51 protein-coding genes, 3 pseudogenes and 1 riboswitch (1 of these 55 cut by a window edge) are annotated in these 56,144 nt (G+C 70.9%); of the genes and pseudogenes, 26 read left to right on the forward strand and 28 right to left on the reverse strand.

What is annotated here, in order from left to right; genetic code table 11:
- Positions 1–276: 276 nt before the first annotated feature.
- Positions 277–1,455, reverse strand: a complete 1,179-nt coding sequence (locus FE633_RS04225; protein ID WP_138043710.1) for a peptidoglycan-binding domain-containing protein — start codon at positions 1,453–1,455, stop codon at positions 277–279.
- A gap of 166 nt (positions 1,456–1,621) precedes the next feature.
- Between FE633_RS04225 and FE633_RS04230 the strand changes: the two genes are divergently transcribed.
- The 3 genes from FE633_RS04230 (at position 1,622) to FE633_RS04240 (ending at position 5,075) form a co-directional block, all read left to right on the forward strand.
- Complete coding sequence (locus FE633_RS04230) at positions 1,622–3,733, forward strand: MDR family MFS transporter (protein ID WP_138043711.1); 2,112 nt, start codon at positions 1,622–1,624, stop codon at positions 3,731–3,733.
- A 260-nt stretch (positions 3,734–3,993) separates the two neighbouring features.
- Entirely contained in the window at positions 3,994–4,734 is a 741-nt protein-coding gene (locus FE633_RS04235) for a hypothetical protein (protein ID WP_138043712.1), read from the forward strand.
- Between the two features lie 5 nt (positions 4,735–4,739).
- Positions 4,740–5,075 (forward strand): hypothetical protein, encoded by a 336-nt coding sequence (locus tag FE633_RS04240; protein WP_171059792.1) that lies wholly within the window; start codon positions 4,740–4,742, stop codon positions 5,073–5,075.
- Between the two features lie 146 nt (positions 5,076–5,221).
- Here FE633_RS04240 and FE633_RS04245 read toward each other — a convergent pair whose 3' ends face one another.
- Positions 5,222–5,635, reverse strand: a complete 414-nt coding sequence (locus tag FE633_RS04245) for a DnaJ family domain-containing protein (RefSeq protein WP_138043714.1) — start codon at positions 5,633–5,635, stop codon at positions 5,222–5,224.
- A gap of 120 nt (positions 5,636–5,755) precedes the next feature.
- Between FE633_RS04245 and FE633_RS04250 the strand changes: the two genes are divergently transcribed.
- Positions 5,756–6,151 carry a hypothetical protein gene (locus tag FE633_RS04250; RefSeq protein WP_138043715.1) on the forward strand — a complete coding sequence of 132 codons (396 nt, stop codon included), beginning with the start codon at positions 5,756–5,758 and terminating at the stop codon, positions 6,149–6,151.
- A 64-nt stretch (positions 6,152–6,215) separates the two neighbouring features.
- Here FE633_RS04250 and FE633_RS04255 read toward each other — a convergent pair whose 3' ends face one another.
- Positions 6,216–6,887, reverse strand: a complete 672-nt coding sequence (locus tag FE633_RS04255; RefSeq protein ID WP_138043716.1) for an O-methyltransferase — start codon at positions 6,885–6,887, stop codon at positions 6,216–6,218.
- A 290-nt stretch (positions 6,888–7,177) separates the two neighbouring features.
- On the opposite strand from FE633_RS04255, the gene FE633_RS04260 reads away from it, so the two are divergent.
- Positions 7,178–9,229 (forward strand): bifunctional glycosyltransferase 87/phosphatase PAP2 family protein, encoded by a 2,052-nt coding sequence (locus tag FE633_RS04260; RefSeq protein ID WP_138043717.1) that lies wholly within the window; start codon positions 7,178–7,180, stop codon positions 9,227–9,229.
- Here FE633_RS04260 and FE633_RS04265 read toward each other — a convergent pair.
- Both FE633_RS04265 and FE633_RS04270 read right to left on the reverse strand, forming a co-directional pair.
- A complete protein-coding gene (locus FE633_RS04265) occupies positions 9,183–10,826 on the reverse strand; it encodes a hypothetical protein (protein WP_138043869.1) in 1,644 nt (547 codons plus the stop codon). The two genes, FE633_RS04260 and FE633_RS04265, sit on opposite strands and share 47 nt — an antisense overlap.
- Before the next feature lie 176 nt (positions 10,827–11,002).
- A complete protein-coding gene (locus FE633_RS04270) occupies positions 11,003–12,247 on the reverse strand; it encodes a cytochrome P450 (protein ID WP_138043870.1) in 1,245 nt (414 codons plus the stop codon).
- A 337-nt stretch (positions 12,248–12,584) separates the two neighbouring features.
- Here FE633_RS04270 and FE633_RS04275 point away from each other — a divergent pair, with 337 nt between their 5' ends.
- Positions 12,585–13,754 carry a steroid 3-ketoacyl-CoA thiolase gene (locus FE633_RS04275; protein WP_138043718.1) on the forward strand — a complete coding sequence of 390 codons (1,170 nt, stop codon included), beginning with the start codon at positions 12,585–12,587 and terminating at the stop codon, positions 13,752–13,754.
- Between the two features lie 233 nt (positions 13,755–13,987).
- Positions 13,988–14,911: a putative RNA methyltransferase gene (locus FE633_RS04280; RefSeq protein ID WP_171059793.1), complete on the forward strand. Its 924-nt coding sequence runs from the start codon at positions 13,988–13,990 to the stop codon at positions 14,909–14,911.
- Here FE633_RS04280 and FE633_RS04285 read toward each other — a convergent pair.
- The 5 genes from FE633_RS04285 to FE633_RS04305 are packed head-to-tail and all read right to left on the reverse strand — an operon-like array spanning position 14,807 to position 20,514.
- Positions 14,807–15,667: an ECF transporter S component gene (locus FE633_RS04285; protein ID WP_138043719.1), complete on the reverse strand. Its 861-nt coding sequence runs from the start codon at positions 15,665–15,667 to the stop codon at positions 14,807–14,809. The two genes, FE633_RS04280 and FE633_RS04285, sit on opposite strands and share 105 nt — an antisense overlap.
- Positions 15,664–17,388 (reverse strand): ABC transporter ATP-binding protein, encoded by a 1,725-nt coding sequence (locus FE633_RS04290; RefSeq protein WP_138043720.1) that lies wholly within the window; start codon positions 17,386–17,388, stop codon positions 15,664–15,666. Before FE633_RS04290 ends, FE633_RS04285 begins: the two co-directional genes overlap by 4 nt.
- Complete coding sequence (locus FE633_RS04295; RefSeq protein WP_138043721.1) at positions 17,385–18,560, reverse strand: energy-coupling factor transporter transmembrane component T; 1,176 nt, start codon at positions 18,558–18,560, stop codon at positions 17,385–17,387. Before FE633_RS04295 ends, FE633_RS04290 begins: the two co-directional genes overlap by 4 nt.
- A gap of 17 nt (positions 18,561–18,577) precedes the next feature.
- Complete coding sequence (locus tag FE633_RS04300; protein WP_138043872.1) at positions 18,578–19,210, reverse strand: SCO2322 family protein; 633 nt, start codon at positions 19,208–19,210, stop codon at positions 18,578–18,580.
- A gap of 29 nt (positions 19,211–19,239) precedes the next feature.
- Entirely contained in the window at positions 19,240–20,514 is a 1,275-nt protein-coding gene (locus FE633_RS04305; protein WP_138043722.1) for an SCO2321 family membrane protein, read from the reverse strand.
- A gap of 131 nt (positions 20,515–20,645) precedes the next feature.
- Positions 20,646–20,744: riboswitch (cobalamin riboswitch) on the reverse strand.
- Positions 20,745–20,859: 115 nt separating this feature from the next.
- On the opposite strand from FE633_RS04305, the gene FE633_RS04310 reads away from it, so the two are divergent.
- Positions 20,860–21,570 carry a phosphotransferase gene (locus FE633_RS04310; protein ID WP_138043723.1) on the forward strand — a complete coding sequence of 237 codons (711 nt, stop codon included), beginning with the start codon at positions 20,860–20,862 and terminating at the stop codon, positions 21,568–21,570.
- On the opposite strand, the gene FE633_RS04315 is transcribed toward FE633_RS04310, so the two are convergent.
- Entirely contained in the window at positions 21,564–22,004 is a 441-nt protein-coding gene (locus FE633_RS04315) for a nuclear transport factor 2 family protein (protein WP_138043724.1), read from the reverse strand. The genes FE633_RS04310 and FE633_RS04315 overlap by 7 nt on opposite strands.
- A gap of 181 nt (positions 22,005–22,185) precedes the next feature.
- Here FE633_RS04315 and FE633_RS49135 point away from each other — a divergent pair, with 181 nt between their 5' ends.
- Positions 22,186–22,848 carry a serine hydrolase domain-containing protein gene (locus FE633_RS49135; RefSeq protein WP_281291120.1) on the forward strand — a complete coding sequence of 221 codons (663 nt, stop codon included), beginning with the start codon at positions 22,186–22,188 and terminating at the stop codon, positions 22,846–22,848.
- Positions 22,770–23,408 carry a serine hydrolase domain-containing protein gene (locus tag FE633_RS49140; protein ID WP_281291121.1) on the forward strand — a complete coding sequence of 213 codons (639 nt, stop codon included), beginning with the start codon at positions 22,770–22,772 and terminating at the stop codon, positions 23,406–23,408. Before FE633_RS49135 ends, FE633_RS49140 begins: the two co-directional genes overlap by 79 nt.
- A gap of 105 nt (positions 23,409–23,513) precedes the next feature.
- On the opposite strand, the gene FE633_RS04325 is transcribed toward FE633_RS49140, so the two are convergent.
- On the reverse strand, positions 23,514–24,557 hold the full coding sequence (locus FE633_RS04325) for a Strvi_7410 family MBL fold metallo-hydrolase (protein WP_138043725.1): 1,044 nt from the start codon (positions 24,555–24,557) through the stop codon (positions 23,514–23,516).
- Between the two features lie 193 nt (positions 24,558–24,750).
- Here FE633_RS04325 and FE633_RS04330 point away from each other — a divergent pair, with 193 nt between their 5' ends.
- The 3 genes from FE633_RS04330 to FE633_RS04340 all read left to right on the forward strand — a co-directional run bounded on the left by FE633_RS04330 (position 24,751) and on the right by FE633_RS04340 (position 27,036).
- On the forward strand, positions 24,751–26,208 hold the full coding sequence (locus tag FE633_RS04330; RefSeq protein ID WP_138043726.1) for an aldehyde dehydrogenase: 1,458 nt from the start codon (positions 24,751–24,753) through the stop codon (positions 26,206–26,208).
- Positions 26,209–26,210: 2 nt separating this feature from the next.
- Entirely contained in the window at positions 26,211–26,444 is a 234-nt protein-coding gene (locus tag FE633_RS04335; protein ID WP_138043727.1) for a ferredoxin, read from the forward strand.
- A gap of 187 nt (positions 26,445–26,631) precedes the next feature.
- On the forward strand, positions 26,632–27,036 hold the full coding sequence (locus FE633_RS04340) for a hypothetical protein (RefSeq protein ID WP_138043728.1): 405 nt from the start codon (positions 26,632–26,634) through the stop codon (positions 27,034–27,036).
- On the opposite strand, the gene FE633_RS04345 is transcribed toward FE633_RS04340, so the two are convergent.
- On the reverse strand, positions 27,020–27,685 hold the full coding sequence (locus FE633_RS04345; protein WP_171059794.1) for a TetR family transcriptional regulator: 666 nt from the start codon (positions 27,683–27,685) through the stop codon (positions 27,020–27,022). The two genes, FE633_RS04340 and FE633_RS04345, sit on opposite strands and share 17 nt — an antisense overlap.
- 223 nt (positions 27,686–27,908) lie before the next feature.
- Between FE633_RS04345 and FE633_RS04350 the strand changes: the two genes are divergently transcribed.
- From FE633_RS04350 to FE633_RS04360, 3 genes are read left to right on the forward strand one after another with little or no spacing between them, the layout of a single operon-like run.
- Positions 27,909–29,339, forward strand: a complete 1,431-nt coding sequence (locus FE633_RS04350) for a glycosyltransferase family 4 protein (protein ID WP_138043729.1) — start codon at positions 27,909–27,911, stop codon at positions 29,337–29,339.
- Entirely contained in the window at positions 29,333–30,079 is a 747-nt protein-coding gene (locus tag FE633_RS04355) for a class I SAM-dependent methyltransferase (RefSeq protein WP_138043730.1), read from the forward strand. The genes FE633_RS04350 and FE633_RS04355 overlap by 7 nt, the downstream gene beginning before the upstream one ends.
- The gene (locus tag FE633_RS04360; protein ID WP_138043731.1) at positions 30,076–31,146 is read left to right on the forward strand and encodes a prenyltransferase/squalene oxidase repeat-containing protein; all 1,071 of its coding nucleotides are present in this window, start codon (positions 30,076–30,078) and stop codon (positions 31,144–31,146) included. The genes FE633_RS04355 and FE633_RS04360 overlap by 4 nt, the downstream gene beginning before the upstream one ends.
- Positions 31,147–31,181: 35 nt before the next feature.
- On the opposite strand, the gene FE633_RS04365 is transcribed toward FE633_RS04360, so the two are convergent.
- From FE633_RS04365 to FE633_RS04380, 4 genes are all read right to left on the reverse strand, one after another.
- Positions 31,182–31,475: a hypothetical protein gene (locus FE633_RS04365; RefSeq protein WP_138043732.1), complete on the reverse strand. Its 294-nt coding sequence runs from the start codon at positions 31,473–31,475 to the stop codon at positions 31,182–31,184.
- Between the two features lie 54 nt (positions 31,476–31,529).
- On the reverse strand, positions 31,530–32,573 hold the full coding sequence (locus tag FE633_RS04370) for an LLM class F420-dependent oxidoreductase (RefSeq protein WP_138043733.1): 1,044 nt from the start codon (positions 32,571–32,573) through the stop codon (positions 31,530–31,532).
- A gap of 94 nt (positions 32,574–32,667) precedes the next feature.
- Complete coding sequence (locus tag FE633_RS04375; protein WP_138043734.1) at positions 32,668–33,519, reverse strand: hypothetical protein; 852 nt, start codon at positions 33,517–33,519, stop codon at positions 32,668–32,670.
- Positions 33,520–33,681: 162 nt separating this feature from the next.
- Positions 33,682–34,656, reverse strand: coding sequence for an N-acetylmuramoyl-L-alanine amidase (locus tag FE633_RS04380; RefSeq protein ID WP_138043735.1), 975 nt, complete (start codon positions 34,654–34,656; stop codon positions 33,682–33,684).
- Positions 34,657–34,759: 103 nt separating this feature from the next.
- Here FE633_RS04380 and FE633_RS04385 point away from each other — a divergent pair, with 103 nt between their 5' ends.
- Both FE633_RS04385 and FE633_RS04390 read left to right on the forward strand, forming a co-directional pair.
- Entirely contained in the window at positions 34,760–35,278 is a 519-nt protein-coding gene (locus tag FE633_RS04385; RefSeq protein ID WP_246113402.1) for a hypothetical protein, read from the forward strand.
- Positions 35,279–35,288: 10 nt separating this feature from the next.
- Positions 35,289–35,516: pseudogene (locus FE633_RS04390) on the forward strand (hypothetical protein); the annotation flags it as partial.
- A gap of 29 nt (positions 35,517–35,545) precedes the next feature.
- Here the strand turns inward: FE633_RS04390 and FE633_RS04395 are convergent.
- Together FE633_RS04395 and FE633_RS04400 are read right to left on the reverse strand one after the other, a co-directional pair.
- Positions 35,546–35,905, reverse strand: a pseudogene (locus FE633_RS04395) (ATP-binding cassette domain-containing protein); the annotation flags it as partial.
- Positions 35,906–35,917: 12 nt separating this feature from the next.
- A complete protein-coding gene (locus tag FE633_RS04400) occupies positions 35,918–36,589 on the reverse strand; it encodes a DUF4097 family beta strand repeat-containing protein (RefSeq protein WP_138043736.1) in 672 nt (223 codons plus the stop codon).
- Between the two features lie 221 nt (positions 36,590–36,810).
- Between FE633_RS04400 and FE633_RS49685 the strand changes: the two genes are divergently transcribed.
- Positions 36,811–37,536 carry a helix-turn-helix domain-containing protein gene (locus tag FE633_RS49685; protein ID WP_138043875.1) on the forward strand — a complete coding sequence of 242 codons (726 nt, stop codon included), beginning with the start codon at positions 36,811–36,813 and terminating at the stop codon, positions 37,534–37,536.
- A gap of 15 nt (positions 37,537–37,551) precedes the next feature.
- Here FE633_RS49685 and FE633_RS04410 read toward each other — a convergent pair whose 3' ends face one another.
- The 3 genes and pseudogenes from FE633_RS04410 to FE633_RS04420 all read right to left on the reverse strand — a co-directional run.
- Positions 37,552–38,202: a class I SAM-dependent methyltransferase gene (locus FE633_RS04410; RefSeq protein WP_138043737.1), complete on the reverse strand. Its 651-nt coding sequence runs from the start codon at positions 38,200–38,202 to the stop codon at positions 37,552–37,554.
- 104 nt (positions 38,203–38,306) lie between these two features.
- Positions 38,307–40,094: an MFS transporter gene (locus FE633_RS04415; RefSeq protein ID WP_138043738.1), complete on the reverse strand. Its 1,788-nt coding sequence runs from the start codon at positions 40,092–40,094 to the stop codon at positions 38,307–38,309.
- A gap of 443 nt (positions 40,095–40,537) precedes the next feature.
- Positions 40,538–40,896 (reverse strand): annotated as a pseudogene (locus FE633_RS04420) (DinB family protein); the annotation flags it as partial.
- A 378-nt stretch (positions 40,897–41,274) separates the two neighbouring features.
- Between FE633_RS04420 and FE633_RS04425 the strand changes: the two are divergent.
- Positions 41,275–41,736, forward strand: a complete 462-nt coding sequence (locus FE633_RS04425; protein WP_119104462.1) for an Lrp/AsnC family transcriptional regulator — start codon at positions 41,275–41,277, stop codon at positions 41,734–41,736.
- On the opposite strand, the gene FE633_RS04430 is transcribed toward FE633_RS04425, so the two are convergent.
- From FE633_RS04430 to FE633_RS04440, 3 genes are read right to left on the reverse strand one after another with little or no spacing between them, the layout of a single operon-like run.
- Entirely contained in the window at positions 41,693–43,099 is a 1,407-nt protein-coding gene (locus tag FE633_RS04430) for an aspartate ammonia-lyase (protein ID WP_138043739.1), read from the reverse strand. The two genes, FE633_RS04425 and FE633_RS04430, sit on opposite strands and share 44 nt — an antisense overlap.
- Positions 43,096–44,526 (reverse strand): aldehyde dehydrogenase family protein, encoded by a 1,431-nt coding sequence (locus tag FE633_RS04435; RefSeq protein WP_138043740.1) that lies wholly within the window; start codon positions 44,524–44,526, stop codon positions 43,096–43,098. Before FE633_RS04435 ends, FE633_RS04430 begins: the two co-directional genes overlap by 4 nt.
- Entirely contained in the window at positions 44,519–45,607 is a 1,089-nt protein-coding gene (locus tag FE633_RS04440; protein WP_138043741.1) for a homoserine dehydrogenase, read from the reverse strand. Before FE633_RS04440 ends, FE633_RS04435 begins: the two co-directional genes overlap by 8 nt.
- Before the next feature lie 448 nt (positions 45,608–46,055).
- Here FE633_RS04440 and solA point away from each other — a divergent pair, with 448 nt between their 5' ends.
- Positions 46,056–47,195 (forward strand): N-methyl-L-tryptophan oxidase, encoded by a 1,140-nt coding sequence (solA, locus tag FE633_RS04445; RefSeq protein ID WP_138043742.1) that lies wholly within the window; start codon positions 46,056–46,058, stop codon positions 47,193–47,195.
- A 505-nt stretch (positions 47,196–47,700) separates the two neighbouring features.
- Here the strand turns inward: solA and FE633_RS48060 are convergent.
- Positions 47,701–47,985 carry a TnsA-like heteromeric transposase endonuclease subunit gene (locus FE633_RS48060; RefSeq protein ID WP_342790899.1) on the reverse strand — a complete coding sequence of 95 codons (285 nt, stop codon included), beginning with the start codon at positions 47,983–47,985 and terminating at the stop codon, positions 47,701–47,703.
- Between the two features lie 153 nt (positions 47,986–48,138).
- On the opposite strand from FE633_RS48060, the gene FE633_RS04460 reads away from it, so the two are divergent.
- The 5 genes from FE633_RS04460 (at position 48,139) to FE633_RS04480 (ending at position 54,606) form a co-directional block, all read left to right on the forward strand.
- Entirely contained in the window at positions 48,139–50,370 is a 2,232-nt protein-coding gene (locus FE633_RS04460) for an acyl-CoA dehydrogenase family protein (RefSeq protein WP_138043743.1), read from the forward strand.
- A 15-nt stretch (positions 50,371–50,385) separates the two neighbouring features.
- A complete protein-coding gene (locus tag FE633_RS04465) occupies positions 50,386–51,576 on the forward strand; it encodes a lipid-transfer protein (protein WP_138043744.1) in 1,191 nt (396 codons plus the stop codon).
- 95 nt (positions 51,577–51,671) lie between these two features.
- Positions 51,672–53,111 (forward strand): MFS transporter, encoded by a 1,440-nt coding sequence (locus FE633_RS04470; RefSeq protein ID WP_138043745.1) that lies wholly within the window; start codon positions 51,672–51,674, stop codon positions 53,109–53,111.
- Positions 53,112–53,194: 83 nt separating this feature from the next.
- Positions 53,195–53,734: a SigE family RNA polymerase sigma factor gene (locus tag FE633_RS04475; RefSeq protein ID WP_138043746.1), complete on the forward strand. Its 540-nt coding sequence runs from the start codon at positions 53,195–53,197 to the stop codon at positions 53,732–53,734.
- Positions 53,734–54,606, forward strand: coding sequence for a hypothetical protein (locus FE633_RS04480; RefSeq protein ID WP_171059795.1), 873 nt, complete (start codon positions 53,734–53,736; stop codon positions 54,604–54,606). Before FE633_RS04475 ends, FE633_RS04480 begins: the two co-directional genes overlap by 1 nt.
- Positions 54,607–54,648: 42 nt before the next feature.
- Here FE633_RS04480 and FE633_RS04485 read toward each other — a convergent pair whose 3' ends face one another.
- Both FE633_RS04485 and FE633_RS04490 read right to left on the reverse strand, forming a co-directional pair.
- Positions 54,649–55,281 carry a response regulator transcription factor gene (locus FE633_RS04485; protein WP_138043876.1) on the reverse strand — a complete coding sequence of 211 codons (633 nt, stop codon included), beginning with the start codon at positions 55,279–55,281 and terminating at the stop codon, positions 54,649–54,651.
- 174 nt (positions 55,282–55,455) lie between these two features.
- A protein-coding gene (locus FE633_RS04490; protein WP_138043748.1) for a sensor histidine kinase crosses the window boundary here: on the reverse strand, positions 55,456–56,144 show its 3' portion. The gene runs 619 nt beyond the window's last position; only the last 689 of its 1,308 coding nucleotides appear in the window; its start codon lies off the right edge, out of view; its stop codon occupies positions 55,456–55,458.

Below are 56,144 nucleotides of genomic sequence, written 5' to 3' on the forward strand. Positions count from 1 at the left end.
AGGCTGTACGCGACGGGCGATGACGCACCGGCACACGCCCCCTCCCGCCGGTGACCAACTGCGGGACGGTTGGGGGCGCGCCCCTTTAGGGGCGCGGGGAACTGCGCGATCAGCCACGGCCGACCCGCAGTCGAAATGCGACTCATCCCCGCCCCGCCGCGCGTGGGCGACTGCGGGTGGGGCGCGCCCCTTTGGGGGCGCGGGGAACTGCGCGACCAGCCACAATTGACCCGCGGCCGAAGTACGACCCTCCAGCCCCCCCCTCGGAGGGACCGGCTAAGGGACTTGCTGGGACCGACTGTTGGACGGCGTAACCGTGTTACGACCCCGCGGTTCCGCCGTCTCCGACTCCAGGCGTTCGCGCGTCTCCGCGCCGTACACGCCGGGTTCCTCGCGGAGCCCTCGGCCCGACTGGAAGGTGCGTACGGCGTTCTCGGTCCGGGTGTTGTACGTGCCGTTGGCGTCACCCGTGAAGAGAGCCAACTGGCTCAGTCGCAGCTGGAGTTCGGTGACTTCCGAGCCACGGTCGCCGGGGCGCAGGACCGGGTTGTCGCCCTCGGGTGTCCCTTGGGAGGAGGCAGGCCCCGAGTCGGTGGGCCGCGCGGTGGACGGTGGGCGGGTCGTGGGGGCCGTGGCGGAGGGGCTGGCCGAGGTGGTCGGCTTGCGGGCCGAGGGTGAGGCGCTCGTGCTGCTCGGTGCGGGCGGCGCGGGCGGTACGGCCGACGCGGGCGGCCGGGTGGGTGACTTGGTCGCCGACGGCGACGACGGCTCCGGCTCGGTCGCGTCCGGCACGCTCGCGCGTATGTCGTCCGGGTGGGCGCTGTTCCGTGACGGCGTCTCATACGTGAACAGCCCGCTCGCGAAACCGGCGGCGGCGACCACGACGGCGATGGCTCCGGCGCCGACGAGTGCGAACCGGCGCCGTCGGCCACCGCCTTCGGAGGGCTCCTGGGGCAGGGAGGCGGGCAGGGGTTCGGGGACGGGCCCAGGAGCAGCCCCGAGCATGGACGCGGTGACGGGCTCCGGGGCGAGAGCCTGGGTTTCGAACAGGCGGAGGTCGGCCGTGTCGGGCGGGGTGGCCGCCGGGACCAGGGGAGCGGAGACGGTCGACGCGGCGGTCGGGTCCGCGGAGGGCTCGGACGCCCGGGGCGCGCCCGGTGCCGAGGGCGACTCCGGCTGGTGCGGCGCCACGCTTGCCCCCGGCTGCTCACCGGGCTCGCTCAGCGGCCGGGGTGCCCCCGCGTCGGCGTCCGCGGCCAGGGGGCCTTCGTCTGCTCCCAAGTCCACGTAGGGCCGAATGCGCAACGGGTTGAAGTCCTCCGCCACGGCCGCCTCCGCGGAGCGGGTCTCCAGCAGGGCATCCGCCGCCCGTTGGGCGCACACGCATGAGGGCGCGCCCCCCTGCGCCCGGGGCGCCCCGCATTCCGGGCAGACGTGCTCGTGCCGGTCACTCACGTGTGAATCCCTCCCCAAAAGAACTCCAGTGATTATGCAGACCTCCTCCACAGCTTCTCCCTGTTACCCCCGGAATCCCCAACTCCTTTCAGGATTCAACAGGCCATAACAGGTCACACCGACCAGGATGGAACCGGAACGGGACCCTCGCGGCCGGGAGGTCTGCATGGCCGAGGATGCGCAAGGCGGGAACGCACAGGAGTCGGTGGGCGGCGCCCCGGACCTCGTGCGCCCCGCCCGGAACCACACGCCGGGCGCCCACCCTGATCAGGCGCATCTGCGGGGCGGCGTTCTCGTCTCGATCGGCGCCCTTCTGCTGGGCATGCTGCTCGCGGCGCTGGACCAGACGATCGTGTCGACCGCGCTGCCGACCATCGTCAGCGAACTCGGCGGCCTGGACCACCTGTCCTGGGTCGTGACGGCGTATCTGCTCGCCTCGACCGCCGCCACCCCGCTCTGGGGCAAGCTCGGTGACCAGTACGGACGCAAGAAACTGTTCCAGACCGCCATCGTGCTCTTCCTCATCGGCTCCGCGCTGTGCGGAATGGCGCAGAACATGCCCCAACTGATCGGATTCCGGGCCCTTCAGGGCCTCGGCGGCGGCGGGCTCATGGTGCTGTCGATGGCGATCGTCGGCGACATCGTCTCGCCACGCGAACGAGGTAAGTACCAGGGGTTGTTCGGGGCCGTCTTCGGCGCCACCAGTGTCCTCGGCCCGCTGATCGGCGGGCTCTTCACCGAGCATCTGAGCTGGCGCTGGGTCTTCTACGTCAACCTTCCCATCGGGGTGATCGCGCTCGCCGTCATCGCCACCGCCCTGCACATCCCGGTCCGCACCCGGCGGCACACGATCGACTACCTCGGTACGTTCCTGATCGCGTCCGTCGCCACCTGTCTCGTCCTCGTCGCCTCGCTCGGCGGCACCACCTGGGACTGGGGCTCGCCGCAGATCGTCGGCCTCGCGGTGCTCGCCGCCGTGCTGACCGTGGCGTTCGTCGCCGTCGAACGGAGGGCCGCCGAGCCCGTACTCCCCCTCAAACTGTTCGGGATCCGCACCTTCACCCTCTCCGCGGTGATCAGCTTCGTCGTGGGCTTCGCCATGTTCGGCGCGATGACGTACCTGCCCACGTTCCTGCAGGTCGTCCAGGGTGTCTCACCCACCACGTCCGGCTTGCACATGCTGCCGATGGTGGCCGGTCTGCTGTTCGCCTCGACCGTGTCCGGCCAGATCGTCAGCCGTACCGGCCGCTGGAAGGTGTTCCCGGTCGCGGGCACGGCCGTGACAACCATCGGGCTGCTGCTCCTGCACCGGATGGACGAGAACAGCTCCACGGGCGAGATGAGCGCGTACTTCCTCGTGTTCGGCCTCGGCCTCGGCCTGGTCATGCAGGTCCTCGTCCTGATCGTGCAGAACTCCGTCGCGTACGAGGATCTCGGGGTCGCCACCTCCGGCGCGACGTTCTTCCGCTCCATCGGCGCCTCGTTCGGCGTAGCCATCTTCGGCACGATCTTCGCGAGCGGCCTCGCCGACCAGCTGACGGCGGCGTTCGCCGGGCAGGCGCTCCCGCCCGGCGTCACCGCGGACACCCTCAAGGCCGACCCGCGCGGCATCGCCGAACTCCCCGCCGCGCTGCGCCCCGCCGCCCTGCACGCGTACGCCTCGTCGATCACGGACGTCTTCCTGTACGCGGCTCCCGTCGCCGTTCTCGGCTTCGTACTGGCCTGGTTCCTGCGTGAGGACAAACTGCGGGCCTCGGTGACGGCACCCGACGGCACGCAGACACTGGCGAGCAATCCGGTGGAGCGCTCGTCGTACGACGAGGTCTGCCGCGCGCTGTCCCTGCTCGGCACGCGCGAGGGGCGGCGCGAGATCTACGAGAAGATCACCGCCCGTGCCGGTTACGACCTGCTCCCGGCGGCGAGCTGGCTGCTCCTGCGCATCCGGCGGTACGGCTGGGCCGAGCCCGCCGTCCTCACCGAACACAGCGCCGTTCCCCTGCCGGTCGTCATCGCAGCCGTCCGCCAGGTCGAGGAACGCCGCCTCGCCGTACGCGAGGGAATCGACCTCGTCCTCACCGACGAGGGCCGCGAAGTCGCCGGCAAACTCGCCACGGCCCGCGAGGAGTCCCTCGCCGAACTCCTCGGCGACTGGTGGACCCCCGACCGCCCCACCGACCTGGCCCAGCTCATCCAGGAACTGAACGCGGAACTGTGCGGCTCCGACGCGGAACGCCCCCATGACGGGACGACGTCCGGGCCGGCCGGGCGGGAGGTCTGAGCGGAGGTCTCACCCAGGTGATGTTGATGCCCCGTCAGGCCGGTGGCCGCCTCACGAACCACCGCCGGTCTGGCGGACATGGTGACGAGGCACCGTACGCCGTCGGCAAGTCAATTACCCACGGGGCCGCCCCCGGAGAGCGCCTTGCCGTGCGGCCGTGCCGCCACGCAGCCGTGTACCGGAGTCGTTTGGGTGCCGTTCTGCGGGCAACCCGGACGAGGAACCGGCCCGACGGGCCGAGAACCCTCGGAAGGCATCCCATGTCCACAGGCGTGATCATCGTTCTGATCGTGGTCGCGGCGGTCATCGCCGTCAGCGCGGTCGCCCGGCTCGTGATGGCTCGCAGGGCGAGCGGGGCGAGCCTGAAGCGACGCTTCGGACCCGAGTACGACCGGGCCGTCGCCCGGCACGACGGCGACGCCAAGGCCGCCGAACACGACCTCGCGGACCTCGTGAAGCGGCACGGTTCGCTGCGCAGTCACCCGCTGGAGCCCGCGGCGCGGGAGCGGTACGAGGCTCGCTGGGCGGCCGCCCAGGAGCGGTTCGTCGACTCGCCGCGCGAGGCCGTGGCCGAGGCGGACCGGCTCCTCGCGGAGCTGGCCGGCGCCCGCGGCTTCCCGGACGGCGACCGCTACGACGAGCAGCTCGAGGCGCTCTCCGTGCACCATCCGCACCACGTCCACGGCTACCGGCGCATCCACCGGGCCGCACATGGGTCGGCCACCCACACCGTCACCTCGACGGACACCTCCACCGACACCCTCACCGGCGCCGGCGCCGGCGAGAACCGTGCCGGAACGGAGGAACTCCGCGAGGCCATGCTCGAGGCCCGCGTCCTCTTCGAGGACCTGGTGACTCCTGGGCGCGATGACATGGCCCGGCACCGGGCGGACGACGCGACGACGCCCGGCGACACCCCCGCCGCGACCCGGTCGCATCGCCCCAGTGGCCGCCTGCACACGCCGTGGGCGTTCAACAGGCACCACGCCAAGGGGAGTTGAGACGCATGTCGGAGAGCACGGCCCCCGGCAAGGACGTGGGGCTCGGCAAGAAGACCGGTGGCTCGGGCGGGCGGCTGATGTCGCACGACGAGACCGACAAGTGGACGCTGCGGTTGCAGCACGCGGTCGCCGGATTCGTCGACGAACCGCGCGAGTCGGTCGAGGAGGCCGACGAGGTGCTCCAGGAGGTCGCGGCCCGGTTCGCGGACGCCATCACCCAGCGACGCCGCACCCTGCGTACGTCCTGGCAGACCACCGGCGACGACAAGGCCGACACCGAGCAGCTCAGGCTGGTCCTGCGCGACTATCGCGAGTTGTCGGAGCGACTCCTGCGGCTGTGAACCGGTAGATCTCAGAGCCTCGGAGGCTGACAGCCTCAGAACTCCAGAGAAAGATCCAGAACCTCAGAACCCCGTAACCCGTGTACGCGGTCCTCCCGCATACGCGGGTTACGTCCGTATACGCGGGTTACGTGTCTCTCCGGACCTCAGCCCTCTCCGCCCGCGCGCCGCTCGCGCCACTCGCGGACGATCTCCTCCACGTCGTACGGCTTGAGGCCCAGCGGCGGACCCGGCGGTGGCTTGAACATCATCTCGCGGATCTTCGCGTTGATGTCCGTGATGATCTGCCGCACCACGCGCTCGGAGGGGGCGTCCGCGGCGCGGGCGAGCGCGTCCTCCGCCTCCTTGCGCAGGGCCAGGGTCGGCGGCAGGACGGACAGCCCCTCTCGGGCCATCTTCTGCTTGATCCACCACAGTTCGTCGTACGACGTGTCGGGGCCGCTCGGCAGCGGCTTGCCCGCGCCGGGGAGCCGCTCGAACTCCCCGCGCGCCTCCGCCTCGCGAATTTGTCGGTCGATCCAGGACTCGAAGCTGACACCGGGAGGTTTTCGCTCGGTCATACATTAATTGTGCCGGACGGTGTGCCGCCGGTCGATCTATCATCCGGGGCGTTACGTCGCCTGGGTGTCAACGGCGCCCCGGTGCACGACCATTGGACTGCGGGAACTGAAGGAGCGCACGTGCTCGAACTCACCATGGCCTCGGTGTCCGAGGCGGACGCGGGCGCGACGGCCGGGATGTCGATGGCCGACGCGCCCAGCGATCCGGGTGCCATGTTGCGGGTGGGACGGGACCGGGCCGTGTGCCGCCTGGCCACGCCCGACGACTGGCTGTTCATCTCGCGGGTCCACCTGGAGTTCCTGTGCGGGCCCGAGGGGACGTGGCAGGTGACATGGCTGCGGGGGTCGCATGCCGAGCCGTCGTCCGAAGTGCGGTTCGGGCTGGTCGGCGGGGTCCCGCAGGCCCTGCCGTACGGGGGGACGGCGAAGCTGCCCCGGGGCGGTTCCGGAGAGATAGTCATCCAGGACCGCACCGCGCCGCGCAGCGTGAACGTGGGGTTCTACCACGAGGCATGACCCACGGCGCGTAACCCCGAGCGCGTAACCCTGGGTGCGCGCAACCCCAAGGCGCGTAAGCCCACTACGCCAGTACGCGGGCCAGTGCGAAGCCGTCGTAGCCCTTGGTGCCCACTGTCTGGATCGCCGTCGCGGTCAGCTTCGGGTGCGCGGCGAAGAGTTCGAGGGCCGCACGGGTGCCGCGTAGGGCCGGGTCGTCGCGGGTGGTGTCGGCGATGGCGCCACCGCGTACGACGTTGTCGAGGACGATCAGACTGCCGGGGCGGGTGAGCTTGAGGGCCCACTCGACGTAGTGGACGTTGTTCTCCTTGTCCGCGTCGATGAAGACCAGGTCGAAGGGGTCGGGGTTGTCGTCGGCCAGTTTCGGCAGGGAGACCAGGGCGGGGCCCACGCGGATCTCCGTGATCTTGTCGAGGCCCGCGCGGGCGAGGTTGCGGCGGGCCACGTCCGCGTGGCGTTCGGCGTACTCGAGGGTGATCAGGTGGCCGTCGTCCGGGAGGGCGCGGGCCAGCCAGATGGTGCTGTAGCCGCCCAGGGTGCCGATCTCCAGGATGCGGCGCGCGCCCTGCGTCTGGGCGAGGAGATGGAGCAGCTTGCCCTGGTTCGGGGCGACGTTGATGTGCGGCAGTCCGGCGGCGTCGCTGTCGCGCAGCGCCGCCGCCAGGGCCTCGTCGGCCGGGGCGAGGAGGGCGGTGAAGTAGTCGTCCACGTCGGTCCAGAGCTGTGGCTCGGTCATGCACCATGCCTTTCGTCCAGCTAGTTAGGTGCCCTAACTAGTTCGTGTCGAATATAGCCGGTTGCTCGTTGAACGGGCGCCGGTGAACCGCTTTCCGGCCGTGCCGCCTCGTACGCCCCGGCCAGGTGGCGTCAACATCTGGCCAAAAGGCGGAAGGACGTCAGGTGAAGCGGGGGTTGCCTGCGTCTCCCTGCGGGGGGTAGTGCCAGCCTCTTAAGGTTCGAACAGGAAAAATACAGACGAACCCGCGGGACACCAGGGACCAACGGGGCGGGAAGGGCCGACGGCGCGTGGCGAATGTGGAGCACAGCGGACGACCAGATGAGGCCTTCCCGGCGGGAGCCACCGAGACGGCGAAGGCACGGCTGCGAGTGGTTCTCGCGGCCCTCTGGCTGGTCGTCGCGGTGCTGGCGGTGCGGCAGGTCGCCGTCGTCCTGCGTAGCCCCAAGGGGGAGCGCCTGACGGACCTGGAGACCTGGGTCGCCCCGGGCGGCGTACTGCATGTGAACGGATCGCTGTACGACTCGACGCGCTTCACGGGCACCCCGTTCGGCGGCCTCGTCCTCAAACCTCTCACCCGAGCGGCCGAACAGGCCCTCGGCTGGGGCTGGACCTTCGGCACGCTGCTGCTGGTCGTCGCGCTGGGCCTGGTCGCGGCCCGCGCCCTGCCGCAGCCCGTGAGCCGGCGCACGGCGCTGCTCGCCGCCCCCGTGGCGATCAGCCTGCTCATGCTGTCGCTGCCCGTGCGCAACGCGCTGTACCTCGGCCAGACCAGCATCATCCCGGTGCTCCTCGTGCTGCTCGGCTGCTTCACGGTCCGGGGGGAACGGACGAGCGGGGTCCTCATAGGCGTCGCCGCCGCACTCCAGCCGACCGTGCTGCTGTTCGCACCGCTGCTGTGGTTGACCGACCGCCGCCGGGCCACGGCCTCCGCCGGTGTCACCTTCGCCGCCTGCACGGTGCTCGCCTGGGCGGCGATGCCGCACGACTCCTACACGTACTGGGTGCACCACCTGGCCGGTGTCGGGCTCGGCGGGCGCGCCGACGACCTCGCCAACCAGTCGCTGCACGGCGTACTGCTGCGGATCGGACTGACCGGGCCGCTGGAGATCACCCTGTTCCTGCTGCTGGGCGCGGCCGTCGCCGCCCTCGGCCTGAGCCGTGCCGTGCGCTACGCGCGCGACGGGCAACTGCTGCTCGCCGTCGCGGTGACCGGCTGTGTCGCGGTCCTGGTGTCGCCGACCACCTGGCAGCACCAGCTGCTGTGGGTGCTGCTCGCGATGGTCGGCCGGGTGGGCCGGAGGGCGAGCGACCGGTTCGTGTGGCCGGTCGCCGTCATCCTGGTGATGACGCTCCCGGCGAAGATGATGCTGCCGAACATGCCGGCGCTTTACCCGCTGCGCGACAACGTGGTGCTGCTGGCCGCGCTCGCCGCCGCCTGCGCCGTTCCGTTTCTGTCCCGTACCTCGCCGTACTACCAGACCCCGATCCCCACCGAGTACGCGCGTCCCGTCCCCACGCGCTTCAGACGCGTCCCGCTCCTGCCGTTTCTGCGCCGGGTCCTCACCCGCCCGAACCTGCTGCTCGAACTGCTGCTGATCCGCGTCGGCTACTCCGCGTACCAGCAGGTCAGGCTCGCCGCGAACGGCGGCAGCAACGAGGGGGCCCGGGCCACCGCGGAGGTACACGGCGAGCAGGTCCACGCGATCGAGCAGTTCCTCTTCATCGACATCGAGCACTGGGTCAACCACGCGGTGGTGAACGTCGACTGGCTGCGGGCCTTCTTCGACTTCTACTACACGTCGTTCCACTTCGGCGTGCCGCTGAGCGTCCTCGGTGTCCTCTACGTCCGCCGCCCCTCCGACTACCGCTGGGCCCGCTCGGCGCTCGGTTTCGCCACGATCCTCGCGCTGGTCGGCTTCTGGCTGTACCCGCTGGCCCCGCCCCGGCTGATGCCGGGCCTCGGTTTCATCGACACCGTTCACGGTGTGCAGGACTTCTCCAAGCCGGACTACGGGACGCTGACCGCGCTCACGAACCAGTACGCGGCGATGCCCTCGCTGCACTTCGGCTGGTCGCTGTGGTGCGGTCTCGTCATCGCCATCCTGGCGCCGAAGTGGTGGATGAAGGCCTTCGGCCTGCTGCACCCGCTGTTCACGGTCTCCGCGATCGTGGCGACCGCCAATCACTGGGTGCTGGACGCGGTGGGCGGCGGGGCCGTCGTCGGCGCCGGCTTCGCGCTGACCTACCTGTTGCAGGGGCCGCGACCCCGTCCGCTCGCCGAGCCCGCGGAGGTCAGCATCGCGGAGCCGGACCCGGCGAAGGACCGTACCCCGAGCTGATCCGGTACACGCCCGGTTCGGTCACCGTCAGCCGCGTGAACTCGCCCCGCCGCTCCAGGCAGCCGCCCTCCGCGTACATCCAGGGCGAGAAGGCGACGCGCGCGGTCACCGAACCGGCCCGCCGCATGTGCACGACCAGCTCATCGCTCGAGGCCCGGACCACGGAGGCGGGCGCCGACACCAGCGGCACCGCATCGCGGACCCGGAACACCTGCCAGTGGCCGTCCCGCCACACCGGCTCCAGCCACGCGGGCCGGCTCCTGACCAGGCGCGCCTCGTCCTCGGCGAAACCGTCCGGCTGTCCGGCGGGCAGGACGACGAAGCCGACGGCCCACCGGTCCAGCCAGGCCCGGTACGTCGTGGCCGAGAACGTCCCGTCGTAGAAGAGGCGGCCGCGTTCGACGTCCAGCTGCCGGTTCCAGCCGCGGGCCAGGTTCACATGCGGGGCGAGCGCGGTGGCCTCGCGGTGGTTGCGGGCCGGGACCACCTCGACCCGGGTGCGGTGGGCGCCGAGCCGGTCCAGGGCGCCCACGACACCGGTCGTTTCGGCGGCCCAGGCCGGCACGGTCGTGGACACCATCAGGTCGTCGCAGGTCTTCTTGCCCACCCAGCCCACGGAGAAGACCAGTGCGAGGACGAGCGCGACGCGTCTGTGTCCGGGCCCCCGCACGGCGAGCAGCGCGGCCAGCAGGGCGGCGGGCGCGAACAGCTCGGCGAGCCGCTCCACGTTGGTGCCGATCGGCGAGGGGATCAGATACGTCAGGACCGTCCCGGCCGTGTACACGGCGGCGGCCCACCGCAGCACCCGCCAGCCGCGCGGCGCCAGGGTCAGTACGGCGACACCGAGCAGGACGGGCGGCCAGATCCGGGCGGCCGGCATCAACTGCTCACCGGTGAACGGGAACAGCAGTGTGGTTCCCCCGACCACCACGACCGGCGGCGCCATGAGCGCGGCCGCGCGCCCCCCGTCGCGTACGAGGGCGTAACCGGCACCCGCCACGACCAGGAACAGTCCGGCCACCGGGCTCGCCATCGTCGCCAGCGCCGCGTACGCCGCCGCCGGCGGCACCCGCCGCTCCCGTGTCAGCAGCACGCAGGCCGCGAGCCCGAAGGCGACGCCGAGTGCGAAGGTCGAACGGCCGGACGCGACGTTGCACCACAGCGCGAGCGAGGCGAGCAGCGCCGGGCCCAGCGGACGGCGGATCCCCGTACGGACGATCAGGACCGCGGCCAGCCAGCCGGCGAGCAGCCCGGCGACGACCGTGACCGTGCGCACGCCGAAGGCGGCCATCAAGTACGGCGAGATCAGGCTGTAGTTGGCGGTGTGCATCCCGCCGTACCAGAAGAGGTTGTACGCCGATCCGCCATGCCGGGACACGAACTGGGCCCAGGCCTCCTGTGCCGCGAGGTCCCCGCCGCCGGTGGCGAGGAACGCGAACCACACCGCGTACAGCGGAATCGTGGGAGCGGTGGCGAGCAGCGGAACGCGGTGGCGTCGGCAGAACTCCCGGAGCTGCTGCCGGAACGATCCCTTCCGGCCGGCGGCGGGGTCGGCCGACAGGGCCGGGGACAGCTCGGCGGCAGAGACCACGGTCAGCGTTTCCGTTCGAAGTCTTCGAGGCTGCGTTTGCGGTGTCACGTGCCAAGACGTGGTGGTGAACGGAAACGTTCAGTGAAATCCGGCCGGAGGACGTTCGAAGGCCGGGACGAGGTCTCGGGGAGGCAGGGGCGGGGCGTAGGGAGGAGACGCCCCTGCCTCCCGCACACAACAGGTCAACTGACGCTGACCTGCAGTTCCTTGACGCCGTTCAGCCAGGCCGAGCGTAGACGACGGGGGTCGCCGGCCAGTTGGAGGCCGGGCATCGTATCGGCGATGGCGTTGAAGATGAGGTCGATCTCGAGCGTCGCCAAGGACTTGCCGAGGCAGAAGTGCGGGCCGCCGCCCCCGAAGCCGAGGTGGGGGTTCGGGTCACGGGTGATGTCGAAGGACTCCGGCGCGTCGAAGACATCCGGGTCGTTGTTCGCGGAGGAGTAGAAGATGCCGACGCGGTCGCCCTTCCTGATCTGCTGCCCGCCCAGTTCGGTGTCCTGGGTCGCCGTGCGCTGGAAGGAGACGACGGGCGTCCCCCACCGCACGATCTCCTCGGCCGTGGTGGCGGGGCGCTCCCTCTTGTAGAGGTCCCACTGGACCGGGTGGGTGAGGAAGGCGTGCATGCCGTGACTGATGGCGTTGCGGGTCGTCTCGTTGCCCGCGACGGACAGCGCGAGCACGAAGAAGCCGAACTCGTCCGAGGCGAGGTTGCCCTCGTCCTCCGCGGCCACCAGCTTGGTGACGATGTCCTCGGCGGGGCACTGCTTGCGGTCGGCGGACATGTTCATCGCGTACGCGATGAGTTCGGTGGCCGATTCCTGACCGACCTCCTCGGTGATCGCGTACTCCGGATCGTCGTACGAGATCATCTTGTTGGACCAGTCGAAGATCTTGAGACGGTCCTCCTGCGGGATGCCGATGAGCTCGGCTATCGCCTGGAGGGGGAGTTCGCAGGCGACCTGGGTGACGAAGTCGAAGGCGCCGTCGGGGCCGGCGCCTGCGAGCGCGCTCTCCACGATCCGGCCGGCCCGGTTGCGGAGGGTCTCTTCGAGGGCGCGGATGGCGCGCGGCGTGAAGCCGCGCTGCACGATCTGGCGGACGCGCGTGTGCTCGGGCGGGTCCATGTTGAGGATGATCAGCCGCTGGGCGTCGATCGCGTCGCGCTGGATGTGCTCGTTGAAGCGGATGATCGCGGTGTTGAGGTAGGAGGAGAAGAGCTCGGGGTGCGTGGAGACGTACTTGACGTCCGCGTGCCGGGTGACGGCCCAGTAGCCCTCGTCCCCGAAGCCGGCGAGGCCGGGCTGTTGCGGAACCCAGTGGACCGGTTCGGTCCGGCGCAGCTCGGCGAACTCCGGGAGAGGCACGCGGTGGTGCAGCAGATCGGGGTCGGTGAAGTCGAACCCGTCGGGCAGCGCTGGACAAGGCATCGGCAACTCCAGGTCGGGCGACGGTCGGGTGCTGTTCTGACGGGTCATCAGGAACCGGGAATTGCCGTGAAGGTAATAACGGGTTCTACAAGTCGCAAGAGGCATGACGCGCCGAATTGCGTGCGGAGTTCGTGCAGATCACGACTTCGGGACGTGCAAGACCCTTGCGGTGCCGGGCCCGCGCTCAGCACACTGCATGAAGAACTAGAACGCGTACTAGTTCCTGAGCCGGACTTGGTCGTGACGGCCGGAACCATCGATTGAGGAACCGAGGCGGCGAGCAACCAGGTCCGCGAGAGCAGCGGCGGTTGAGCCGCAGAGGAGGGGCTGGGTACCAATGGCCGCTGAACCCGTCATCGTCGAAGCCGTGCGCACCCCCATCGGCAAGCGCGGCGGCGCGCTCGCCAATCTGCATGCCGCCTATCTCCTGGGCGAGACCTATCGTGAACTCCTCGGCCGCACCGGCATCCAGCCGGACTGCGTCGAGCAGATCGTCGGCGGTGCCGTCACCCAGGCCGGCGAACAGTCGGGCAACCCCGCCCGTACCGCGTGGCTCGCCATGGGCCTGCCGTACGAGACGGCGGCGACGACCGTGAACGCCCAGTGCGGATCCGCGCAGCAGGCCTCGCACATGGTCGCCAACATGGTCGCGGCCGGGGTCGTCGACATCGGTATCTCGTGCGGGGTCGAGGCGATGTCCCGCGTACCGCTGGGCTCCGCCTCCAGGAATGGGCCGGGCAAGCCGCAGCCCGACGAGTGGAACGTCGATCTGCCCAACCAGTTCGAGGCGGCCGAGCGCATCGCGCGCAACCGCGGCCTCACCCGCGAGAACGTCGACTCGCTCGGGCTCGTCTCCCAGGAGCGGGCCGCGATCGCCTGGTCCGAGGAGCGCTTCAAACGCGAGACGTTCGCCGTGCAGGTGCCCACCACGGAGGAGGAGCAGCGCGCCGGGCAGGGCATGTGGCGGCTCGTCGACCGGGACGAGGGGCTGCGCGACACCTCCATGGAGGCGTTGGCCGCGCTCAAGCCGATCATGCCGACGGCCGTGCACACCGCGGGCAACTCCTCGCAGATCTCCGACGGGGCCGGCGCCCTCCTGTGGGCGTCCAAGCGGATGGCCCGCGCGCTGAAGCTCAGGCCGCGCGCGCGGATCGTCGCCCAGGCCCTTGTCGGCACCGACCCGCACTACCACCTCGACGGGCCCATCGACGCGACCCGCGCGGTCCTCGGCAAGGCGGGCATGACCCTGAAGGACATCGACATCGTCGAGGTCAACGAGGCCTTCGCCTCCGTGGTCCTGAGCTGGGCCCAGGTCTTCGAACAGAGCCTGGAGAAGGTGAACGTCAACGGCGGCGCGATCGCCCTCGGACACCCGGTGGGCGCCACGGGAGCGCGGCTCATCACCAGCGCCCTGCACGAACTGGAGCGCAGGGACAAGGAGTTCGCGCTCATCACGATGTGCGCGGGCGGGGCCCTGGCCACCGGGACGATCATCCAGCGGCTGTAGAATCGTGGCGTGGCATTCATGAGCACCCCGCACTGCTGCTTCCTGTGATCAGGAGGCAATGAGGGCGATGCCGGACGGCGTCGCCCTCCTTGGTGTGCCTGCCGCGTGAACCTCGCTCCCGGCGCTGCCCGTACCGAGGCGGCCGGGCGCCGGGCCCGTCCCTTCCCGGGGCGGCGACTTCCTGAGCGCGTGCAGGCACGGTCCCTTCCCTTCATCGTTGCCCGGAGTGCCTCGTGCCCGTGTTGCTTCCCCCTGCCCTCGAACAGTTCCTCGACCTGCTGCGCTGCCCGATGTGCCGCACCCGTCTCCACCCCGACCGCGGCGCACTGCGCTGCCCGGCGGGCCACACCTTCGACATCGCCCGCCATGGCTACGTCAGCCTCCTGACGGGCACCCGCGCCACCAGCGGCGACGACGCGGACATGGCCCGAGCCCGGGACCGGTTCCTGTCCACCGGCAGGTACGAGCCCATCCGCCAGGCCGTGGCCCGCCTGGCGGCCGACACCGTGCCCGAGCAGGGCGCGGTCGTGGACGTCGGTTGCGGCACGGGCTACTACCTGGCCGGCGTACTCGACCAGCGGCCCGGCGCACGTGGCCTGGGCCTGGACACCTCGGTGCGCGCTCTGCGCTCAGCGGCCCGCGCCCATGAGCGAGCCGCCGCGGCGACCTGGGACGTCTTCCGTCCCTTCCCGCTGGCCGACGGGGTGGCCGACGTCGTGCTGGACGTGTTCGCCCCGCGCAACCCATCGGAGTTCCACCGGGTGTTGCGCCCGACCGGCCGGCTGGTCGTGGTGCGTCCTACCGGGCGGCACCTGGCCGAGCTGCGCGGCCAGGTGCCTGCGATGGTCACGATCGACCCGGCCAAGGAGCAGCGCCTGCACCAGGCGTTGGCCCCCTTCTTCGAGGCCGCCGACACCGAGCAGGTCGAGTACGCCACGTCCCTGACCAGGCTGGAGGCCCTCGACCTGGTGGGGATGACGCCGAGCGCACGCCACCTGAACCGTGCGGACCTGGACGATGACGGCCTCCTGCCACACCAGGTCACCGTCTCCTTACTGGCCACCGCCTACCGGCCTCGGGGGAACGGGCTCCGCACCGAGCGGGGCCTCGAAGGTGACCGCGGTCTCGAAGGCCGCCCGGCGGGTGGCTCGGCGTAGGGCCTTGAGGACGGTTGCGCCCAGGGTGAGGGTCAGGGCGACCGTGACCGCCGCCCGTCCGAGGTCCCAACCGAGTGAGGTGGCAAGGCAGTACGCCAGGAAGCGGGCGAGGTTGGCGTCGATGCCGTCGTGCGGGTCGAAGGCGGCGCTCGACGTCAGCGCGTCCATGAAGGGCCAGCCGGCCAGGTTCATGAGCGTGCCGTACGCGAAGGCCGCGACGGCGCCGTACGCGGCGAGCATGAGCAACTCCCCGCGGCCGCGCAGCCTGTCAGGGCCGGGGAGCAGGCCCGCGCCCATCGCGAACCACCCCATGCTGAGCATCTGGAACGGCATCCACGGCCCGACTCCGCCCGTGAGCAGCGCGGACGCGAACATGGTGACCGCCCCGAGCACGAACCCGAAGCCGGGGCCGAGAACTCTGCCGCTCAGCACCATGAGGAAGAACATCGGCTCGATCCCGGCCGTCCCGGCCCCGATCGGCCGCAACGCGGCCCCGGTCGCCGCCAGCACCCCGAGCATGGCCACGGCCTTCGCCCCGATCCCCGACTCGGAGATCGCCGCACCGACGACCCCGACCAGGAGCACGAGCAGCCCGGCGAAGAGCCAGGGTGCGTCCTGGGCATGGGCGCTGACCTGCGAGGTGGGGCCGGCGAAGAGGGGCCAGGTGAAGGCGGCCAGGCCGATGGCGCTGACCAGGGCGAGGGCGGTGAGGGAACGGGGGCCCAGGCGGATGGGGCGGGCTTGGGCCTGGGTCATTTCTCCGTCTCCTGGTCGATTGCGTGCAGAGCGGCTCGTATCTGTGTGACCGTCAGCCACTTCTGCGGGGCCAGGATCTTGGCGATCTGCGGGGCGAAGGACGGGGACGCGACGACGACCTCGCCGGTCGGGCCGTCGGCCACGGGTTCGCCGTCGGCGAGGATGACGACGCGGTGGGAGAGTTCGGCTGCCAGTTCCACGTCGTGGGTGGCCAGGACGATCGCGCGCCCCTGGGACGCCAGTTCGCGCAGGACCGTGACCAGGCGCGACTTTGCCGCGTAGTCGAGGCCGCGGGTCGGCTCGTCCAGGAGGAGCAGCGGAGGGCGGGCGGTCAGGACGACCGCCAGGGCCAGGGCGAGTCGTTGGCCCTCCGAGAGGTCGCGGGGGTGGGTGCCGTCCGCGATCCCGGGGAGCAGTTCGGACACCAAGGTGCGGCATGTGCCCGGCTCCGCGCCCGCGTCGCTGTCGGCGGCCGCGCACTCGGCGGCAACTGTGTCCGCGTACAGCAGGTCGCGGGGCTCCTGCGGTACGAGGCCGACCCGGCGCACGAGGTCACGGGGTGCCGTCCGGTGCGGTACGGCCCCGCCGACCCGTACGGATCCCGCCGCCGGTTCGACCAGCCCGACGAGCGCGCTGAGCAGCGTGGACTTTCCGGCGCCGTTGCGGCCCATGAGCGCGATGGTCTCGCCGGGGGCCACGGTCAGGGTGACGTCGTGGAGCGCCTCGACACGGCCGCGGCGGACGGTGAGATTGTCGACCGCGGCAACTACCCGTGCCGAAGGGGAAGTTGGGGTGTCGCGCTTGCGGAAGAGGCGGGAGCGGTGCGGCACGGGGCGGGGTGCGGGAGACGGGGGTGTTGCGCCCGTGCTCGTGCGCGCGTCCGCGCCGACGTCCTCGTACGCCATCCCCTCCAGCCGTTCCCGCAGCGCCCCCGCCCTCCGGCGTGCGTCGCGCACCGTCAGCGGCAGCGGGGACCACTCGGCGAGCCGGCCCAGGGCCACCACCGGCGGGTACACCGGCGAGACGGCCATGACCTCGGACGGCGTGCCGAGTACGAGTGGGGCGCCCGGGGAGGGGAGAAGTGCGACCTGGTCCGCGTACTGGATGACCCGTTCGAGGCGGTGTTCGGCCATCAGGACCGTGGTGCCGAGGTCGTGGACGAGGCGCTGGAGGACGGCGAGAACCTCCTCCGCGGCGGCCGGGTCGAGCGCCGAAGTCGGCTCGTCGAGGACCAGGACCCTCGGGTGCGGGGTGAGGACCGAACCGATCGCCACCCGCTGCCGCTGACCGCCCGACAGCGTGGCGATCGGGCGCTCGCGGAGGTCCGCCAGGCCGAGCAGGTCGAGGGTCTCCTCGACGCGGCGGCGCATCACGTCCGGCGCCAGGCCCAACGACTCCATGCCGTACGCGAGTTCGTCCTCCACCGTGTCCGTGACGAAGTGCGCGAGCGGGTCCTGCCCCACCGTGCCGACCACGTCGGCGAGTTCGCGCGGCTTGTGCGTGCGTGTGTCCCGGCCGGCCACCGTCACCCGGCCGCGCAGGGTGCCGCCCGTGAAGTGCGGAACCAGCCCGCTCACCGCGCCCAGCACCGTCGACTTCCCGACCCCGGACGGACCGACGAGCAGTACCAACTCCCCTTCGGGGACGGTGAGATCGATACCCTGGACGGTCGGCCCGGCCGCCCCGTCGTACGTCACGGAGACATCCTCGAAGCGGATCACGAGAGCTCCTTGGAGGAAGTAGGGGCGGCGGGGGCAGGGGCGACGAAGGAAGGGACGAGGCCGAGCAGGATCGCGGCGGCCGGCCACAGAGGGAGGGTCGGGGACGTCAGGGGGACGACGCCGGGATGCAGGGCGGCGGAGTCGTACGAGGCGTAGAGGATCAGCAGCGCCGCGACCCCCGCGCCGGACGCTGCGACCAGCCACGCACGGACGCCCCACACGTCCGGCCGGTAGCGCGTGCGCAGCGAGCGGCGGCCACCGAGCCACAGCCCGGCGAGGGCCGCGCCGAGTCCGGCCAGAAGGACGGGCAGGCCGTAACCGCCGCCCTCACCGCCGCCCTCCGCCGTGAGCAGTCCGTACGTTCCCGCGCAGACACCGACCAGGCCACCGAGGGTCAGGGCGGCGGTGGTGCGGCGGATCGCGGGCGCCACCTCGGCGGTGCGGCCGTATCCGCGCGCGTCCATCGCCGCCGCCAGCGCGACGGAACGCTCCAACGCGCCCTCCAGGACCGGGAGTCCGACCTGGAGCAGTCCGCGCATCCCGCTGTCGGGACGGCCGCGCAGACGGCGTGCGGCACGCAGACGCTGTACGTCCGCGATCAGGTTCGGCGCGAAGGTGAGCGCGACGACGACGGCGACTCCCGCCTCGTACAAGGCGCCCGGGAGGGATTTGAGGAGCCGAGCCGGGTTGGCGAGCGCGTTCGCCGCGCCGACGCAGACGAGGAGCGTGGCCAGTTTCAGGCCGTCGTAGAGGGCGAAGACCAGGCCTTCCGCGGTGACCCGGCCGCCGACTCGGATGCCCTGCGCCCAGTGGGGGAGGGGGAGTTCGGGCAGCGTGACCAGGGTGTGGGTGCCGGGGATGGGCGAGCCGAGGAGGACGGCGAAGACGACTCGGATGGCGAGTACGGCGAGCGCGAGTTTGACGAAGGCGCCGTACGAGCGGGACCAGGGGGCTTCGGTGCGACGGGCCGCCACCACATATCCGGCCACGCCGATGAGGAGCGCGAGGAGGAGGGGGTTCGTGGTACGGGAGGCAGCGGTTCCGAGGCCTAGGGCCCAGAGCCACCACGCGCCCGGGTGGAGGGCGTTGGAGCGGGTGCTCACGGGGGCGCGCAGCTGTCGCCGGGCGGTTCGGGGCGGCTGCTCGTTGCGGACCGACTGGGCCTTGCTCATCGACGCCCGCCCGCCCGTCAGCCGCGCCGCCGGCGCGTCTGCCAGATCACGGCAGCGCCCAGTACCGCCACGGCCGCGACGCCCGCGGCCGGCCCCAGGGACGGCCCTTGATCACGGGCCGCACGCCCCTCGGACTCGCGCTCACCCCTGGGCGAGGCGGAAGCCGTCGGCTTGGTGGCCGAGACCTGCTCGCCGCAACCGGCGTGCGGGTAGCCCGAGATGGCGCAGAGCAGGGCGTTGGTGTCGTAGCGCAGCGGCTTCGCGACCGCGGCGAGCGCGTCCGCCGCCGTGGCGTCGTCCGGGACACGGGCACAGGCCGTACGCGGGCGAGGCGGCGTCTCGCCGGACGGCGCGTCCGCGGCGGTGCCGAAGTCGAGGACGAGGGCGACCCGTTTCGCACCGTCCCGCGCGGGAGTCCGCTCGCAGATCGTCGCGAAGTCCGCGCTCCCGCGCGGCTTCGCGGAGTCCTGCGAGTCCTCGCTCACCGAGAACCGGAACCCCTGAACGTCACCGTTCGAGGGCCGCGCGATCGACGGCCCCTGGGTCGCGTACACCCACTTGCCGCCGTCGAACTCCCAGTAGGACCAGTACCGGTAGCCGGCCGCGTCCGCCTGCGTCGGCCCCGCCGCCGTACCGAGCACGGCGAGCATGAGACCGAGGACCACCAGGACCTTGCGGGTCACGGCTGCTGCTTCTTGTTGCGGCCGCTGATCAGGAACCCGACGCCGATGCCGCCGACCAGGCCGACCCCGATGATCCACCAGAGGCTGACCCCGCCGTCCTCGTCGTTCTGCTTCTTCTTGTTCTCGTCGGCCGGCCCGGCGGAGTCGTCGGAGTCCTGGCCGGGGGCCGGCCCGGTCGCCCCGAGCTGCTTGACCAGGTCCGCGCCGCCGAAGTCGCGTGGGTCCGTACCGGTCGCGTGTGCCGCGAAGATCAGCTGTGCGTACGCGGCCGGGCCGCTCTTCGCCGCCCAGGTACCGGAGTTCTTCTCCAGCCAGGCGAGCGGCTTCCCGGTCTCGGACGTACGGCCCGCGGCGGCGAGCGCGACGACCGCGTCGGCGGTGGTGCCGTGGTCGGGCTGGTCCTCGGCGCCGGCGAGCGCGGACTTCAGATAGCCGTTCTTGGCGAGGGCACCGGTGAGGTGGGCGGCACCGTTCGCTGCCGCGTCCTGACGCGTGAAGGAGTCCCCGCGCTCGCACTTGGAGCCCTTCGCAGCGGAGCCCCTCGACGCGTCGTCCCCGGCTTTGTCCCCTGTCTGTGTCACCAGCCCCTGGCCGAGCGAGCCGAGCACCCCTGCCGCCGTGGCGTCGGCATTCGCGGCGAGCCGGCCCTTCTTGTCCGGCTGGAAGGCGAAGGCGCCGCCGCCGTCCTCGTCGCACGGGACGGAGAGCGCGAGCAGGGCGTCGTACGGTGTCTTCTCGTCCTTCGACGGCACGTCACCGGGGTCGATGTCCGCGGCTTTTAGGGCGCCGATCACCACGGACGTCGAGTTCGCGTCGCTGGCCCCGCCCGGGGCGTACCCCCAGCCGCCGTCCTCGTTCTGCACGGACTTCAGCCACTTCACGGCGTCGCCGGTAACCGAGCGGTGCCCGCCGAGCGCCTCCAGGGCCTGCACCGCGGCGGCCGTGCTGTTCGTGTCGATCTTCGTCTTGGTGTCGCACCGCGCGCTCGCGTCGGCGCGGTACGGCGCGAACGCCCCGTTCGCGCACTGCTGACCCGTGAGCCAGTCGACGGCCTCCGCGGCGGGCTTCACGCCCACGGTGTGCTGGGCCAGCAGCGCGAGCGACTGCCGCCAGACTCCGTCGTACGTCGGGTCGGTGCTGCCGAACAGACCGGAAGGGAACGCCTGAGACGCGGACGGGGAGGGGGATTCGTCGGCGAAGGCGGCCGGCGCGCACACCGTACCGATCACGGCGGTGGCGGCCAGTAAGGCGGCGCTGCGGCGAACGATCATGATCGGCGGGTGCCTCTCTGTGCTCACGGCGAGCCGGGCAGCCCAGAGCCCCGGGCGGCTCGGCCCCGTATGCCTCGACGGTGCCGGTCACCGGCGGTCTGCGGTGACGCGAGCCGGTCACATTCCACACGGGGCATTCCGGCTCACCGCCCACTCGCTGATGCCTGCTGGCTGAAGGCTGAGGGCGATTCACGGTTGCGGGTCAGCGCCGGATTTGCACCGGCTTCCCCCCGTACGAGTGTGATGACGACCTCCTCACTGTACCGGCCCGTAGCAAGACGCTGAGGTCCGGTCCTGCGGCCGGCCCCGGCTGCCCCGGCTCACCGGGCCCGGTAACTTCGGCGCATGCGAGGTCACCCACGGCCGGGCCGCCTGCTCGGCTCCGGCCGCACCGCGGATGTGTACGCGCTCGACGACGAGGCGTGGGTGCTGCGCCGCTACCGCGACGGCCACGGGGACGCGCCGGCCGAGGCGGCCGTCATGGAGTACGTACGAGGACACGGCTACCCGGCGCCGAAGGCGAGGGCGACGACCCGCTCGGACCTGGTGATGGAGCGGCTGTCCGGTCCGACCATGATCGGGGCGGCGGCCGCGGGCGAACTCGACGCCCGGGAGGCAGGAACGACGCTCGCGCGGCTGCTGATCCGCCTGCACACGATCCCGCCCCGCCGCCGCTCGGCCGACCCCGCCACCCGCGTCCTGCACCTCGATCTGCACCCGGAGAACGTGATCCTCACGCCGGATGGCCCCGCGGTGATCGACTGGGACAACACGGAGGAGGGCCCACCCGGCCTCGACTGGGGAGTGTCCGCCGTGATCCTGGCCCAGGTCGCCACGGACACCGACGACGACCCTCGCGCACCGCTGGCCCACGACATCCTGACCGCCCTGCTCGACGGCTGCCCCGATCCGTCCCTCCTGACGGACGACCGGCGCGGAGGCCTCGCACCGGCGAGAGCGCGCCGCGCGGCCAACCCGACGATGAGCCGACGCGAGGTCGAACTCCTGAGCGCCGCCGAGGACTTGATCCGTACGCTGCTGAAGTCCGCTCACTGACGGGGCGTCGGCCCTCCGAAGGGCAGGTGGAGGGTCCGGGAGGCGAGCAGCCAGGTGTCGCCGACTCTGCGGAACGTGTCCTCGTAGTTTCCGACCTGCACCGGGGCCCGGGCCGGGGTGATGCCGCCGGTGTGGCCGTCGACGCGGTACGTCGCGAAGTACGAGGTGGCCGTGGCCGTGGCCGGCGAGTCCACGGTGACGAGGACGTTGGCCATCATGCGTCGGGAGAGGCGGTCCGCGGGGCGCGAACCGAAGTACGTCCGCAGGGCGTCCCGCCCCTCGACGAGCCGCTCGCCCTCGGGCCACTCCCAGGTGCCGTCCTCCGTGAACAGCTCGGCCACCGTGGTGGGTTCACCGAGATCGAGGCGGTGGACGAAGTCCAGGATGACGCGTTCACAGGCGCGCTCGGCGAGCAACTGATCGAGTGGGTCCATGGGTGATGCGTATCAGTTCCTCGGCCGGAGCCTCACGCGATTTTCCGTGGTCACACCGTAGTGAGTGTCGGCCATGGGTTCGGGTTGTCCCGACCTCGCGTCCGGGGGCTGTCGTCATGGCGGCCCTCTCCATTCCACGCCAGCGTGGTGGTCGATCATTCGACTCCGACGGAGAGTTTTCATGGTGCGTACGAGAGCGAAGGCTCTGATGACGTGCGGGACGGCGGTGGCGGTCGCGTTCGCGTTACTCGGCGCGTCGGACGGCGTGGGTCAGGGGCCGGCCGCCGATCCCGTTGCCGCGGAGGGGTACGGCCGGGCCGTGCTCCAGCGTGACGCCGACGCGGTCTGGGCAGCCGGCGCCACCGGCGTGCTCGCCCAGGTGCGGACCGCCGACGGCCGGATGGCCGCCCGCTCCGGTACGGCGGATCTCAAGACCGGCGGGCCGGTCCCCTGGAACGCGTACTACCGCATCGGCAGCATCACGAAGCCCTTCACCGCCACGGTCGCCCTGCAACTGGTGGAAGAGGGCAAACTCGAACTGGACGACACGGTGGAACGCCTGCTGCCCGGCGTGGTGCACGGCAACGGCAACGACGGCAGCAGGATCACCGTGGCGAACCTGCTGCGGCAGACCAGCGGCCTGAACGACTACGACGAACACCTGCCGTGGGTACGGCAGTTCACGCCCGAGAAGTTCCAGGAGGAGCGGTTCCACGCCTATCGGCCGGAGGAACTGGTCGCCCTGGCGATGAAGAACCCGCCGCAATGGCTCCCGATCCCAGTGATCCGGAGGGCGAGACGCGCTGGGGATACTCCAACACCAACTACCTGCTGGCCGAGATGATCATCGAGAAGATCACGGGCCGTTCCCTGGCCGAGGAGATCGACGACCGCATCATCGCCCCGCTCGGCCTGCGCCACACCATCGTGGCGGGCAGCTCGGCCTACGTTCCCCGGCCCCGGGCCACCGCTTACACCCAGTTCCCCGCACACAAGAAGCTGACGGACACCTCCGTGTTCGTCCCCATGCCCGACGCCCCTCTCATCAGCACGACGACCGACGTGAACACGTTCTTCCGCGCCCTGCTGGGCGGACGGCTGCTGCGTCCCGCCCAACTGGCCCGGATGAAGGAGACCGTGGAGGCCAAGGACAAGTGGGACGTCGAGCCCGGCGCCCGGTACGGCCTCGGCATCTACTGGCGCCCGGTCGACGGATGTGACGACGGGATCTGGTACCACGGCGGCACCATGCCCGGCTTCATCTCCGAAGCCGGCGCCACCCCCGACGGCCGCCGCGCCGTTGCCACCTCCACGACCACCTGGCGGCCCGGCCAGGAGCAGCAGGACCGCCAGGACCGGGCGACGGCACAACTCGTCGGCCACGCACTGTGCGGGACGAAGTAGCCACTCCGGCGGCGATCACGGAGACGGCGATCACGGATGCGGCGATCACGCGGACGTTGATCACGTGGATGGCGATCAGCCGGATGGTGATCAGGCGGATGGTGATCAGGCGGACACGGCTCTGTAAGTCACCGGATCGCTCCCCGTCACCGCCTCCGCACGCCCCAGCTTCACCAGCCGTCGCAGATGGGCCTCGGCCTCCGAGACCGCGATGTTCCGTGAGCCGTAGGGGATCTGCTCCCAGGGCCGGTTCCACTCCATGCGTTCGGCGAGCTGCCAGGGCGTGAGCGCGGTGGTGAGGAGGGAGAGGAGCCCGGTCAGCCGGGCCTCGTGATGGGCGAGCAACTCCCGTACGCGGGACGGCGCGTCGGTGAAGGGATGCTGATGCGCCGGGAGGACCTCGGCGGGGGCCAGGCGTCCGACCCGCTCCAGGGAGTCGAGGTAGTCGCCGAGCGGGTCGGTGACGGTGGCGTCGTCCGGGTCCTCGTACAGGCCGATGTGCGGCGTGATCTCGGGGAGGAGGTGGTCGCCCGAGAACAGGCGGCCGCTGCCGGGGAGTTGCGCCGGATGCTCTTCCTCCAGATGGAGGCAGACATGGCCCGGTGTGTGACCCGGCGTCCAGATAGCGCGGAGGCGACGGCCCGCGAGGTCGAGGAGTTCGCCGGGGACGATCTCGCGGTCGGGGAGGGCGGAGTTCAGGCCCGGCATCGTCCGCGTCCGGCCCGATGCGCGGGCCGCGAGCAGTGGCGCCACGTGCGCGTCGGGAGCGCCGGCGGCCCGGAGCTTCTCGGCCATGTAGCCGTACCAGCGCTCCTGCCGGGTCTCGCGGCTGCGGCGCACGATCGAGGCGTCGGCGGCGTGCATCGCGATCCACGCGCCGGAGGCCTCACGGACCTTGCCGGACAGGCCGTGGTGGTCGGGATGGTGGTGGGTGATGACCACGCCATGGATCTCCGCGACCGAAGTGCCGCACGCCTCCAGGCCATTGCCCAACGTGTCCCAGGATTCGGGGTCGTCCCATCCCGTGTCGATGAGAACCGGACCGCGGTCGGTGTCGAGGAGATGGACGAGGGTGTGCCCGAGCGGATTGTCCGGGATGGGGACCTTGAGAGACCGGACGCCTCCGCCGTGGTCGGTCACCTGTGTCATGGATTCCCCATCCCGCCCGCGGGCGCGGGCACCTCCGGGCGCGTGGCGCGTGCGCGGTACGCATGGCGCACGGCGCTGTGGCCCATGGCGCATGGCCATTGCTCACTATAACTAGAACTGGTATCAGTTCCCCGTACGTATCTGAAACAGTGTCAGGAAGTGGGAACGCCCGGCTCCCAGGAGGCAGTCGCTCATGACCGAGCTCGTGGAACACGGACAGCTGTTCATCGGCGGGGAGTTGACGGACCCCCTGGGCAAGGACGTCATCGAGGTGATCTCGCCGCACACGGAGGACGTCATCGGGCGGGTGCCGCACGCCTCGACGGCCGACGTGGACCGGGCCGTCGCGGCCGCGCGCACGGCGTTCGACGAGGGCCCCTGGCCGCGTATGACCCTCGACGAGCGGATCGAGGTCGTCACCCGGATCAAGGACGCGATCGCCGTACGCCACGAGGAGATCGCCCGCGTCATCTCCTCCGAGAACGGGTCGCCGTACTCCTGGAGCGTCCTCGCGCAGGCGCTCGGCGCGATGATGGTGTGGGACGCGGCGATCACGGTCGCGCGGGACTACACGTACGAGGAGACCCGCGACGGAGTGCTCGGGCGCATCCTCGTCCGGCGTGAACCCGTGGGTGTCGTCGCGGCCGTGGCCCCCTGGAACGTCCCGCAGTTCGTGGCGGCGGCCAAGCTCGCCCCCGCGCTGCTCGCCGGCTGCGCGGTCGTCCTCAAACCGTCGCCCGAGTCGCCCCTGGACGCGTACATCCTCGGCGAGATCGCGAAGGAGGCGGGACTGCCGGAGGGCGTGCTGTCGATCCTGCCGGCCGACCGCGAGGTGAGCGAGTACCTCGTCGGGCATCCCGGCGTCGACAAGGTGTCCTTCACGGGCTCGGTGGCGGCCGGCAAGCGCGTGATGGAGGTCGCCTCCCGCAATCTCACCCGGGTGACCTTGGAACTGGGCGGCAAGTCGGCGGCCGTGGTGCTCCCGGACGCCGACCTCGAGACGTCCGTGCCGGGCATCGTCTCGGCGGCCTGGATGAACAACGGCCAGGCGTGTGTCGCCCAGACCCGCATCCTGCTGCCGCGCTCGCGCTACGACGAGTTCGCGGACGCGTTCGCGACGGCGGCGGGCGCGCTGGTGGTGGGCGACCCGCTGGACCCGGCGACCCAGGTGGGCCCGCTGGTGGCCCGTCGGCAGCAGCAGCGCAACCTCGACTACATCCGCATCGGCCAGGAGGAAGGCGCGAAAGTCCTTACCGGCGGGGGCCGTCCGGCCGGACTCGACCGCGGCTGGTACGTCGAGCCGACGCTCTTCGGCGACGTCGACAACTCCATGCGGATCGCCCGCGAGGAGATCTTCGGCCCGGTGATCTGTCTGCTGCCGTACGGCGACGAAGACGAGGCGCTGAAGATCGCGAACGACTCCGACTACGGCCTGAGCGGCAGCGTCTGGACGGCGGACGTGGCGCACGGCATCGACGTGGCCCGCCGGGTGCGCACCGGAACGTACTCCGTCAACACCTTCAGCCTGGACATGCTCGGCCCCTTCGGCGGCTACAAGAACTCGGGCCTGGGGCGGGAGTTCGGCCCCGAGGGATACGGCGAGTACCTGGAGCACAAGATGATCCACCTGCCCGCCGGCTGGGAGGCGTAGGCATGGGTGACCGCTGGCACATCGAGGTCGACCGCTCTGTCTGCATCGGTTCGTCCCAGTGCGTCAACCAGGCCCCGAACGCCTTCCGCCTCGACTCCTCCAGGCAGGCCCACCCCGTCGACCCGGAGACCGACGCCAACGAGAAGACCCTGGAGGCGGCGGAGGGCTGCCCGGTGGAGGCCATCGTGATCACCTTGCTGGGGTCGGGAGAGGTGGTGTTCCCGCCCGAGGAGTGACAGGCCCCATGCGACACTCCTACCTCACAACGAAAGCGCGAGGGGCAGAGCTATGCGCGGGGTGGGGAGGGCGGCGGTTGCCGTCACGGCGGTCATGGTGCTTGGGGGGTGCGGTGGCGGTGATACGGCCGAGCCGTCGCGGTCGGCGGAGAGCTCGGCGGGCGAAGCCCGCAAGGCGCGCAAGGCCGTGGCGAGCCGGAAGGCGGTGCGGGGCGACGTCCGTGCCGGGGCCGCCGCGGGGAACTTCGGCCGGGTGAAGTTCGGCGACAGCACCTTCGGTGGTATTCGCCCGGCCGCATGCGCGGTGGTCGGCGCTGTCCGGCTCGACACCGCGCCGGACCGCGAGGCCGCCGCCGAGGTTGTCGCCGAACTGAAGGACCGGCAGTGGAAAGAGCAGTGGCACCAAGCGGAGAAGACAGGTGACGGCTGGTTTCTGGAGAAGGGGGACTGGGAGCTGACCGTACTCGCGGGGACGGTGACCGAGGAGGAGGCACCTGAACTCGCCGCGGGTCAGGGTGGGGCCAACCTTTTGGGGTTCTACGGGGTGAGACGCAACTGCGGGGCGTCCGGCAGCGCTACTCCGGCCCCCTGACCTCCGTCGGATCGATCAAGCGGCACACCGTCTCGATGTCGATCTTGACCTGGGCGATGGAGGCGCGGCCGGAGAGCCAGGTGATGAGGGCCGAGTGCCAGGTGTGTTCGATGACGCGGACCGCGGAGAGCTGGGCCGGGGTGGGGTCGTCCAGGCCCATCGCGTCCAGGATGATCGCCGTGGTCTGACGGGAGACCTGGTCCACCTCCGGGCTGACGCTGCGGTCCGCGAACGTCAGGGCGCGGACCATGGCGTCGGCGAGGTGCGGCTCCCGCTGGAGGGCGCGGAAGGCCCGCATCAGGGTCTCGGCGACGCGCTCCGCCGCCGTGTCACCGGCCGGCGGCTTCTTGCGCAGGGTGCCGTGCATGTGCGCGAGCTGGTCCTGCATCGTGGCGACCAGCAGATGCACCTTCGACGGGAAGTACCGGTACAGCGTGCCGAGCGCCACCTGCGAGGACTCCGCGACCTCACGCATCTGCACCGCGTCGAACCCGCCCCGGCTGGCCAGTTGCGCGCTCGCGTGCAGGATGCGCCGCCGCCGGGCCTCCTGACGCTCGGTCAGCGGCGGGGAGGCCGGCTGCACGGCTCGTGCCGCAGGGGGCGCGTCCTTCGCCGCAGTTTCGGCCGCAGTCTTGGCTTCCGCAGGCATGTGTCCCGTTCCGTGACGTTCGTGAGGGCGGGTCGATGGGGAGGGGTGGGCGAGCGACAGCAGAGTAGGGCCTTGCCGTGGCGTGAATCACCTGATCCACCGCTCACAGGAGGGCTACCTGCCGGTAGATTCAGACCCTCTGAACGATCAAGTCTGAAACTTGTTCTAGGTTAGCGTCCCGAAGTAATCTCCCGGGAAAGTGCTGGAAGAAGGGGTGCCTGGAGTGACCGCTGAGGCCATGGAGGCGGGCCCCGAGGAGGGCTCGGTCGAAGACGGCGACCGACCACTGCGCATCGCGCTCCTCACCTACAAAGGGAACCCTTTCTGCGGCGGCCAGGGCGTCTACGTACGGCACCTCTCGCGCGAGCTCGCCCGCCTCGGCCACCAGGTCGAGGTCATCGGATCCCAGCCCTACCCCGTGCTCGACGAGGGCGACGGACTCGACGGGCTGAGCCTCACCGAGCTGCCCAGCCTCGACCTGTACCGCCACCCGGACCCCTTTCGCACCCCGAGGCCCGGCGAGTTCCGCGACTGGATCGACGCCCTCGAGGTCGGCACGATGTGGACCGGCGGCTTCCCCGAGCCACTGACCTTCTCACTGCGCGCCCGGCGCCATCTCCGCGCCCGCCGCGGTGAGTTCGACGTCGTGCACGACAACCAGACACTCGGCTACGGCCTGCTGGGCGACGTGGGCGCGCCGCTCGTCACGACGGTCCACCACCCCATCACCGTGGACCGGCAGTTGGAGCTCGACGCGGCGAAGGGCAGGCGCCGCCGGGCCTCCGTACGCCGCTGGTACGCGTTCACGCGCATGCAGAAGCGGGTCGCGCGCCGCCTCCCCTCCATACTCACCGTCTCCGGCACCTCCCGCCAGGAGATCGTCGACCACCTCGGCGTACGCGACGACCGCGTGCACGTCGTGCACATCGGCGCCGACACCGACCTCTTCTCGCCGGATCCGTCCGTGCCGCAGGTTCCGGGGCGGATCGTCACGACCTCCAGCGCGGACGTGCCCCTGAAGGGACTCGTCTTCCTCGTCGAGGCACTCGCCAAGGTGCGCACCGAGCACCCGGCCGCCCACCTCGTCGTCGTCGGCAAACGCGCGAAGGACGGACCGGTCGCCCAGGCGATCGAGCGGTACGGGCTCGAAGGCGCCGTCGAGTTCGTCAAAGGCATCACCGACGCGGAGCTGGTGGACCTCGTACGGTCCGCCGAAGTCGCCTGCGTGCCGTCCCTGTACGAAGGGTTCTCGCTGCCCGCCGCCGAGGCGATGGCGACCGGGACACCGCTCGTGGCCACGACCGGTGGGGCGATCCCTGAGGTCGCGGGGACGGACGGCGAGACGTGTCTGGCGGTCCCGCCCGGCGATGCCGGGGCGTTGGCCGCAGCGCTGAGCAGAGTGCTCGGTGACCGCGAGCTGCGGGTGCGGCTCGGCGCCGCCGGGCGCGCGCGGGTGCTGGCGCGGTTCACCTGGGCCCGGGCCGCCGAAGGCACCGTCGCCAGATACCGTGAGGCGATCGGCCGCTCCGCGGCGCGCACCGGCCTCCCCCGCCCTCGGCTCGGCCCGAGCGATGAGACCCCCGTCACGGACCAGGATCCCGGCCGCTCCGCGGTCCCGGCAGACACCTATCGCGAAAGCAGGGCCACGTGCTGACCGTCGACTTCTCCCGGTTCCCGCTCGCCCCGGGCGACCGCGTGCTGGACCTCGGATGCGGGGCCGGCCGGCACGCGTTCGAGTGCTACCGGCGCGGGGCGCACGTCGTGGCGCTGGACCAGAACGGCGAGGAGATCCGCGAGGTCGCCAAGTGGTTCGCCGCGATGAAGGAGGCGGGTGAGGCCCCCGAGGGCGCCACCGCCACCGCCATGGAGGGCGACGCGCTCCAACTCCCTTTCCCCGACGAGTCCTTCGACGTCGTGATCATCTCCGAGGTCATGGAGCACATCCCCGACGACAAGGGCGTACTCGCCGAGATGGTGCGGGTGCTCAAGCCAGGCGGACGCATCGCGGTCACGGTCCCGCGCTACGGCCCCGAGAAGGTCTGCTGGGCGCTGTCCGACGCGTACCACGAGGTCGAGGGCGGCCACATCCGCATCTACAAGGGCGAGGAACTGCTCGGCAGGATGCGCGAGGCGGGGCTGAAGCCGTACGGCACGCATCACGCCCACGCCCTGCACAGCCCCTACTGGTGGCTGAAGTGCGCGTTCGGCGTCGACAACGACAAGGCGCTGCCGGTGCGGGCGTACCACAAGCTGCTGGTCTGGGACATCATGAAGAAGCCGCTCGCCACCCGGGTCGCCGAGCAGGCGCTGAACCCGCTGATCGGCAAGAGCTTCGTGGCGTACGCGACGAAGCCGCACCTGCCCGTCGAGACCGCCTCGGTGGACGCCCTGTGACGACGCCCCGGACCGAACACCTCGTCCTGGCCGGGGTGCTCACGGCGGACCAGGCCGCCGAGACCATCCGGGGCATCCTCGCCGTCCAGCGCCCGGACGGCGCCATACCGTGGTTCCGCGGCCACCATCTCGACCCGTGGGACCACACCGAGGCCGCCATGGCGCTCGACGCCGCCGGCGAACACGAGGCCGCCGAGCGCGCGTACGTGTGGCTGGCCCGGCACCAGAACGAGGACGGCTCCTGGTACGCCGCGTACGCCGACGGCGACGCCGCCGACGTCACCGACCGCGGCCGGGAGACCAACTTCTGCGCGTACGTCGCCGTCGGGGTCTGGCACCACTATCTGGCGACCGGCGACGACACCTTCCTCGACGCCATGTGGCCGACCGTCTACGCGGCGATCGAGTTCGTGCTCCGGCTCCAGCAGCCCGGCGGACAAATCGGCTGGAAGCGCGAGGACGACGGGAGCGACGTCAAGGACGCGCTGCTGACGGGGAGTTCGTCCGTCCACCACGCCCTGCGCTGCGCGCTCGCCATCGCCGAGCAGCGCGAAGAGCCGCAACCCGACTGGGAGCTGGCGGTGGGCGCGCTGCGGCACGCGATACGACGCCACCCCGAACGGTTCCTCGACAAGCGCCGCTACTCGATGGACTGGTACTACCCCGTGCTGGGCGGGGCGTTGACGGACGCCGAGGCGAAGGAACGGATCGAGAGGGACTGGGACCGCTTCGTGGTCCCGGGACTCGGCGTACGGTGCGTCGTGCCCAACCCGTGGGTCACGGGGGGCGAGTCCGCCGAACTCGCCCTGGCCCTCTGGGCCGTGGGCGAGTCCGACCGGGCCCTGGACATCCTCCAGTCGATCCAGCATCTGCGGGATCCGCGGACCGGCCTCTACTGGACGGGCTACGTCTTCGAGGGCGAACCGGCCGTCTGGCCCGAGGAACTGACCACCTGGACCGCCGGTTCGCTGCTCCTCGCCGTCGCCGCACTGGGCGGCGACGAGGCCACCTGTGCGGTGTTCAGCGGGGAGCGGCTGCCGAGAGGGCTCGACGCGGAGTGCTGTTAGCGCTGTCCCCGCGTGGTGCTGTCCTCGTGCCCGGCTCAGTGACGGTGCATACGGTTGGCGACCGCGTGCCCCACGAAGAGGTACACGACGGCGGCCAGACCGTACCCGGCGACCACGCGGGCCCAGCTCTCGTCGAAGGTGAACAGGTCGTGTGACCAGCCGGCGAGCCATTGGGCCGCGTCATGGACGAACTGCACGAAGTCGTTCGCCCGGTTCGCGTCCAGCAGGTACATCAGGATCCACAGCCCGAGGATGACGGCCATGATGTCGGCGACGATCGCGATGACCCTGCCCGCTTGGTTGGTGCTGTTGCGATAAAGAGGGCTCATGTCCGCCGAGTAGCCCTTGAATCCGGGATGAAACCGCCCCGGATACGGGCGGCGTCAGGCCGGGGCCTGGTTGAGCTCGGCCAGGACGCGGAGGGTGTGCGGGTCGGAGGACAGGACCAGCAGGTCGGTCACCGGCCCCTTCCGCCACAACTCCAGCCGCTCCGCGATCCGTTCTCGCGGTCCGACGAGAGAGATCTCGTCCGCGAAGGCGTCGGGGACGGCGAGGACCGCCTCCTCGCGGTGGCCGTCCATGAAGAGGCGTTGAATGCGGCGCGCCTCCTCCTCGAAGCCCATACGGGCCATCAGGTCGGCGTGGAAGTTGCGGGCGGCGTGGCCCATGCCGCCGATGTAGAAGCCGAGCATCGCCTTCACCGGGAGCAGACCTTCCGCGACGTCGTCGCAGACCCGGGCCTGGGCCAGGGGGGCGATGAGGAAGCGACATTTGCTCGATCCCTCGCGGGCCTCGCGCACGTCGGTCAGTGACGCCTCGTACACATCGGGGCGCAGCGGTGACCAGTACAGCGGCAGCCAGCCGTCCGCGATCCGGGTCGTCTGCGCGATGTTCTTCGGGCCCTCGGCGCCGAGGAGGATCGGCAGATCGGAACGCAGGGGATGCGTGATGGACTTGAGGGCCTTGCCCAGCCCCGTACCGTCCGCGCCCCGGTACGGGAGTGAGTGGAAGCGCCCGTCGAGTTCGACAGGCGCCTCGCGCCTGAGGACTTGGCGCACGACATCGACGTACTCCCGGGTCGCGGTGAGCGGCGACTTCGGGAACGGGCGCCCGTACCAGCCCTCGACGACCTGCGGGCCGGACAACCCGAGGCCGAGCATCATGCGCCCGCCGGAGAGATGGTCGAGGGTGAGCGCGTGCATGGCGGTCGTGGTGGGGGAGCGTGCGGCCATCTGCGCGACGGCCGTGCCGAGCCTGATCCGGGACGTCCGGGCCGCGATCCAGGTCAGCGGGGTGAAGACGTCGGAGCCCCAGGACTCGGCGGTCCACACCGAGTCGTAGCCGAGCCGCTCCGCCTCCTGTGCCAGGGAGACGTGGTCCGCCGAGGGGCCGCGTCCCCAGTAGCCGAGGGCGAGTCCGAGCCGCATGCGTGCCTCCTGACGGACTGTCAGCCGGGAGGGTGACTGTACGACAACGGCCCCTCGCCCGGAAGGGCGAGGGGCCGTGCGGGCGCGTGGCGCGTCAGCCGCGCTGGATGCCGCTCGTGTCCTGCAGTACGCCGCGACGGCCGTCCTGCGTCTGGGCCACCAGGCCGGGGCCGCGCTGCTCGACGGCCAAGTACCAGGTGCCCGGAGCCAGTTCGGCGATCGGCGTCGGCGAGCCGTCCTCCGCGTACAGCGGACGCGGCACCGGCACGGCGAACCAGAACGGCGAGAAGTCCCCGGCGGGCTGCTGCGCCTGCGGGGCCTGCGCCTGCTGCGGCTGTCCCGGCTGAGCGCCGAACGGCTGACCCGGCTGACCCGGCTGCGGCTGACCGCCGTAGGCGGGCTGCCCCGGCTGCTGCTGGGCGCCCGGGTAGCCGTAACCACCCTGCGGCTGACCGCCGTACGGCTGGGGGGCGACGGGCTTGGGGGCGCCGATGAGGGCGGCCTGGAGGGCCGGCACGAGGGGGGTGGCGACGGCGGCGCCGGCGAGGACGAGGGCGGCGACCAGGCTGAGGATGAGGCCGGTGCCGGCGTCGATTCCGCCGTCCGAGCTCCCGCCGACGTTGTCCAGGCCGCCGATCGGGTCGAAGATGTTCCCGAGTGCGCTCCACGCGGCGAACACCGTGAAGGCGATGCCGAACTGGCCGAGGTCGAGACCGGCGACCTTCGGCACCTGCGGCAGGCCGCGGGCGACGACGATCAGCGCGGCGCCGATGATGCCGGCCAGGGTGACGCTCAGGAGGAGCGGGCCACTGCCCCAGGCGTTCGGGATGTCGGCGCTGTCGCCGGCCCCTTCGACGGAGTAGATCTCGAGGAACGAGGCGATGAACAGCAACACCGCTGCTCCGATCACCACGCCGTCGCCTCGAGTGAGAGAGCGGATATTCACTTCAGGTCCTTCATCAGTCGTCGTCTCGTCTTGGGTGGAGGCGTCGCTGTCACCATGTCGCCGTCTGGCCGCGGTGTGAAGCGCGGGGGTGGCCCCCTCATCGTAGGGATGACACTATCGTCCGCCAGACACGGGTGTGTGGCCGGATCCGTGCGCCGATCACTACCCGTGCAGGAAACTCACGATTCCCTCAGAGATTCCTTGCGCCGCCTTCTGCCTCCATGCGCCGCTGGTCAGCAGCGCGGCGTCCTTGCTGTCGCGCATGTTGCCGCACTCGATGAACACCTTGGGAACCGTTGACAGATTGAGACCGCCGAGGTCCGCGCGTACGTCGAGGCCGGTGCCGTCGCCGATGTAGTTGGAGGGCGCGCTGCCGGTGGCGCGGACGAAGTTGCCCGCGATGCGCTCACCGAGTTCGCGGGACGGGGCGACGATCGGGCGGGTGTCCGCGTCACCGGCGTGTACCGAGCCAGGCAGGATCACATGGAAGCCGCGGTTGCCGGCCGCCGAGCCGTCCGCGTGGATCGAGACCACGGCGTCCGCGTCCGCCTTGTTGCCGATCCGGGCCCGCTCGTCGACACACGGCCCCCAGGCCCGGTCGCCGTCCTGGGTGAACTTCACCGTGGCGCCCTGCTTTTCGAGCAGCGTACGCAGACGGCGCGAGACGTCGAGAGTGAACCGGGCTTCCGTATAGCCGGAATTGGTGGACGCGCCCGTCGTGTCGCACTCCTTCGCGTTCGTGCCGATATCGACCTTGCGGTTGATTTCGGCCGTGTGCTGGAAGTTGCCGGGGTTGTGCCCCGGGTCGATGACGACGACTTTGCCCTTGAGGGGTCCGGAGGCGGCGGGACGCGAGCCCGAGGGGGAGGGCGACGCGTCCGGTTTGCCGGGCCCTTTGTCGTCGTTCGACTGCGAGGTGCTGGACGAGGCGGGCTCGCTCGCCGAGGGCGACGACGCGCGCGGGGACGGCGCCACCGACCCGTCCGTCCCACCCCCGCCGGAGTCTCCCACCGACTGCCACACGAGCCACCCCGCCAACGCACCTGGCACCAGCGCGGCGACAGCCACGGTCAGCAGCCCGCGCCGGGAGCGGCGCGGCGGGCGGGGCGGGTCGAAGTCCGGACCTACGTACGACACGTGCGCCACCCTATCGATCGCGTCCTTCTCCCGCTTTGCGCCGCTCGACACCGCGGGACGCGCTCCGCGCGCGGGCCGACTCGCCGCGCCGTACCGTGGGACGGTGAGCCGCTCCACCACCCCGCCCGTGGGCCGTATCAGCTCACCGGATGAGGCCCGGACCGACTACGCCGGTGCCGTGTACGGCTCGCTTCTGGCCGCCTCCGTCCTGGCCACCGCCACCACGTTGGGTGACTATCCGCGCCTCGAACTCGTGCTGGTCCTGCTCGTCACGGGCCTGGTGTTCTGGGCTACGCACGTCTACGCGCGCCTCGCGGGCGAACGTCCGGTGGGCCGGCCCTGGCGGCGGGGCGAGATCCGCCGGGTCGCCCTGCACGAGTGGCCGATCGTCCAGGCCGCGGCCCTGCCCGCCGCGGTGGTCGCCGTCAGTCCCCTCCTGGGACTCGATCTGAACGCGACCGAATGGCTGGCGCTGGGGGTCGCCGTGGCGCAACAGGTCTTCTGGGCGTCCCTGGGCGCCGTCCACTCCGGTGCTCGCCGCGGCCAGATGATCGCCGAGGGCGCCGTCAACCTGCTCCTGGGCCTGATCATCGTGGCCGCCAAAGCCGCACTGAGCCACTGATGAGTGCCTGCTTGCGATCTTTGCCGGCGGCGACCATCGCGCAGTGCGGTCGCTCGCGCCGGCCGAACGGCTCGGCGCGCTACGGGAGTTCCAGCCGACGATGTCGGCGGCCCGGACCCGGCGGGCGGCCGATGACGCGGACGGGGCGGCGTACGCCGACGCTGTGTCGGAGTACGCCGCCCTCGGGCGAGACGAGTTGCGGGAGGCGGCCCGCGCGCTCACCTCGGGTCGCGGTTGAACGACGCCGACGACCAGCGGTCACCGTCCGGCGGCGACCCGCCGCCCCTCGCGCTTGGGCAGGTGGTGCAGGTCCGCCATGAGGAGCATGTTCTCCTCGCCGGTGATCAGGCCGTCGACGGCGGAGAACTGCCCGGTGACGCCGATCGCGGCGCGCACCGCCTGCGGGTCTGTGGCCAGGTCGTGGCCGCCGACGCGGATCTCACCGGAGGCGGGGTCGGGGGAGATGAGGGTGGAGAGGATCTTGACGGCGGTGGTCTTGCCGGCGCCGTTCGGGCCGAGCAGGGAGAAGATCGTTCCTTCGGGGACGGCCAGGTCGACGCCGTCGAGCACGACCTTGTCGCCGTAGCACTTGCGCAGCCCGTTCGCCGCGATGGCCGGGTTGGTCACGATGGGTGCTCCTCAGAGGCTGCGGGCGACGATGTCGCCGCTGGCGGTGGTCGCGTGGATGTCGAGTTGGGCGGCGGCGCCTTCGGTGTTCTTGAGCGCGTTGCGAATCCGGCCGTAGGAGGTGCCGGCGTCCAGGGAGGCGGAGACTCCGGCGGCGGCGCCGACCGAGATCTCGCCGGACTCGGTGCACAGCACGACCGTGCCGTGCACGGCCTCGGCGATCCGGATGTCGCCCTTTTGGGTGCTGATCTCCGCGGGGCCGCCCAGGCGGCCGACCGAGACGTCACCGGCGGCGGTGGTGAGGCGGGCGCTCGCGGCCTCGTCGAGCTTGATCGAGCCGTGCGAGCCCTCGAAGGCGACGTCGCCGAGCCGTCCGACGCCCCGGAATTCGGCGCTGGCCGCCTTCGCCTCTATGCGGGAGTCGGCGGGCAGCTGGATGGTCACCTCGACGGATCCGGAGGGGCCGAGGATCTGGTTCTTCGCCGGTGAGGCCTCGATCCGCAGGACGCCGTCGACGTATTCGACCGTGGTCTGCTCCGCCGCCTTCACGTCGCGGCCCTTTGAGGCGTCCGCGGGCAGGACCTCGACCGTGGTGTCGGGCCGGTCGGCGGCGATGAACCGGATGCTCCCCGCGGGGATGTCGAGGACGGCGGAGATCGGGGCGGGGGTGTCGAACTTCTGCATCGTGCTCTCCTTCGGCTTGTTGTTTCGAACGATGGAAAAGCTACGTTGCATTCATGGATCTAGCAACGTCAATGTTGCACATAATCGCCATCGACCCAGATAAGAGCCAGGAAAACGTTGCAATGGCTTTGGTTCTAATGCAACAACAGCCACCTGTTCGTTGCAATGGATTAGGAATGAACGCTATGCTGGAGACACCAAGGACCACGAAGGAGATCACGATGCCGGGAGGCAGGCTCACCCAGCAGGAACGCCAGCAGATCGCGCTGGGGCTGGCCGACAGCCTCGCCTACGCGGAGATCGCCAGACGTCTCGATCGCCCGACCTCGACGATCACGCGTGAGGTGATGCGGAACGGCGGCCCCACCGCCTACCGCGCCGACCTGGCCCACCGAGCCACCGAACGCCGCGCCCACCGGCGCAGGCAGGCCGCGCCCCGCGGGGCGGAGGCGCCCCCGCAGGCCCGCGGACGCGACGCCGAGGCCGTGCGCGAGTACGAGGAGATGTTCACCACCCTCCTCATGCAACAGGGCCTGCCCAAGATGATGTCCCGGGTGCTGACCTGCCTCTACACCACCGACGCGGGCAGCCTCACCGCGTCCGAACTCGTCCAGCACCTCCAGGTCAGCCCGGCGTCCATCTCCAAAGCGATCACGTTCCTCGAGAGCCAGGGCCTCGTCCGCCGGGAACGGGACGAACGCCGCCGCGACCGCTACGTCGTCGACGACGACGTCTGGTACCAGGGAATGATCGCCAGCGCCCTGTCCCACGCCCAGCTCGCCGAGACCGCGCGGCAGGGCGTCAGCATCCTCGGCCCCGACACCCCGGCCGCCGCCCGCCTCGAGGGCATCGCCCGCTTCGTCGACTTCGTCGGCGAGAGCATGACCCGCGCCGCGGAGCAGGCCCGCGAGGTCCTCCACACGAAAGCCAGAACGCCCTCTGAGTAGCTGAACCGCCGAACCTCAGATCCCCGCTCCCGTGCGCCGCAGCACACGCAGCGAGTCGGTGGCCGAAATCTCGGTGAAGGCACCGGACTTCAGGGCGCGGAGGTAGACGCGGTACGGAGCCTGGCCGGTGAACTCGTCCACAGGGTCGGGGAAAACGTCGTGGATGAGCAGGAGGCCGCCCTCGGCGACATGGGGTGCCCAGCCCTCGTAGTCGGCGGACGCGTGTTCGTCGGTGTGGCCGCCGTCGATGAAGACGAGGCCGAGAGGGGTCCGCCAGAAGGCCGCGATCTGCGGTGAGCGGCCGACCATCGCGACCACGTGGTCCTCCAGGCCCGCCTGGTGGAGCGTACGGCGGAACGTGGGGAGCGTGTCCATCCGGCCGAGTTCCGGGTCGACCGTCGCCGGGTCGTGGTACTCCCAGCCGGGCTGCTGCTCCTCGCTGCCGCGGTGGTGGTCGACCGTGATCGCTGTGACGCCCGACTCTCGGGCCGCGTCGGCGAGGAGGATCGTGGAGCGTCCGCAGTACGTGCCGACCTCCAGGAGCGGGAGTCCGAGCGCGCCCGCCTCGACCGCGGCCTCGTACAGCGCGAGCCCTTCGCCCACGGGCATGAACCCCTTGGCGGCCTCAAAAGCGGCGAGGGTCTCCGGCTTGGGTGCCGCGGGCATGGGCTCCTCCAGCTTGTACGGGGCAGTGGGCGCCCCATGCTGCCGCACACCCCCGTCGCGCGGGCGACGGGGGTGTGCGGGTTGACGGGGAGAGAGTCCGAGTGTCAGGCGGGAACACCCGCGTTCTCGTCGGGCAGCGCGAGGTCCAACTCGACCGGACGGTCGTCGCCCGCGTGAGTTGCCGACGAGGCGAGCGGTCCGTGGCCCGTGGCCCTCGCGGCCAGGACGTACGCACCCTCGGCGGGCACGGCCAGGTCGTAGCGGCCGTCCTGCGCGGACAGCGTCGCGCCCGCCTGGCGCCCCCGCCGGTCGATGAGCGTGACCTTGGCGCGGGCGACGGGCGCTCCGTCGGCGCCGAGCACACGACCGCGAAAGCCGCCCCGGTCGGGCGTGGTCATCGGCACGGGCATCGGCGCCGCAGGCATCGACGCGGGCATCGTCTCGGACACCGCCTCCTCGCTCGAAGCCAGCGGCTGCGGCTTCTCCACCCTGTTCCGGCGCGGCAGGAGCAACGCGAACACCAGGCCGACCGCGACCGCGCCCGTGGCGATCAGGAAGGACAGGCGGAAGCCGTGCATCGTGGGGATCGCGACGCCGTTCACCTGGTTCGCCGTGTTCGCCAGCACCATGCCGATGACGGCGCTCGACACCGACGTACCGATCGAGCGCATCAGGGTGTTGAGGCCGTTGGCGGCGCCGGTCTCCGAGGCGGGGACCGCGCCGATGATCAGCGCGGGGAGCGAGGAGTACGCGAGGCCGATGCCGGCGCCCAGGACCACCGCGATGACGACGGTCTGCCAGGCGGCGCTCATCAGGCCCAGGCCGGCGCCGTAGCCGATGGCGATGACCAGCATGCCGATCACAAGGGTCGTCTTCGGGCCGTACTTGGCGGACAGACGGGCGTAGACGGGCGCCGTGAACATCATCGTGAGGCCGAGCGGCGCCACGCACAGACCCGCGACGACCATCGACTGGCCGAGGCCGTAGCCGGTCGCCGTCGGCAGCTGGAGCAGCTGCGGCAGGACGAGGGAGACGGCGTAGAAGGCGACGCCGACCATGATCGAGGCGAGGTTGGTGAACAGCACCGCGCGGCGGGCCGTGGTGCGCAGGTCCACCAGCGGAGCCTTGACGCGCAACTCCAGTACGCCCCACAGAACGAGGACGACCGCCGCCGCTCCGAACAGGCCGAGCGTGGTGCCCGAGCTCCAGCCCCAGTCGCTGCCCTTGGTGATCGGCAGGAGGAAGAGGACGAGACCTGTGGACAGGCCGAACGCGCCCAGTGCGTCGAAGGTGCCCTCGGCCCGCAGCGGGGACTCCGGTACGAAGACGAGGGTGAGCACGATCGAGAGGGTGCCGATGGCCGCCGCGCCGAAGAAGAGCGCGTGCCAGTCGGCGTTCTGCGCCACCAGGGCCGCGAGCGGCAGCGCGAGTCCGCCGCCGACGCCGATCGACGAGCTCATCAGGGCCATCGCGGAGCCGAGCCTCTCGCGCGGCAACTCGTCGCGCATCAGGCCGATGCCGAGGGGGATGGCGCCCATCGCGAAGCCCTGGAGGGCACGTCCCACGATCATGACGAGCAGTTCGCTGGTGAAACCGCAGATCAGCGAGCCCACGACCATCACGGCCAGGCTGGTGAGCAGCAAGCGACGCTTGCCGTAGAGATCTCCCAGCCGACCCATGATCGGCGTGGCCACGGCGCCCGCGAGCAGGGTCGAGGTCATCACCCAGGTGGCGTTGCTGGGAGAGGTGCCGAGCAGCTCGGGCAGGTCCTTGATGACGGGTACGAGCAGGGTCTGCATCACCGCGACGACAATGCCCGCGAAGGCGAGTACCGGGACGATTCCGCTGCCGCTCCGCCTTCGCGTGTGGTGGTCCGTCGTCGTCGTGGTCATCGCGTGGGGCCTCCGGGGTCGGTGGGGAATATGTGCACGGTGAACTCCGTGGGCCCAGGCAACTATTCCGTTACTTCGGGTCGCTAACGAAATCTTGACCTCTTCATTACTTGACCTCTCCTGTCCGGTGCGGTTGAGCTCTGCGTTGGTGGCGCCCGGCGACCTGGTGTGTGCAGGGTCTCTTTGCGCTCTTTGGTGCCGCGGTTGGGCAGGTCAACTCCGCATTTTCGGCGGCCTGGCTCCGAGTGTCGATGCAGTCCGGCAGGACGACCTGCCCAGTCCCCAGACCCTCGCTGCGGGTATCGACCGCGACCGCGATGCTGTCAACGCCGGTCAGACCCTGCCCTGGAATTCGGGGGTCGTTGAGAGACACGTCAACCGCATCATTTTGCGGAATCAGTGCTCGTCAAGCTGCGCAAGCAGAGGACTTGTCCCCTGCCGGGTCACATCCCGGTGGAGCCGTCGATGCGTTCCCGGAGTAGGTCCGCATGGCCGTTGTGCCGTGCGTACTCGGCGATCATGTCCACCAGGATCCTTCGCAGTGAGATCGGCTCGCCGGTCCTCTTGCGGATCCCTGCTTCATCCAGCGATGCGGCAGTGGCGGTGATCTGTCTGGACTGCTCACACTCCGCCCGCCGCCCGCCGCCCGCCAGACGGCGAACGCGTCGTCGACGTCACCCTCCAGGCTGTCGAAGTCCTGGTTGGGGTCATCGTCGGAGTAGTAGAGCATCGGGACGTTCTCGCCGGCGAACTGCATGCGGAACCACCAGCGCTCGACGCCGGCCAGATGTCGCACCATGCCTCGCCCAGGACGCGGCCTCGGCCCGCTGGCATCGGGCTCCGGTGGAGTGAGTTCCGCCCGAGACCCTCTTGACTCCCCTCCGCGCCACCGCCATTCTTGTGCCACATTCTGGCATACCATTCCATTTTCCGGCATGCGGCTCCAGGGGTGGTCCTGCCGAAGTGAGCCGAGATCCCGAAAGTCGGACCCAAGTAGACAGCCTCCCAAAGCACCGGCTCCCGGCCAAGCCGGAACGACCGCAGACTGTTCCCCCGCGGAACAGCAGGGGTCTGGGCGGGTGTCGCCGCCGCGCCGCCTCACGGTCTGCGGCACACCCGCGATCCGCGTGCGCCGTGGGGGTATGCAACCTCGACCGATTCGCGAAGGAGACGGTCCACTGTGGACGCCATCGACGAGAAGATCATCGCCGAGCTGACCCGCAACGGCCGCATCTCGCACTCCGAGTTGGCCAGCAAAGTGCTGCTGTCCCGGAACGCGGTGCGCCAGCGCATCGAACGGCTTGAGCGCGAGGGACACATCGCCGGCTACACCATCGTCCGCGCGGGCGACGACACCGGCAATGTCGTCTCGGCGCTGGTCCTCGTCTACCGCCAGGACCGCATGCGCGGCGGCGACGTCCTGGCCGCGCTCAAATGCATCCCCGAGGTCGTCATCTGCGAGATCCTCAGCGGCGACTTCGACATCATGGTGCGCTTGGAGGCGGCCTCACTGGAACGCGTACGCGTCATCTGGGAGGACATCGCCCAGATGCCCGGCGTACGGGACACGGTCACCGCGCTCACCCTGTCCAGCGTCGTCAACCGCCCGCGAGGAGGGCGGAGTTCAACGGCACCGGGGTGAGCAGCGCCATCGCCTCTTCCCTGTCCAGCAGCCCGCCCTGGACCACGAGGTCCACCACGTCCGCCCCGGTGGCCAGGGCCTCTTTCGCGATCCAGGCGGCCGCCGCATAGCCGATGTGGGGGGTCAGGGCGGTCACCGAGCCCACCGACCGGGCAGCTTGGCGGGCCAGGTGATCCTCGTTGGCGGTGATTCCGGTAATGCAGTGCGTGCGCAGTGCAGTGCAGCCGCGTGTGAGCCACTGGATCGAGGTCAGCAGCAGGTGCCCGATCAGCGGCTCGAAGGCGTTGAGCTGGAGTTGCCCGTTCTCCGCGGCCATCGTGATCGACACGTCCGCGCCGGCCACCGCGTAGCAGATCTGGTTGACCATCTCCGGGATCACCGGGTTGACCTTGCCCGGCATGATCGACGACCCGGCCTGGCGGGGCGGCAGCGCGATCTCACCCAGGCCGCTCTGCGGGCCGCTGGACATCAGGCGCAGATCGTTGCAGATCTTCGACAGCTTCACGGCCAGCCGCTTCAGGACGCCGGAGACCAGCAGGAAGGCGCCGGTGTCGGAGGTCGCCTCGACCAGGTCGAAGGCCGGCTTCAGCTCAAGCCCGGTGAGGGCGCCCAGATGCCGGACCGCCGCCTCGGCATATCCCGCCTCGGCGGTGATACCGGTTCCGATGGCCGTGGCGCCGAGGCTGATCTCGTGCAGCAGCGGCAACGTCTCGCGCAAGCGAGCCATGTCCTCGACCAGGGTCACGCCGAAGGCGGTGAACTCCTGGCCGAGGGCCATGGGCACGGCGTCCTGCAGCTGGGTGCGGCCCACCTTCACCACATGGGCGAACTCCTCGCCCTTGGCCGCGAACGCCTGGGTGAGCGGGCCGAGTTCTTCCAGTAGCCCGCCCAGGGAGGTGCTGACGGCGAGCCGCAGCGCGGTGGGGTAGACGTCGTTGGTGGACTGGCAGCGGTTGACGTGGTCGAGCGGGGAGATCACGTCGTAACGGCCCTGCTCGAGGCCCAGATGTTCCAGGGCGAGGTTGGCGATGACCTCGTTGGCGTTCATGTTGGTGCTGGTGCCGGCACCGCCCTGGATGACGTCCACCCGGAACTCGCGGTGGTGGGATCCGTCCTCGATGGCCTGGCAGGCCGCCTCGATCGCCCGCGCGACCTCAGGCTTCAATGCGCCGATCTCCTCGTTGGCCCTGGCTGCGGCCCGTTTCACGGTGGCCAGCGTGCGGACCAGGGCGGGGTGGGCGGCCAGCGGGATGCCGCTGGCCTGGAAGTTCTCCAGCGCCCGGGCGGTGTGGATGCCCCAGTAGGCGTCGGCCGGTACCGTCAGTTCGCCCAGGGAGTCGCGCTCGGTGCGGAAGGCGGTCATTGGACCACTTCACTGATGTGGTTGACGCAGACGACCTTGGGCTGGGTCATCTCCTCGAAGGCGAAGCGCACGCCTTCGCGGCCCATGCTGCCGTACTTGAACCCGCCGAACGGCATGGCGTCGAACCGGTAGTCGGACGAGTCGTTGATCATCACTCCGCCGGCTTCCAGCAGCCGGGCCGCGTTCAGGGCGCGGTCCAGGCGCGAGGTGAAGATGCCCGCGTGGAGGCTGTAGTCGATGGCGTTGGCCTGCTCGATGGCGTCCTCGAAGGACGTGAACGACTGCAGCACGACGACCGGGGCGAACACCTCCTCCTGCCAGATCGAGCAGGTCGCCGGGACGTCTTCCAGGACGGTCGGCCCATACAGGGCGCCGGTGGCGTCGTTGCCGCACAGCAGCACCGCGCCCTGGGCCACCGCCGTGTGGACCTTGGCCCGGGTGGCGGCCGCGGCCTCCTGGGTGATCATGGGGCCGACGTCGGTGCGCTCGTCGAGAGGGTCACCGACGCGCAGCATCTGGGTGCGAGCGACGAAGGCGTCGCGGAAGCGCTCGTAGACCTCGCGGGCGATCAGGATCCGCTGGGTGCCGATGCAGTTCTGGCCCGCGGCCCAGAACGCGCCGGAGACACAGGAGGCCACGGCCTCGTCGAGGTCGGCGTCGTCCATGACGATGACCGGGGCGTTTCCGCCCAGGTCCATGGCGAGCTTTTTCAGGCCGGCCGTGCGGGAGATGGCCTCGCCGGTGGCGAATCCGCCGGTGAAGGACACCATGCGCACGTCGGGGGCGGCCACGATCGCGGCGCCGATGTCGGCGTTGCCGTTGACGACGGTGACGATCTCCTCGGGCAGGCCGGCTTCGATGAGGGTGTCGACCAGCCGCAGCGCGGACAGCGGGGTCAGGGCGGACGGTTTGAGGATGACCGCGTTGCCGCCGGCGATGGCCGGTCCGAGTTTGTGGGCGACCAGGTTGAGGGGGTCGTTGAACGGGGTGATGGCGGCGATGATGCCCAGCGGTTCGCGGGTGAACCAGCCCTGCCGTTTCTCCGAGCCCTCATAGGAGTCGAAGGGGATGACCTCGCCGGCGTTGCGCCGTGCCTCGGCCGCGGACAGGGACAGGGTGTTGACCGCGCGGGCGACTTCCTTGCGGGCCTGGGTGATGGTCTTGCCGGCCTCGCTGACGATCAGCTGGGCGAAGGACTCGGCGCGCCGCTGGATCAGGTGGGCGGCGCGTTCCAGGAACGCGGCCCGGGAGGCGCGGGACAGCGCGGCCGCGGTGCGGCGCCCGCACCTGGCCTGCTGCAGGATGCTGCCGACGGCGCCTGCGCCGACGGTGGGGACCGAGGCGATGACCTCGCCGGTGTAAGGGTTGTGCACGGGCGTCGTGTCGGTGCCGAGTTCGACGCCGGCGGGCAGGACGGTGTCAGACACGGTGAGTCTCCTGGAGAGCGGGGCGCGTGGGGGCGGTGTCGTCGTCCGCGTGGCGCTGGTGGATGGCGATGAGGTCCGACAGCAGGGCGTAGGCGGTCTCGATGCGGCCGGCGCCCGGCCCGCAGACCGTGACGGTGCCGAGGAGGTCGGTGTGGAAGGCGACCGCGTTGACCGGGCCGGAGATCCCCGCCAGCGGGTGATGGGCGGGCAGGGCGAGCGGGGCGACGTGGGCCTCGACGCTGCCGTCCTCGTGGCGGGTGGCGGAGCCGACCAGCTTCCAGCGCAGCCCCTTCGAGGCGGCGTCCTGCACCTCGTGGGGGGTGATCGCCGAGATGCCCTCGCAGAAGACGTCCTCGCGGCGCAGGTCGGCGCCGAGGACCTCGTTGGCCAGGATCATGACCTTGAGCTGGACGTCGTGGCCCTCGATGTCCGCGGTGGGATCGGCTTCGGCGTACCCGAGCTCCTGGGCTTCGGCGATGGCCGCCGACAGCTCGATGCCCTCTTCGAGGCGGCCGAGGATGTAGTTCGAGGTGCCGTTCATGATGCCCTGGACGCCGGTGATCTCCAGGCCGCCGAACATCCGCTCGGCGGTGCGCAGGATGGGGGTGCCGCTGAGTACCGAGCCCTCGAACTCGAAGCTGACACCACGCTCGGCAGCCAGCCGCTTCAGTGCGCGGCCGGCGAGTGCGACCGGTCCCTTGTTGGTGGTGCACACGTGCTTGCCCGATTCCAGGGCCCAGCGCACGTGAGAGAGGGCGGGCTCGCCGTCGGTGGGGTTGGTGAACGTCGCCTCCACCACGATGTCGGCCGGGACCTCGCGGATCACCCACTCGTTGCGCGGATCAGCGCTGCCTCCGTCAAGGCCCGCGAAGCTCAGCTCCCCGGGCTCGGCGGCCAGCAGCGGCGCCAGATCGATGCCGTCGGTGTCCACCAGGGAACCGGCCCGCAGATCAGTGATCGCCACCACCCGCAAGGCAAAGCCCAGCTCCTTGGCCAGGCGCTCCCCGCTCTGGGCTATGAGCTCGGAAAGCGCGCGATTGACGCCGCCGAATCCGATGAGGGCGAGATCGTATCGGCCCATGAGAAAGCTCCTTCACAGTGCGCCGCACCCTCCACGGTGCGGCTGCTCAGAGCCTCGCTGTCCGGCCTGTCACCTGCTCCATGCCGCAACGACCGCACGGCATGCCGATCTGTACCGTTGTGATGACGATTCGCTCACCCCGCGTCCGGCGACACGATCGCGGCCCCTATCGGTGCTTCATCTCCATCCGGTTTCCCGCCGTTGATCCTCGGAGTTTTCTGTCCGGCAGCCTCTTGACTCCCCTCCGGGACACTGCCAACCTCTGTGCCATATTCCAGCACTTCATTCCACAATGTGGCATGCCTGAGGGTGTTGGCCGGTAACTTCGAGAGCGCAACGGTTGCGATGCGGCGTTTCCAAATCCCCCGGACCCCGTCCAAACCGCCTTGAGTCGAACAGCTTCACGTCGGTGGCCCGTAAGCCCCCAGCGTTACGAAAGGAAAGTCCTGTGTCAGCTGCGAGGAAACGTGTCGCCGTCGTCGGTACCGGCACGGTGGGCAGCCAGGCCGCCTGGCGGCTGGCGGCACGGGGCGCCGAAGTCGTGGCCTACGACCGCTTCGCCCCCGGCCACGACCGCAGCGCCGCGGGCGGTGAGACCAGGGTCTTCCGCAGTGTGCAGAGTGACGACGGCCGCTATGTGCCGCTCGTCCGGCACGCCGACACCCTCTGGAAGCAGCTGCAGGCGGAGACCGGCCGGGAACTGCGCCGCCTGACCGGAGCGCTGTTCATGGGGCCGGCCGACGACCCCGAGATGCGTACCGTGATGGACGTCATCGCCGAGCACGGCCTCGACCACGAGGTGATCGACGCCGAGGCGATGGCCAAGCGTTTCCCGCAGTTCCGCGTCGACGACGGCGATCTGGTGGTCCTCGACCGCCACGCGGGCTTCGTCCGCCCCGAGCTGACGGTCCAGACCGCAGCCCGGCGCGCCGAGGAACTGGGCGCCCGGATCCGCCGCTACACCCCGGTGCGGGAGGTCACTCCCGTCGCCGGGGGAGGCGTGGAGATCCGCACCGACACCGACACGGAGCGATTCGACGCCGCGGTCGTCACCCCCGGCCCGTGGGTTGGCGACCTGCTGCCCGACCTGCCGTGGGAAGTGAGCGTCTACCGCGCGATCAGCGCCTGGTTCCTGCCCCACGAGGACCACCCGGCAGACGCGGAGCGTCCCGCCTTCATCCGCCGGGGCGACATCCCCTTCTACGGCATCCCGTCTCCGGACGGCCTGACTGTCAAGCTCGGCCTGCCCCAGGCCCACCACAAGCCCGTAGACGACCCGAACCGGCTGAACCGGACCGTCGCACCGGAGGAACTGGAGACCTTCACGGCGGCGGTGCGGCGCCACCTGCCCGGCCTGAACCCCGATCCGGTGCGCCTGACCGTCTTCATGGAGGGCTACACCGACAGCACCAGGCCGCTGGTCGGCCCCCTGCCGGGCTGCGACGACATCGTCCTGCTGGCCGGCTTCTCCGGCCAGGGCTTCAAGCTCTCGCCCGCCATGGGCGACATCGCCGCGGACCTCGCCCTGGAAGGCCGCACCTCCCAGCCGATCGACTTCGTCACCACAAACGGCCGTGCTGCGGCCTGAGTTCGAACGAGGTAAGGCATTGCCCTGACCATCGGCCCGCTGCGGGCGATCTCGGTCAGAAGACTTGCGGGAGCCTGCCCGCCGACCTCGGCACCACGACAGTGGATGTTCCCTTGATTCTTGTCAACGGCTCCCGTCCCGGCCCCAGGGTCGTGATCACCGGTGGCGTCCACGGCGGCGACTTCAGTGCCTGCTGTCGGTCGGTCAGTGTGGCCCGTTCATCGGAAGGTGGCAGCCGAGCCCCGGTGGCAGCGAAGTCGGGCGAGGCCATCAGATGCGAGGCCGGCACCACGCTCTCTGCCCCGGCCTCAGAGCGCAGCCGCACCGAAGTACCGGCCAGGCCCACGACCCCGGTAGCCCGCCAGCCACCGCACGTTAGCCACTGCGATCTGGTCCGGCGCCCCAACCAGCCGGAACTCCCACCCCAGCACGTCGCAGGCCGCCCGAGTCGCCTCAAACTTCATCCAGTCCCGCGGTTTGCGACGGTTCGCTGGGCGGCAGTCGATCACGATCGCCGAGCCGTCCGCACGGCGCGCGAAATAGTCCGGAGCATGAGAGAGATGCTCTTGCCCTTATCCGAAGCCCAGAACAGCCAGAACGGTTGCGAGGACAACCCCACCACCGAGGGGTCGAAGTCCAGCAGCATCACGTGATCGCGTTCCAGCCAGGACTCGTAACCGATGTGCCCACCAGCCGTTGGCGGCCACCACAAACCTGGCAGATGTCGCTGCCCCTTGTACGACTTGAACTCGCGTACAGGCGGGACGTCCTCGAACCGCACGGCCCACACGTCCGACAGCGAGCGCCGGAATTCTGAACCACCGGGGTCCAGGTCCCACCTCGAACCCCTCGGCTGGAGGTCCAGACGCCACTACATGTGAGGGTCGATTCGCTCGACATCTGACCTTCCATCAGATTGGAACGCGTTCTAGTCTGTCGCCGCATGGGGATCGGGATCACACGGGAACAGCGTGAGCTGGCCGAGGCCGTGCGCGGGTGGATCGCGCGGGCGGTGCCTCCTGAGGAGGTGCGCAAGCTCCTCGACGCGCCGGGGGAGGGCAGACCGCCCTTCTGGGACGGGCTCGCCGCGCAGGGGTTGCTAGGCGTGCACCTGCCCGAGGAGTACGGCGGCGGGGGCGGCGATGTCCTCGACCTCGCCGTGGTGGTGGAGGAGGCGGCGCGGGCCGCGCTGCCGGGGCCGTTCGTCTCCAGCCTCCTGGCCTCGCTGGTGCTGGCCCGCGCGGGGGCGGACGCTCTGGTGCGGGCACTTGCCTCGGGGGAGCGGACCGCGGCCGTGGCATGGGAGGCGGGGTCGCTCACGGCGCGGGCCGTGCCTGGCGGATACGTACTCGACGGGGTCGCGCCGCCGGTGCTGTCCGGGGCCGAGGCGGACCTGCTCATCCTGGCGGCCGAGACCGAGACCGAGACCGAGACCGAGACCGAGATCGAGACCGAGATCGAGACCATCGGCATCGGCACCGACTCCGAGGCGGGCGGCACGATATGGGTGGTCGTCGACGCGGCCGAGGTGGCCGTGCGGGCCCACGAGAGCGCGGACCCGACGCGGGCGACCGCGGAGGTGAGGGCGGACGGAGTGCGCGTGCCCGCCGAGCGCGTTCTGCCCGTCGGCTCCGCGCCGGTCCGCGACCTCGCTGCCGTCGTCCTCGCCGCGGACGCGTGCGGCACCGCCGCGTGGGCGCTGCACACCGCGGCCGAGTACGCCAAGGTCCGCGAACAGTTCGGCCACCCCATCGGCCGCTTCCAGGGCGTGAAGCACCTGTGCGCCGACATGCTGGTGCGGGTCGAGCAGGCGCGAGCGCTCACCTGGGACGCGGCCCGCGCCACTCAGGAGCCGGACAACGTAGGGGAGTTGGTGTCGGCCCTGGCCGCCGCCGACGCCCTGGACGCCGCGTACTCCTGTGCCAAGGACTGCATTCAGATCCTCGGCGGCATCGGGTTCACCTGGGAGCACGACGCCCATCTGTATCTGCGGCGGGCGGTGGTGGCACGGCAGCTGTTCGGTGCCGGTGACGTACACCGGCTGCGTGCCGTACGGCTCGCGGCGAGCGGCGTACGGCGGGAGTTACGGCTGGATCTGCCGGCGGAGGCCTCGGTGTACCGGGCGGCGGCCCGCGAGTTCGTCGAGGGCGTGCGCGGGCTCGAACCGGCCGCCGTACGGCGGGTGCTGGCGCCCACCGGGTACGCGGCGCCGCATCTGCCACCGCCGTACGGACTCGGTGCCGGGCCCGTCCAACAGCTCGCCGTGCAGGAAGAGTTGGCCGCCGCGGGCGTACGGATGAGTGAACTGGGGATCGCCACCTGGGTCGTACCGTCGCTCATCGCGTACGGGACGCGGGAGCAGCAGGAGCGCTATCTGCTGCCGACGTTGCGCGGGGAGATGCTGTGGTGTCAGCTCTTCTCGGAGCCGGGGGCCGGGTCCGATCTCGCCTCGCTGCGGACGCGTGCCGAGCGGACCGCGGACGGGCGCTGGCGGATCAACGGGCAGAAGGTGTGGACGAGTTCGGCGCGCTGGGCGGACTACGGGATCCTGCTGGCCCGTACGGATCCGGAGGCGCCTAAGCACAAGGGGCTCACGTACTTCGTCGTCGACATGAAGAACACCGACGGCATCGATATACGTCCCCTGAAGGAGATCACCGGCGAATCGCTGTTCAACGAGGTCTACTTCGACGACGTGGTGCTGCCCGCGGACGCGGTGGTCGGCGACGTCGACGACGGCTGGAAGGTCGCGCGGAACACGCTCGGCAACGAACGCGTCCACATGGCCGACCAGTTGACTTTCGGTACCGGCATCGAGGCTCTCCTCCTGCGGGCCGGTGACCACGACGACGCCGTACGCGTGCGCATCGGGGCGTTGGTCGCACAGGCGCACGCGCTGGCCTGCATCGGGCTGCGGACGACCATGCGGCAGGTGTCGGGCGTGGAACCGGGGGCCGGCGCGTCCGTACGCAAGCTCGTGCAGACCGTGCATCAGCAGAGGGTCGCCGAGCTGGCGCTCGAACTCCTCGGTCCTGAGGGGGCGTTGCGCGAGGGAGCCGGGGAGCGGGCCGTGCACGGATTCCTGCTCTCGCGGTGTCTGACCATCGCCGGCGGTACGACGCAGGTGCAGCTGAACGTGGTCGCCGAGCGCATCCTCGGCCTGCCACGGGACTGAGACGAGAGGGCAGCGATGAAGGCATTCGTCGTCGGTGTGGGCATGACGAAGTTCGAGAAGCCGGAGACGCGGGAGTGGCAGTACTGGGACATGGTGCGCGAGGCGGGCACCAACGCCCTTGAGGACGCCGGGATTTCGTATGCCGAGGTGGAGCAGGTGCCCGTCGGATACTGCTTCCAGGCCTCCACGGCCGGGCAGCGTGCGGCGTATGAACTGGGGCTGACCGGCGTGCCCGTTTACAACGTCAACAACAACTGCGCGACCGGCTCGACCGCCCTGATGCTCGCCCGGCAGTTCGTCGAGGGCGGCGCGAGCGACTGCGTACTGGCTCTCGGGTTCGAGAAGATGGCACGCGGGGCGTTGGGCGGGGGAACGGACGGCCGTGACTTCAGTACGTCTCCCGTCGCCCGGCACTACGGCGTGATGGCGGCGCGGCACGGCTTCGCGATGACGCCGCCGACCGCCCAGATCTTCGGGAACGCCGCGCGGGAGCACATGGAGAAGTACGGCACCACCGAGGCGCAGCTGGCGGCCGTCGGGGCGAAGAACCATCGGCACTCGGCCGGAAACCCGTACGCCCAGTTCCAGGACGTGTACTCCGTCGACGAGATCCTCGCCGCACGGGTCGTGCACCGGCCGCTGACCAAGCTCCAGTGCTCGCCCACCTCGGACGGTGCGGCCGCCGCGCTCGTCGTGTCGGAGCGGTTCGTGGAGCGGCACGGGCTGGACGGGAAGGCCGTGGAGATCGTCGGCCAGGCGATGACCACGGACACCGAGGAGTCCTTCGCGTCCGGGGCGTGCGTCGAGGTCGTCGGACAGCCGATGTCGCGGGCCGCCGCCCGGCAGGTGTACGAGAGGACGGGGCTCGGCATCGAGGACGTCGATGTCGTCGAGCTGCACGACTGCTTCTCGATCAACGAACTGCTGACGTACGAGGCGCTCGGGATGTGCGCGCCGGGGGAGTCCGGGAAACTCGTGGAGTCGGGGGCGACGACATACGGCGGGCGGTGGGTGGTGAACCCGTCCGGAGGGCTCATCTCGAAGGGGCATCCCCTCGGGGCCACCGGTATCGCGCAGGTCGCCGAACTGGTGTGGCAGCTGAGGGGAGAGGCGGGGGAGCGGCAGGTGCCACGCGCGCGCGTGGGGCTCGCGCACAACATCGGGCTCGGGGGCGCGGCGGTGGTGACGCTGCTGCGCGCGGTGTAGCGGCCTGGCCTCCAGGTCGTAGGTCGTCCTAGGTCGTGAGACGGAGGGGCCGTGCGCCGAAAATCCGATGTACGGGGCACCGGGTGGTTGAGAGCATGACCCCCATGCTCAGAGCCGCCGCAGAGGTGCCCGTGTCCCGCCGTTCCGCGCCGCCCACCTGGGTGGTGGTCGCGCTTGCCTGCGCGGGGCAGTTCCTCGTCGTCCTCGACATCTCCGTGGTCAATGTGGCGTTGCCCTCGATGCGGGCCGACCTGGCGCTGAGCGCGCCGGGGCTGCAGTGGGTCGTCAACGCGTACACGATCGCCTTCGCCGGCTTCATGCTGCTCGGCGGACGGGCCGGGGACCTGTACGGGCGCAAGCGGATGTTCCTGGTCGGGCTCGCCCTGTTCACGCTCGCCTCCCTCGGGGGCGGTCTCGCCCAGGCCGAGTGGCAGCTGCTGGCCGCGCGGGCCGTGCAGGGTCTGGGGGCGGCGGTGCTCGCGCCCTCGACGCTGACGATCGTCACCTCGACCGTCCCGGAAGGGGTGGCACGCGCGCGGGCCATCGCGACCTGGACCGCCGTCGGCGGGGGCGGTGGCGCGGCGGGCGGGCTCGTCGGCGGATTGCTGGTCGACGGGCTGTCGTGGCGGTGGGTGCTGCTGATCAACGTGCCTGTCGGCGCGGTCGTGCTGGCCGGCGCCCTGCTGTGGCTCGTCGAGAGCCGGGCCGGCGAGCGGCGGCGGCTCGATCTGCCGGGGGCGCTGCTGGTGACGGCCGGGCTCGCGACCCTCGCGTACGGGATCGTGCAGACCGAGATCGAGGGCTGGACGTCGTCCGCGACCCTTGCCCCGCTGGCCGGAGGCGCAGCGCTGCTCGGGCTCTTCCTGTTCGTCGAGACGCGGACGAAGGCGCCGCTGATGCCGCTGAAGCTGTTCCGGCTGCGGTCGGTGTCGTCGGCGAACGTGGCGATGTTCCTGTGCGGGGCGGCCATGTTCTGCATGTGGTTCTTCATGACGTTGTACGCGCAGAACGTGCTCGGCTACACGCCGCTGGAAGCCGGGCTCGCGCTCATGCCCAGCTCGCTCGCGGTGGTGCTGGGCTCGCAGGCCGCACCACGGTTCATGCGGGTCGCCGGAGCGCGCACGGCCGCGGTGATCGGGACGCTGGTGGCCGCCGCCGGGTTCGGCTGGCAGTCGACGATGAGCGCGGACGGCACGTATCTCACCGCGATCATGTTCCCCGGGATCCTGATGATGCTCGGCGCGGGACTGGCCGCGACGCCGCTCGCCTCGCTGGCCACGTCGGGGGCGGCGCCAGGGGATGCCGGGCTGGTGTCGGGGCTGGTCAACACCTCGCGCACGATGGGCGGTGCGCTGGGACTCTCGGTGATGTCGACCATCGCGGCGGCACGCACAGGGGGCGGAACGTCGGCCGCGGAGCTCACGGAGGGGTACGCGCTGGCCTTCCGGACGGGGGCGGGCGTGCTGATCGCGGGTGTAGTGCTGATGCTGTTGTGGCTGCCGCGGCGGGGGCAGGCGCAGGCCGCGAGCGCCTGAACCACGGACGTACGAGAAAGGGCGCGAGCGGAGGCAACGGAATCCGAGGTCCATGGACTCTATAGGGCATCAAGGAGGTGCCCATGGGGGATCGGAAGCAGGCTCTGGACGAGGAGTTCCAGAGCTTTGTCATCGGCCGATGGCCGCGGCTGATGCGTACGGCATTTCTCCTCACGGGGGAGCAGCACGCGGCGGAGGACCTGGTCCAGTCGTCGCTGGAGCGGGCGTACGTGGCGTGGCGCAAGGTCAGCGCCGCGGACGACCCGGACGCGTATGTGTGGCGCCTGATGATCAACGCGCATGCGCGAAAGCACCGCAGGCGCCTCAAGGAGTTCCTGGCCCCCAGGTCCGACGCGGATTTCACACCCGAGCTGCCCGACACCGGAGACCGGATCGCCCAGGCCGACGACCGCTCCGCGTTGCTCAAGGCGCTGTCCCAACTGCCGCCCCGGCAGCGGGAAGCGGTGGTGTTGCGCTACTGGGAGGACCTGAGCGAGGCGCAGGCGGCAGAGGCGATGGGCTGCTCGGCGGGGGCGGTGAAGAGCAACGCGGCGAAGGGGATCGCGAAGCTCCGCGCCATACCGGGCCTGGCCGAGACGGTGACGCACGGAGGGCGGAAGTGATGAGCGCGGACCGGGAGACGAACCACGACATGACGCATGGCGACATGACGCACGGCGACGTGACGCACAGCGACATCGCCCTCCTGCTGGCGGACGCCGCGGACGAGGTCGAAATCGGTATAGCCCCCTATCAGTCGGTGGTACGAGGCGGTCGGCGCCGCAAGGCGCGGCGCTGGGCGGTGGCGGCCGCGGCTGCCCTGGTGATCGCGGGCTCGACGGGATCGCTGGCGCTGGCCGGAGCGCTGGACGGCGACGGAGACCGGGGCGCGCCGGTGGCCACACAGCCTTCGACGGTCGAGGAGCGGCACCTGTACGAGCCGGGGCGGACCACGCTCGCGACCGGCCGTGACCAGGGCAAGGAGTGGCGGGTTGCCATCGATGTATGGGGAGCGCCGAAGGACAAGGCGGAGGCACAGAGCCAGCTGGACGCGATGGCCTTGTACGGCGTCAAGCCGGCGGACGTACGCGTGGCCGGGGACCTGGTCGGCAAGGGCTGGGTGTTCGTGCACCTGACGGTGGGCGACGGAGAACCGTCGACGGTGGTTCAGGGAGCGGTCGAGAAGGGCGACTCCATGTCGGGTACGGACATCCAGGCGTACTCGATGCCACTGAAGACCGGCGGCTCCGACCGCGCCGACGCTTCCCGCGACCTCGTGATCGGCAAGGTCGCCCCCACCGCCCAACAGGTCATCTGCGCCTGGGACAACGACACGGCGACCGTCGTCGACCGGGCACCCCAGGGCGCGGAAACCAGCACGGACGTCCTCTCGATCCGCCCGGTCGACGGCTCCCAGCCGAGCTGGTTCGTCTGCCTGTCACCGAAGGGGCAGGGCTACAAGACGGCGGATGTGGCGGGCTTCGTGAAGGACTGACTCGAGGGGCGGGCACGGATCGGCGGACCCGGGCGACAGGGCCTAAAGCCAGCCCTGCTGCCGGGCCTCCCGCATCGCCTCCATGCGGTTGCGGGTGCCCGTCTTGCCGATCGCGGAGGAGAGGTAGTTGCGCACGGTGGACTCGGAGAGGTGCAGCTTGGCCGCGATATCGGCGATGGTCGCGCCGTCGGCGGAGGCCTTGAGGACGTCGCACTCGCGGGCGGTGAGCGGACTGGGCCCTGCGCTCAACGCGGCCGCGGCAAGCGCGGGATCGACGACCGTCTCGCCGGTCAGCACCCGGCGGATACAGGTGGCCAGCTCCTCCACGGGGCCGTCCTTCACCAGGAACCCCGCGGCTCCCGCCTCCATGGCCCGCCGCAGATACCCCGGTCTCCCGAAGGTGGTGAGGATCAGCACCCGGCAGTCGGGCACCTCGTCCCGCAGCAGCGCGGCGGCGTCGAGGCCGCTGATCCCCGGAAGCTCGATGTCCAGCAGCGCGACATCGGGCCGTGACTCCAGCGCGGCGTCCACGATCGCGTCCCCCGCCGCCACCTGCGCGACCACCTCGATGTCCTCCTCCAGCCCGAGAAGCAGAGCGAGGGCGCCGCGCATCATCCCCTGGTCCTCGGCGAGCAGGACGCGGATGGACTTGGCAGGCCGGTAATCCCGGGGCATCTCGGTCACGGCCCAAGAGTAGAGCGGGGAGGCCGGGTTGAAGCGGGTGGTGGCCTGGGAGTTCACGAGCGCGCACCGGGTGACCTGGCGCCAGGGGCGGCTGCCCGGCAGTTCCCCCGCCCGGGTCATCGCTCAGGCCGCCGTGCCCGGCAGTTCCCCCGCCCGGGGCACTGCTCAGGCCGCCGTGCCCGGTAGCGCGGCGGGGTCGGCCGGTTCCGCCGGATCGGTCACCTCAGGGAGCTCCGCCGGCTCCACGGGCAGTTCCGCCGTCACCAGGAAGCCCCCTCGCGGTGCCGGCCCCGCCTCCAACGATCCGCCCGCCGCCGCCAGCCGTTCCGTGAGGCCCTTGAGTCCGGTGCCACCGATCCCGGCGGCGGACGAGGGCAGGGACGAGGACGGGAACGGGGACGGGTCGGACGAGGACGGGGCGGACGAGGGCGGGTCGGGGGGAATGCCTCGGCCGTCGTCGGAGACGCGCGCGCGGACGCGTTCCGACGAGCCCTCCACCGAGATCTCGCACCGGCTCGCACCGCTGTGGCGTACGGCGTTGGTGACGGCCTCGCGGATCACCCAGCCCAGCAGCGCCTCGGTCTGGGCGGCGAGCGGCGGGCCCGACTGGCGGACGACCGGATCGATGCCGGCGGCCCCCAGGGCCGAGCGGGCCCGGTCCAGTTCCATGGCGAGGCTGCCCTCGCGGTACCCGGTCACCGCCTCGCGGATCTCCGTGAGCGCCTGGCGGCCCACCGACTCGATGTCCCCGACCTGGACGAGCGCCGCGTCGAGGTCGCGGTGGGCCAGGCGCCGGACCGCCTCCGACTTCACCACGATCACGGAGAGGGTGTGGCCGAGCAGGTCGTGGAGGT

Origin of the sequence: Streptomyces montanus (assembly GCF_005786655.1) — a bacterium.
In the GTDB taxonomy this organism is placed as follows: Bacteria; Actinomycetota; Actinomycetes; order Streptomycetales; family Streptomycetaceae; genus Streptomyces; species Streptomyces sporangiiformans.

Excerpts from the sequence above, each read along its gene's own strand:
- FE633_RS04365 (WP_138043732.1), bottom strand. The coding sequence starts at position 31,475 with ATGAGCCCTCTTTATCGCAACAGCACCAACCAAGCGGGCAGGGTCATC.
- FE633_RS04310 (WP_138043723.1), top strand. The coding sequence starts at position 20,860 with ATGCGAGGTCACCCACGGCCGGGCCGCCTGCTCGGCTCCGGCCGCACC.
- FE633_RS04430 (WP_138043739.1), bottom strand. The coding sequence starts at position 43,099 with ATGACCGCCTTCCGCACCGAGCGCGACTCCCTGGGCGAACTGACGGTA.
- FE633_RS04335 (WP_138043727.1), top strand. The coding sequence starts at position 26,211 with ATGGGTGACCGCTGGCACATCGAGGTCGACCGCTCTGTCTGCATCGGT.
- FE633_RS04275 (WP_138043718.1), top strand. The coding sequence starts at position 12,585 with ATGGCCGCTGAACCCGTCATCGTCGAAGCCGTGCGCACCCCCATCGGC.
- FE633_RS04400 (WP_138043736.1), bottom strand. The coding sequence starts at position 36,589 with ATGCAGAAGTTCGACACCCCCGCCCCGATCTCCGCCGTCCTCGACATC.
- FE633_RS04410 (WP_138043737.1), bottom strand. The coding sequence starts at position 38,202 with ATGCCCGCGGCACCCAAGCCGGAGACCCTCGCCGCTTTTGAGGCCGCC.
- FE633_RS49135 (WP_281291120.1), top strand. The coding sequence starts at position 22,186 with ATGGTGCGTACGAGAGCGAAGGCTCTGATGACGTGCGGGACGGCGGTG.
- FE633_RS04315 (WP_138043724.1), bottom strand. The coding sequence starts at position 22,004 with ATGGACCCACTCGATCAGTTGCTCGCCGAGCGCGCCTGTGAACGCGTC.
- FE633_RS04475 (WP_138043746.1), top strand. The coding sequence starts at position 53,195 with ATGGGGGATCGGAAGCAGGCTCTGGACGAGGAGTTCCAGAGCTTTGTC.
- FE633_RS04460 (WP_138043743.1), top strand. The coding sequence starts at position 48,139 with ATGGGGATCGGGATCACACGGGAACAGCGTGAGCTGGCCGAGGCCGTG.
- FE633_RS04465 (WP_138043744.1), top strand. The coding sequence starts at position 50,386 with ATGAAGGCATTCGTCGTCGGTGTGGGCATGACGAAGTTCGAGAAGCCG.
- FE633_RS04345 (WP_171059794.1), bottom strand. The coding sequence starts at position 27,685 with ATGCCTGCGGAAGCCAAGACTGCGGCCGAAACTGCGGCGAAGGACGCG.
- FE633_RS04305 (WP_138043722.1), bottom strand. The coding sequence starts at position 20,514 with ATGATCGTTCGCCGCAGCGCCGCCTTACTGGCCGCCACCGCCGTGATC.
- FE633_RS04370 (WP_138043733.1), bottom strand. The coding sequence starts at position 32,573 with ATGCGGCTCGGACTCGCCCTCGGCTACTGGGGACGCGGCCCCTCGGCG.
- FE633_RS04240 (WP_171059792.1), top strand. The coding sequence starts at position 4,740 with ATGTCGGAGAGCACGGCCCCCGGCAAGGACGTGGGGCTCGGCAAGAAG.
- FE633_RS04485 (WP_138043876.1), bottom strand. The coding sequence starts at position 55,281 with ATGCCCCGGGATTACCGGCCTGCCAAGTCCATCCGCGTCCTGCTCGCC.
- FE633_RS04300 (WP_138043872.1), bottom strand. The coding sequence starts at position 19,210 with ATGCTCGCCGTGCTCGGTACGGCGGCGGGGCCGACGCAGGCGGACGCG.
- FE633_RS04325 (WP_138043725.1), bottom strand. The coding sequence starts at position 24,557 with ATGACACAGGTGACCGACCACGGCGGAGGCGTCCGGTCTCTCAAGGTC.
- FE633_RS04295 (WP_138043721.1), bottom strand. The coding sequence starts at position 18,560 with ATGAGCAAGGCCCAGTCGGTCCGCAACGAGCAGCCGCCCCGAACCGCC.
- FE633_RS04470 (WP_138043745.1), top strand. The coding sequence starts at position 51,672 with ATGACCCCCATGCTCAGAGCCGCCGCAGAGGTGCCCGTGTCCCGCCGT.
- FE633_RS04255 (WP_138043716.1), bottom strand. The coding sequence starts at position 6,887 with ATGACCGAGCCACAGCTCTGGACCGACGTGGACGACTACTTCACCGCC.
- FE633_RS49685 (WP_138043875.1), top strand. The coding sequence starts at position 36,811 with ATGCCGGGAGGCAGGCTCACCCAGCAGGAACGCCAGCAGATCGCGCTG.
- FE633_RS04230 (WP_138043711.1), top strand. The coding sequence starts at position 1,622 with ATGGCCGAGGATGCGCAAGGCGGGAACGCACAGGAGTCGGTGGGCGGC.
- FE633_RS04270 (WP_138043870.1), bottom strand. The coding sequence starts at position 12,247 with ATGCCTTGTCCAGCGCTGCCCGACGGGTTCGACTTCACCGACCCCGAT.
- FE633_RS04440 (WP_138043741.1), bottom strand. The coding sequence starts at position 45,607 with ATGGGCCGATACGATCTCGCCCTCATCGGATTCGGCGGCGTCAATCGC.
- FE633_RS04245 (WP_138043714.1), bottom strand. The coding sequence starts at position 5,635 with ATGACCGAGCGAAAACCTCCCGGTGTCAGCTTCGAGTCCTGGATCGAC.
- FE633_RS49140 (WP_281291121.1), top strand. The coding sequence starts at position 22,770 with ATGGCTCCCGATCCCAGTGATCCGGAGGGCGAGACGCGCTGGGGATAC.
- FE633_RS04330 (WP_138043726.1), top strand. The coding sequence starts at position 24,751 with ATGACCGAGCTCGTGGAACACGGACAGCTGTTCATCGGCGGGGAGTTG.
- FE633_RS04235 (WP_138043712.1), top strand. The coding sequence starts at position 3,994 with ATGTCCACAGGCGTGATCATCGTTCTGATCGTGGTCGCGGCGGTCATC.
- FE633_RS04415 (WP_138043738.1), bottom strand. The coding sequence starts at position 40,094 with ATGACCACGACGACGACGGACCACCACACGCGAAGGCGGAGCGGCAGC.
- FE633_RS04285 (WP_138043719.1), bottom strand. The coding sequence starts at position 15,667 with ATGACCCAGGCCCAAGCCCGCCCCATCCGCCTGGGCCCCCGTTCCCTC.
- FE633_RS04480 (WP_171059795.1), top strand. The coding sequence starts at position 53,734 with ATGAGCGCGGACCGGGAGACGAACCACGACATGACGCATGGCGACATG.